The 56713-nt window shown below is 71.4% G+C and carries 52 protein-coding genes (2 of these 52 cut by a window edge); 33 read left to right on the top strand and 19 right to left on the bottom strand.

Annotated elements, in window-relative coordinates:
- Positions 1-976 carry the beginning of a hypothetical protein gene (locus tag ACZ7GX_RS21470; protein WP_498778888.1) on the bottom strand. Its footprint begins 1313 nt before the window's first position, so only the first 976 of its 2289 coding nucleotides appear in the window; it begins with the start codon at positions 974-976; the stop codon falls past the left edge of the window.
- A 394-nt stretch (positions 977-1370) separates the two neighbouring features.
- Here ACZ7GX_RS21470 and ACZ7GX_RS21465 point away from each other — a divergent pair, with 394 nt between their 5' ends.
- From ACZ7GX_RS21465 to ACZ7GX_RS21445, 5 genes are read left to right on the top strand one after another with little or no spacing between them, the layout of a single operon-like run.
- A complete protein-coding gene (locus tag ACZ7GX_RS21465) occupies positions 1371-2501 on the top strand; it encodes an ABC transporter substrate-binding protein (protein ID WP_498778886.1) in 1131 nt (376 codons plus the stop codon).
- A 3-nt stretch (positions 2502-2504) separates the two neighbouring features.
- Entirely contained in the window at positions 2505-3416 is a 912-nt protein-coding gene (locus ACZ7GX_RS21460; RefSeq protein WP_498778885.1) for an ABC transporter permease, read from the top strand.
- Entirely contained in the window at positions 3404-4189 is a 786-nt protein-coding gene (locus ACZ7GX_RS21455; RefSeq protein ID WP_498778884.1) for an ABC transporter permease, read from the top strand. Before ACZ7GX_RS21460 ends, ACZ7GX_RS21455 begins: the two co-directional genes overlap by 13 nt.
- 2 nt (positions 4190-4191) lie before the next feature.
- Positions 4192-5235 carry an ABC transporter ATP-binding protein gene (locus ACZ7GX_RS21450; protein WP_498778883.1) on the top strand — a complete coding sequence of 348 codons (1044 nt, stop codon included), beginning with the start codon at positions 4192-4194 and terminating at the stop codon, positions 5233-5235.
- Between the two features lie 7 nt (positions 5236-5242).
- Complete coding sequence (locus ACZ7GX_RS21445; protein ID WP_498778880.1) at positions 5243-6406, top strand: low temperature requirement protein A; 1164 nt, start codon at positions 5243-5245, stop codon at positions 6404-6406.
- On the opposite strand, the gene ACZ7GX_RS21440 is transcribed toward ACZ7GX_RS21445, so the two are convergent.
- The gene (locus ACZ7GX_RS21440) at positions 6378-6992 is read right to left on the bottom strand and encodes a hypothetical protein (protein WP_498778879.1); all 615 of its coding nucleotides are present in this window, start codon (positions 6990-6992) and stop codon (positions 6378-6380) included. The two genes, ACZ7GX_RS21445 and ACZ7GX_RS21440, sit on opposite strands and share 29 nt — an antisense overlap.
- Positions 6993-7220: 228 nt before the next feature.
- Positions 7221-8651 carry an LVIVD repeat-containing protein gene (locus ACZ7GX_RS21435; RefSeq protein ID WP_498778939.1) on the bottom strand — a complete coding sequence of 477 codons (1431 nt, stop codon included), beginning with the start codon at positions 8649-8651 and terminating at the stop codon, positions 7221-7223.
- A gap of 337 nt (positions 8652-8988) precedes the next feature.
- Between ACZ7GX_RS21435 and ACZ7GX_RS21430 the strand changes: the two genes are divergently transcribed.
- Positions 8989-9498, top strand: a complete 510-nt coding sequence (locus ACZ7GX_RS21430) for a DUF305 domain-containing protein (protein ID WP_498778878.1) — start codon at positions 8989-8991, stop codon at positions 9496-9498.
- Between the two features lie 6 nt (positions 9499-9504).
- On the opposite strand, the gene ACZ7GX_RS21425 is transcribed toward ACZ7GX_RS21430, so the two are convergent.
- Complete coding sequence (locus tag ACZ7GX_RS21425) at positions 9505-9819, bottom strand: antibiotic biosynthesis monooxygenase family protein (protein WP_498778876.1); 315 nt, start codon at positions 9817-9819, stop codon at positions 9505-9507.
- An 81-nt stretch (positions 9820-9900) separates the two neighbouring features.
- Between ACZ7GX_RS21425 and ACZ7GX_RS21420 the strand changes: the two genes are divergently transcribed.
- The 5 genes from ACZ7GX_RS21420 (at position 9901) to ACZ7GX_RS21400 (ending at position 14092) form a co-directional block, all read left to right on the top strand.
- Complete coding sequence (locus ACZ7GX_RS21420) at positions 9901-10482, top strand: TetR/AcrR family transcriptional regulator (RefSeq protein ID WP_498778874.1); 582 nt, start codon at positions 9901-9903, stop codon at positions 10480-10482.
- Positions 10483-10630: 148 nt separating this feature from the next.
- The gene (locus ACZ7GX_RS21415) at positions 10631-11539 is read left to right on the top strand and encodes an ABC transporter ATP-binding protein (RefSeq protein WP_498778872.1); all 909 of its coding nucleotides are present in this window, start codon (positions 10631-10633) and stop codon (positions 11537-11539) included.
- 4 nt (positions 11540-11543) lie between these two features.
- Complete coding sequence (locus tag ACZ7GX_RS21410; protein ID WP_498778871.1) at positions 11544-12269, top strand: ABC transporter permease; 726 nt, start codon at positions 11544-11546, stop codon at positions 12267-12269.
- A gap of 12 nt (positions 12270-12281) precedes the next feature.
- Entirely contained in the window at positions 12282-13478 is a 1197-nt protein-coding gene (locus tag ACZ7GX_RS21405) for a sensor histidine kinase (protein WP_498778870.1), read from the top strand.
- Positions 13475-14092, top strand: a complete 618-nt coding sequence (locus ACZ7GX_RS21400) for a response regulator (protein WP_498778869.1) — start codon at positions 13475-13477, stop codon at positions 14090-14092. The genes ACZ7GX_RS21405 and ACZ7GX_RS21400 overlap by 4 nt, the downstream gene beginning before the upstream one ends.
- On the opposite strand, the gene ACZ7GX_RS21395 is transcribed toward ACZ7GX_RS21400, so the two are convergent.
- The 7 genes from ACZ7GX_RS21395 to ACZ7GX_RS21365 all read right to left on the bottom strand — a co-directional run bounded on the left by ACZ7GX_RS21395 (position 14065) and on the right by ACZ7GX_RS21365 (position 21929).
- Entirely contained in the window at positions 14065-14460 is a 396-nt protein-coding gene (locus tag ACZ7GX_RS21395; RefSeq protein ID WP_498778866.1) for an allophanate hydrolase-related protein, read from the bottom strand. The genes ACZ7GX_RS21400 and ACZ7GX_RS21395 overlap by 28 nt on opposite strands.
- Before the next feature lie 362 nt (positions 14461-14822).
- Entirely contained in the window at positions 14823-16247 is a 1425-nt protein-coding gene (locus tag ACZ7GX_RS21390; RefSeq protein ID WP_498778865.1) for an NCS2 family permease, read from the bottom strand.
- A gap of 168 nt (positions 16248-16415) precedes the next feature.
- Complete coding sequence (locus ACZ7GX_RS21385) at positions 16416-16898, bottom strand: nucleoside deaminase (protein WP_498778863.1); 483 nt, start codon at positions 16896-16898, stop codon at positions 16416-16418.
- 81 nt (positions 16899-16979) lie between these two features.
- The gene (locus ACZ7GX_RS21380; RefSeq protein WP_498778861.1) at positions 16980-19205 is read right to left on the bottom strand and encodes a xanthine dehydrogenase family protein molybdopterin-binding subunit; all 2226 of its coding nucleotides are present in this window, start codon (positions 19203-19205) and stop codon (positions 16980-16982) included.
- On the bottom strand, positions 19202-20557 hold the full coding sequence (locus tag ACZ7GX_RS21375) for an 8-oxoguanine deaminase (RefSeq protein WP_498778859.1): 1356 nt from the start codon (positions 20555-20557) through the stop codon (positions 19202-19204). The genes ACZ7GX_RS21380 and ACZ7GX_RS21375 overlap by 4 nt, the downstream gene beginning before the upstream one ends.
- Positions 20554-21039 (bottom strand): (2Fe-2S)-binding protein, encoded by a 486-nt coding sequence (locus ACZ7GX_RS21370; protein WP_498778857.1) that lies wholly within the window; start codon positions 21037-21039, stop codon positions 20554-20556. The genes ACZ7GX_RS21375 and ACZ7GX_RS21370 overlap by 4 nt, the downstream gene beginning before the upstream one ends.
- A 2-nt stretch (positions 21040-21041) precedes the next feature.
- A complete protein-coding gene (locus ACZ7GX_RS21365) occupies positions 21042-21929 on the bottom strand; it encodes an FAD binding domain-containing protein (protein ID WP_498778854.1) in 888 nt (295 codons plus the stop codon).
- Between the two features lie 174 nt (positions 21930-22103).
- Between ACZ7GX_RS21365 and ACZ7GX_RS21360 the strand changes: the two genes are divergently transcribed.
- Positions 22104-23582: a PucR family transcriptional regulator gene (locus ACZ7GX_RS21360; RefSeq protein WP_498778853.1), complete on the top strand. Its 1479-nt coding sequence runs from the start codon at positions 22104-22106 to the stop codon at positions 23580-23582.
- A gap of 64 nt (positions 23583-23646) precedes the next feature.
- Here ACZ7GX_RS21360 and ACZ7GX_RS21355 read toward each other — a convergent pair whose 3' ends face one another.
- Complete coding sequence (locus tag ACZ7GX_RS21355; RefSeq protein ID WP_498778851.1) at positions 23647-24000, bottom strand: Imm1 family immunity protein; 354 nt, start codon at positions 23998-24000, stop codon at positions 23647-23649.
- 2 nt (positions 24001-24002) lie between these two features.
- The gene (locus ACZ7GX_RS21350) at positions 24003-25415 is read right to left on the bottom strand and encodes a DUF1996 domain-containing protein (RefSeq protein ID WP_498778849.1); all 1413 of its coding nucleotides are present in this window, start codon (positions 25413-25415) and stop codon (positions 24003-24005) included.
- A gap of 245 nt (positions 25416-25660) precedes the next feature.
- Here ACZ7GX_RS21350 and ACZ7GX_RS21345 point away from each other — a divergent pair, with 245 nt between their 5' ends.
- From ACZ7GX_RS21345 to ACZ7GX_RS21320, 6 genes are all read left to right on the top strand, one after another.
- Positions 25661-27247 carry a hypothetical protein gene (locus tag ACZ7GX_RS21345; protein WP_498778845.1) on the top strand — a complete coding sequence of 529 codons (1587 nt, stop codon included), beginning with the start codon at positions 25661-25663 and terminating at the stop codon, positions 27245-27247.
- A gap of 89 nt (positions 27248-27336) precedes the next feature.
- The gene (locus ACZ7GX_RS21340) at positions 27337-28266 is read left to right on the top strand and encodes an SMP-30/gluconolactonase/LRE family protein (protein WP_498778843.1); all 930 of its coding nucleotides are present in this window, start codon (positions 27337-27339) and stop codon (positions 28264-28266) included.
- Positions 28267-28477: 211 nt separating this feature from the next.
- Complete coding sequence (locus tag ACZ7GX_RS21335) at positions 28478-30898, top strand: sensor histidine kinase (protein ID WP_498778841.1); 2421 nt, start codon at positions 28478-28480, stop codon at positions 30896-30898.
- Between the two features lie 41 nt (positions 30899-30939).
- Positions 30940-31377, top strand: a complete 438-nt coding sequence (locus ACZ7GX_RS21330) for a roadblock/LC7 domain-containing protein (protein WP_230565585.1) — start codon at positions 30940-30942, stop codon at positions 31375-31377.
- Positions 31377-31748, top strand: a complete 372-nt coding sequence (locus ACZ7GX_RS21325; RefSeq protein ID WP_498778839.1) for a DUF742 domain-containing protein — start codon at positions 31377-31379, stop codon at positions 31746-31748. Before ACZ7GX_RS21330 ends, ACZ7GX_RS21325 begins: the two co-directional genes overlap by 1 nt.
- Positions 31729-32322, top strand: a complete 594-nt coding sequence (locus ACZ7GX_RS21320; protein WP_053718069.1) for a GTP-binding protein — start codon at positions 31729-31731, stop codon at positions 32320-32322. Before ACZ7GX_RS21325 ends, ACZ7GX_RS21320 begins: the two co-directional genes overlap by 20 nt.
- Before the next feature lie 58 nt (positions 32323-32380).
- Here ACZ7GX_RS21320 and ACZ7GX_RS21315 read toward each other — a convergent pair whose 3' ends face one another.
- From ACZ7GX_RS21315 to ACZ7GX_RS21305, 3 genes are all read right to left on the bottom strand, one after another.
- Positions 32381-33748, bottom strand: coding sequence for a tryptophanase (locus ACZ7GX_RS21315; RefSeq protein WP_498778838.1), 1368 nt, complete (start codon positions 33746-33748; stop codon positions 32381-32383).
- Between the two features lie 9 nt (positions 33749-33757).
- Positions 33758-34852, bottom strand: a complete 1095-nt coding sequence (locus ACZ7GX_RS21310; protein ID WP_498778836.1) for a tryptophan dimethylallyltransferase family protein — start codon at positions 34850-34852, stop codon at positions 33758-33760.
- 431 nt (positions 34853-35283) lie between these two features.
- Positions 35284-36147 carry a 3-hydroxybutyryl-CoA dehydrogenase gene (locus tag ACZ7GX_RS21305; protein WP_498778834.1) on the bottom strand — a complete coding sequence of 288 codons (864 nt, stop codon included), beginning with the start codon at positions 36145-36147 and terminating at the stop codon, positions 35284-35286.
- Between the two features lie 118 nt (positions 36148-36265).
- Here ACZ7GX_RS21305 and ACZ7GX_RS21300 point away from each other — a divergent pair, with 118 nt between their 5' ends.
- Positions 36266-37288 (top strand): serine hydrolase domain-containing protein, encoded by a 1023-nt coding sequence (locus ACZ7GX_RS21300; RefSeq protein WP_498778938.1) that lies wholly within the window; start codon positions 36266-36268, stop codon positions 37286-37288.
- Between the two features lie 50 nt (positions 37289-37338).
- Positions 37339-40518, top strand: a complete 3180-nt coding sequence (locus ACZ7GX_RS21295) for an NACHT domain-containing protein (protein ID WP_498778832.1) — start codon at positions 37339-37341, stop codon at positions 40516-40518.
- Between the two features lie 50 nt (positions 40519-40568).
- Here ACZ7GX_RS21295 and ACZ7GX_RS21290 read toward each other — a convergent pair whose 3' ends face one another.
- Together ACZ7GX_RS21290 and eat are read right to left on the bottom strand one after the other, a co-directional pair.
- Complete coding sequence (locus ACZ7GX_RS21290) at positions 40569-41030, bottom strand: CAP domain-containing protein (protein WP_498778830.1); 462 nt, start codon at positions 41028-41030, stop codon at positions 40569-40571.
- Between the two features lie 94 nt (positions 41031-41124).
- A complete protein-coding gene (gene eat / locus ACZ7GX_RS21285; RefSeq protein WP_498778828.1) occupies positions 41125-42540 on the bottom strand; it encodes an ethanolamine permease in 1416 nt (471 codons plus the stop codon).
- A 178-nt stretch (positions 42541-42718) separates the two neighbouring features.
- Here eat and ACZ7GX_RS21280 point away from each other — a divergent pair, with 178 nt between their 5' ends.
- From ACZ7GX_RS21280 to ACZ7GX_RS21260, 5 genes are read left to right on the top strand one after another with little or no spacing between them, the layout of a single operon-like run.
- Positions 42719-44059: a glutamine synthetase family protein gene (locus ACZ7GX_RS21280; protein WP_498778826.1), complete on the top strand. Its 1341-nt coding sequence runs from the start codon at positions 42719-42721 to the stop codon at positions 44057-44059.
- The gene (locus ACZ7GX_RS21275; protein WP_498778825.1) at positions 44040-44765 is read left to right on the top strand and encodes a gamma-glutamyl-gamma-aminobutyrate hydrolase family protein; all 726 of its coding nucleotides are present in this window, start codon (positions 44040-44042) and stop codon (positions 44763-44765) included. Before ACZ7GX_RS21280 ends, ACZ7GX_RS21275 begins: the two co-directional genes overlap by 20 nt.
- A complete protein-coding gene (locus ACZ7GX_RS21270) occupies positions 44762-46120 on the top strand; it encodes an aldehyde dehydrogenase family protein (RefSeq protein WP_498778824.1) in 1359 nt (452 codons plus the stop codon). The genes ACZ7GX_RS21275 and ACZ7GX_RS21270 overlap by 4 nt, the downstream gene beginning before the upstream one ends.
- Before the next feature lie 11 nt (positions 46121-46131).
- Positions 46132-46899 (top strand): 3-oxoacyl-ACP reductase, encoded by a 768-nt coding sequence (locus ACZ7GX_RS21265; protein WP_498778822.1) that lies wholly within the window; start codon positions 46132-46134, stop codon positions 46897-46899.
- Positions 46899-47597 carry a FadR/GntR family transcriptional regulator gene (locus ACZ7GX_RS21260; protein ID WP_498778820.1) on the top strand — a complete coding sequence of 233 codons (699 nt, stop codon included), beginning with the start codon at positions 46899-46901 and terminating at the stop codon, positions 47595-47597. Before ACZ7GX_RS21265 ends, ACZ7GX_RS21260 begins: the two co-directional genes overlap by 1 nt.
- Positions 47598-47599: 2 nt before the next feature.
- Here ACZ7GX_RS21260 and ACZ7GX_RS21255 read toward each other — a convergent pair whose 3' ends face one another.
- Positions 47600-48274, bottom strand: a complete 675-nt coding sequence (locus tag ACZ7GX_RS21255) for a hypothetical protein (RefSeq protein WP_498778819.1) — start codon at positions 48272-48274, stop codon at positions 47600-47602.
- 144 nt (positions 48275-48418) lie between these two features.
- On the opposite strand from ACZ7GX_RS21255, the gene ACZ7GX_RS21250 reads away from it, so the two are divergent.
- From ACZ7GX_RS21250 to ACZ7GX_RS21215, 8 genes are all read left to right on the top strand, one after another.
- Positions 48419-48631: a helix-turn-helix domain-containing protein gene (locus tag ACZ7GX_RS21250; RefSeq protein ID WP_498778818.1), complete on the top strand. Its 213-nt coding sequence runs from the start codon at positions 48419-48421 to the stop codon at positions 48629-48631.
- Between the two features lie 3 nt (positions 48632-48634).
- Positions 48635-49615, top strand: coding sequence for a hypothetical protein (locus ACZ7GX_RS21245; RefSeq protein WP_498778817.1), 981 nt, complete (start codon positions 48635-48637; stop codon positions 49613-49615).
- Positions 49616-49736: 121 nt separating this feature from the next.
- Positions 49737-51785 (top strand): threonine--tRNA ligase, encoded by a 2049-nt coding sequence (gene thrS / locus ACZ7GX_RS21240; RefSeq protein WP_498778816.1) that lies wholly within the window; start codon positions 49737-49739, stop codon positions 51783-51785.
- A complete protein-coding gene (locus tag ACZ7GX_RS21235; protein WP_498778814.1) occupies positions 51782-52330 on the top strand; it encodes an HIT family protein in 549 nt (182 codons plus the stop codon). Before thrS ends, ACZ7GX_RS21235 begins: the two co-directional genes overlap by 4 nt.
- Positions 52331-52422: 92 nt before the next feature.
- The gene (locus tag ACZ7GX_RS21230; protein ID WP_498778813.1) at positions 52423-53283 is read left to right on the top strand and encodes an alpha/beta fold hydrolase; all 861 of its coding nucleotides are present in this window, start codon (positions 52423-52425) and stop codon (positions 53281-53283) included.
- Between the two features lie 230 nt (positions 53284-53513).
- Positions 53514-55025 (top strand): amino acid adenylation domain-containing protein, encoded by a 1512-nt coding sequence (locus ACZ7GX_RS21225; protein ID WP_498778810.1) that lies wholly within the window; start codon positions 53514-53516, stop codon positions 55023-55025.
- A complete protein-coding gene (locus ACZ7GX_RS21220) occupies positions 55022-56236 on the top strand; it encodes a hypothetical protein (protein WP_498778808.1) in 1215 nt (404 codons plus the stop codon). The genes ACZ7GX_RS21225 and ACZ7GX_RS21220 overlap by 4 nt, the downstream gene beginning before the upstream one ends.
- Positions 56237-56245: 9 nt before the next feature.
- Positions 56246-56713 carry the 5' portion of an enoyl-CoA hydratase/isomerase family protein gene (locus tag ACZ7GX_RS21215; protein WP_498778806.1) on the top strand. The gene runs 357 nt beyond the window's last position, so 468 of the gene's 825 nt are visible here — the first part of the coding sequence; it begins with the start codon at positions 56246-56248; the stop codon falls past the right edge of the window.

Genomic DNA, 56713 nt, shown 5'->3' with positions numbered 1-56713 from the left:
TCTCGCCGGTCACCGGGTCCATGCCCAGGCCGTAGTCGCCGTGCGAGGTGTCCAGGCAGGCCCCCGTGCCGGTGCCCGGCTCGTACCGCAGCAGGTTGGCGCCGTACCGGGCGGACCACAGCGTGCCCGCCTTGTCGACCAGGCCGCCGTAGCCGCCGCAGCCGAAGCTGACCGGCGCGGTCAGCGGCGAGCCGTCCAGCCCGGAGATCTTCTGGTGCTGGGTGTTCGAGCCGCCGGTCCACAGGTTGTTGTCGGCGTCGACGGCCACCGTGCGGGTGTTCGTGCCCGCGACCCGGCTGTAGGTGATCAGGCACTCGTCGGCGGCCGTGGTGACGCCGCCGTTGGCGTCCGCGCCGCCGGCGTTGGTCCACGGCCGGATGTCGCCGAGGCCGCGCGACGTGGCGTACAGGCCGTCGAGGTCGCGGTCGACGCAGGTGTTGTAGCCGAACGGCCCCTTCAGGTAGTCGCCGGCGGGGTTGGCCGTGCCGTCGGCGTTCGTCCGCGTGCCGCCCCGGATGACGCCGACGCGGGTGACCGACCCGCGACCGCCGCCCGCCTCGTTGCGGTTGGACAGCCAGGTGTTGCCGAGCTTGTCGACGGTGGTGCGGGACGGGTTGCGCCCCTGGCCGTCGGGTGCGGACAGCCACTCGCCGACGATCTCGCCGGTGTTGACGTCGATGCGGACCATCGTGCCGCGCGCCGAGGCGGCGACGTTGACGTAGGGGAAGAACACGCTCTGGCGGTTGAGCTGGAGCTGGTTGTTGTTCGGGGCGTCGTGGTTGACGTCCTGGAGCACGCCCTGGTCGAAGTCCGCGTCCAACGTGTAGAGCACGTTTTCACCGGGGACGGGGGCCGCGGACGCCGACGGCGTGCCGACGAGGGGGAGGAGCAGCGCGCCGACGGCGGCCAGCACCAGGGATCTTCGTGGGGGGAGCATGGATCTGCCCTTCTTCGGGTTCGGCAGTTGTTCGGGCATTTCCGTCACGTGACAACCGGGTGTCGAGGGCCGCTCGGAACGCGTTACCGAACCCGGAAATGTGAGTAGACAATTAGGCAAAAATAGGGGTGGACCGTCACGCTCTTCCGAGCGCGAAACATCCGGATGGCCCAACCGGCCTATCCGCACGGTGACTGTCGACGTTGTCCGCTCCGCCGAACGGGCTAGTTCAGCGGCTGATCCGGGCCGATCCGGCCGGTGTCGCCGTTAACCCTTCGGACATCCCCGGACCACCCGGAATTCGCTCACCCGGTCGACCCGGTCTCAGTCCGCTCACCCCGCTTGACAAGTGCGCGCGACGTCCCGAATCCTCCGCTGGGCCACACGTTTTGGTCGTCCGCGAAAAAACCCTTGTCACCCGAGGAAGGTTCCCGTGAACCACACCCGAGTCCTGCGGTCGGTAGGCGTCGGCGTCACCGCGCTGGCGTTGGTCGCGGCCTGCGGCACGCCGCCGCCCAAGGACGGCGCCGCGAGCGACACGCCCGCGGCGACCGCGAAGTCCGCCGCCGAGTTCGGCGGGTTCGACAAGCTCGTCGAGGCCGCCAAGAAGGAGGGCAGGCTCAACGTCATCGCCCTGCCGCCGGACTGGGCCAACTACGGCGAGATGATCAAGGCGTTCGAGGCGGAGTACGGCATCGAGGTCGACTCCGCGCAGCCCGACGCGTCCAGCCAGGACGAGATCAACGCGGCCAAGCAGCTCAAGGGCGGCGACCGCGCCCCGGACGTGTTCGACCTCGGCCTGAACGTGGCGCTGGCCAACAAGGACCTGTTCGCGCCCTACCAGGTGCGCACGTGGGCGGACATCGCCGACGAGCTGAAGGAGCCGTCCGGGCTCTACTACGGCGACTACGGCGGCTTCATGTCCATCGGCTACGACGCCGCCAAGGTGCCCGCGCCGACCTCGGTCAAGGACCTGCTCAAGCCCGAGTACCAGGGCAAGGTCGCGCTCAACGGCGACCCGACGCAGGCCGGCGCCGCGTTCTCCGGCGTGGTGATGGCCGCGCTGGGCAACGGCGGCTCGGCCGACGACATCGCGCCCGGCGTCGAGTTCTTCAAGCAGCTCAAGGCCGCGGGCAACTTCCTGCCGGTCGACCCGTCGCCCGCGACCATCGAGTCCGGCCAGACGCCCGTCGTGATCGACTGGGACTACACCAACGCCGCGCAGACCGCGAAGCTCGCGGGCAAGGTGGACTGGAAGGTCGTCGTCCCGGCGGACGCGCAGGTCGGCGGCTACTACAACCAGGCGATCAACAAGGATGCGCCGCACCCGGCCGCCGCGCGCCTGTGGCAGGAGTTCCTGTACTCCGACAAGGGCCAGAACATCTTCCTCAAGGGCCTGTCGCGGCCCGTGCGGATGGACGCGCTGGCCAAGGCCGGGACGATCGACGCGGAGGCGGCGGCGAAGCTGCCGGAGACGTCCGGCGCGCAGGTGTTCCCGACCCAGGAGCAGTCGGACAAGGCCAAGCAGGTGCTCGCCTCGACGTGGGCGCAGGCGGTGGGCTGACCGGTGGTCGCACCCGTCACGACCGGGGTCGGGGGAGCCGATCGGGCCGCTCCCGGCCCCGGGCCCGGCCGGATCTGGTTGGCGTGGCTGGTCGTGGTGCCGTTCCTGGCCTACGTCGGCACGTTCCTGGTGTACCCGACCGCGCTGGTGCTGGCCGGGGCGTTCCAGGACGCGGACGGCGGCTTCACGGTGGCCAACCTCGCCGACCTGACCCGCGGCGCGTACCTCCAGGCGTTCCTGCGCAGCGTGGAGCTGTCCGCGATCACCGCAATGCTCGGCGCGGTGTTCGGCGCGCTGCTGTCGTGGGCCGTGGCGGTCGGCGAGCCGGACGGCCCGCTGCGCCGCGTGGTGGTGGCCGGCGCGGGGGTGCTCGCCCAGTTCGGCGGCGTGCCCCTGGCGTTCGCGTTCCTCGCCACGATCGGCTTCCAGGGCCTCGTCACGCGGTTCCTGCGCGAGTCGTTCGGCGTCGACCTGTTCGCCGGCGGCGCGTGGCTGTTCGAGCTGCCCGGCCTGACCCTGGTCTACACGTTCTTCCAGATCCCGCTGATGGTCATCGTGTTCCTGCCCGCGCTGGACGGCCTGCGCCCGCAGTGGCGGGAGGCGGTGGACAGCCTCGGCGGCTCGGCGTGGACCTACTGGCGGCACGTCGGCGGCCCGATCCTGCTGCCCGCGTTCCTCGGCGCGTCGTTGTTGCTGTTCGCCAACGCGTTCTCCGCCTACGCCACGGCGGCGGCGCTGGTGTCGCAGGGCAGCCCGATCGTGCCGCTGCAGATCCGCGGCTTCCTGGCCGGCGAGGTGCTGCTGGGGCGGGAGAACCTGGGCAAGGCGCTCGGCCTGGGCATGGTCGTGGTGGTCGGCGTGGCGATGGGCCTGTACGCCCTGGTGCAGCGGAGGTTCGCGCGATGGCAGCGGTGACCAAGCGCGGACTCGCGCGGTTCTCGATCCTGGCCGTGCTCGGCGCGTTCTTCCTGCTGCCGCTGGTCGCGATGGCGGAGTTCTCCACCCGCGGCGCGAACGGCACGCGCAGCCTCGCGTCGTGGACGGCGATCGTGGACGACCCGGACCTGGTCGAGGCGATCCTGGCGTCGGTGCAGCTCGCGGTGGCCAGTTCGCTGGTCGTGCTGGTGCTGCTGGTGCCGACGATGGCGTGGATCAGGCTGCGGCTGCCCGCGCTGCGGCGGCTGGTGGAGTTCCTGTGCCTGCTGCCCGTGGCGATCCCGGCGATCGTGCTGGTGGTGGGCATGGCGCCGCTGTACGCGTGGGTGAACTACTTCCTCGGCGACTCGCCGTTGACGCTGACGTTCGCCTACGCGGTGCTGGTGCTGCCGTTCGCCTACCGGGCGATCGACGCGGGCCTGTCCGCGATCGACCTGAAGACGCTGGCGGAAGCGGCGCGCGGCCTCGGCGCGTCCTGGGGCACGGTGCTGCTGCGGGTCGTGGTGCCCAACATCCACACCGCGCTGCTCGGCGCGTCGCTGCTGTCGGTGGCGTTGGTGCTCGGCGAGTTCACCATCGCGTCGCTGCTGAACTTCGACACCTTGCAGGTGCGGGTCAACCTGCTCGGCAAGCGCGACGCGGGCGTGTCGATCGCGGTGTCGCTGCTGAGCCTGCTGTTCGCGTTCGCGCTGCTGTTCCTGCTCTCGTTCGTCGGCGGGCGGCGGCGGGGCGCCGCCGTCGAGGAAGGCTGATCATGGGGTACCTGAGACTGGACGGGCTGCGCAAGTCGTTCGGCGGCCAGAGCGCGCTCGACGGGCTCGACCTGGAACTCGCCGAGGGCGAGCTGGTGAGCCTGCTCGGGCCGAGCGGCTGCGGCAAGACGACCGCGTTGCGCATCGTCGCCGGGTTCGAGGAGGCCGACTCGGGCGCCGTCCTGGTGGACGGCCGCGACATCACCCGCGTGCCCGCGAACAAGCGGGACATGGGCATGGTGTTCCAGGCCTACAGCCTGTTCCCGAACATGACCGTGACGCAGAACGTGGCGTTCGGCCCGCGGCTGCGCAAGGCGCCGGACCGGGCCGGGCGGGTCGCCGAGCTGCTGGAGCTGGTCGGGCTCGCCCACCTGGGCAAGCGGTACCCGCACCAGCTGTCCGGCGGGCAGCAGCAACGCGTGGCGCTGGCCCGTGCGCTGGCGATCCGGCCGAGGGTGCTGCTGCTGGACGAGCCGCTGTCCGCGCTGGACGCCAAGGTGCGGGTGAACCTGCGTGACGAGATCCGGCGCATCCAGACCGAGCTGGGCATGACCACCCTGTTCGTCACGCACGACCAGGAGGAGGCGTTGGCCGTCTCCGACCGGGTGGGCGTGATGTCGGAGGGCAGGCTGGAGCAGCTCGACACCCCGGCGGTCGTGTACCGGGAGCCCGCGTCGGCGTTCGTGGCGCGGTTCGTCGGCGTGACCAACGCCCTGCGCGGCGTCGCCGAGGCCGGTGGCGTGCGGCTGGGCGCGTACCGGCTGGCCACCGACGCGGTCGACGGGCTGACCGGCGAGGTCGAGGTGATCGTGCGGCCGGAGGACGTCGGCATCGCGCCGCACTCCGGTCCTCCGGACGGCGCGCTGACCGGCAGCGTGCTCACGCAGAGCTTCCTCGGGCCGGTGACGAGGCTGTCCGTGCGGCTCGAGGGCGGCGACCAGGTCGTGCGGGTCGACCAGCCGTCCGGCCGCGCGGCCGACTTCCCGCCCGGCACGGCGGTCGCGCTCGACCTCGGGGTCGGCAGGCTGATGGTGGTCGCGGCATGATGCCGGCATGACGACGTTGTACCGGCGGATGACGGCCCGGCGGTCCGATGAGGACCACCGGGCGGCCACACCGTTGGAACTGCTGTTCGACCTGAGCTTCGTGGTGGCGGTCGCGTCCGCGGCGGCGAAGCTGCACCACGCGCTGTCGGAGAACCACATCGGCTCCGGTGTGCTCGGCTACCTGCTGGTGTTCTTCGCGATCTGGTGGGGCTGGCTGAACTTCACCTGGTTCGCGTCCGCCTACGACACCGACGACGTGCCGTACCGCCTCACCACCCTGGTGCAGGTCGCGGGCGTGCTGGTGCTGGCGGCGGGCGTGCCCCGGGCGTTCGACCACTCGGACTACACCGTGATCACGCTCGGGTACGTGCTGATGCGGTTGGCGATGGTGGCGCAGTGGCTGCGCGCGTCGCGCGCCGACGCCGAGCGGAAGCGGTGCGCCCGGCGGTACGCCATCGGCATCACGGTGGTGCAGGTCGGTTGGGTGGCGCGGCTGTTCCTGCCCGACGGCGTGTTCCTGGTCGGTTTCCTGGCGATGGTGGTGGCGGAACTCGCGGTGCCGGTCTGGGCGGAGCGCGCCGGCCGGACGACGTGGCACCCGCACCACGTCGTGGAGCGGTACGGGCTGTTCACGCTGATCGTGCTGGGCGAGTCGATCCTGGCCGCGACCGGCGCGATCGGCGCGGCCCTGGACGCCGGGCACGCGAGCTTCGCGCTGATCTCGCTGGCCGCGGCCGGCCTGGTGATCGTGTTCTCGCTGTGGTGGCTCTACTTCGACTACCCCGCGCACCACCTGCTCGACACCCTGCCGCGGGCGATCACGTGGGGTTACGGCCACTACCTGGTGTTCGCCTCCGTGGCGGCGGTCGGCGCGGGACTCGAGGTCTCGGTCGACCACGACCTTCACCTCGCGCACCTGTCGACGGTGGCGGCGGGGCTGACCACCACCGTGCCGGTGGCGGTGTTCCTGGTCGCCGTGTGGGCGCTCCAGATCCGCCCCGCGCAACGCGGACCGGCGCTCTGGGGGTTCCCGGCCGCCGCCGTGCTCGTGCTCGCGGTGACGTTCACGCCCGCGCCGGTCCACGCGGTGGCGGTCGTGCTCGTTGCGCTCGTCGCGTTGGTCGTCTCCGGCCGGCGCGGCGCTAGGGACGACGCAATTTCGTCAACCTGAGCCGTTCGTCGTCGGAAAGCGCCGAATCGGTCAAAACGCGCACGCCGCGGGCGCCGATCGGCTGGCCGTTCACGGAAGTCACCCAATTGGTCGGCACGTCGGTGAACAAGGTGACTTCCGGCGTGTCGGTGAAATGGCCGTAACCCAACACCGTCGATCGGCTCACGCTCGGACCGTTGAGCACCACGTAATCCTGGTCGGCCAGGGTGGCGTCGGACGCCCACGGCACCTCGTCGCCGAGCGTCCAGCCGCCGACGCCGCCGTAGCGCAGCAGGAACGTGCGGGCGTGGTGGATGGTGACCACGTAGTGGTGCTCGCGGTCCGGGTCGACGGGCACGGGCGTGCGCGTGAAGTTCAGGCCGTAGGACACGCCGGCCGCCCGCACGGTGCGGGAGAACGCCGCCAGGTCGCCGCCGCCGGTGCTGATCGCCCGCGACAGCGCCGACCACGCGCCGGTGGCCGTCTGGTTCGGCAGGCGGGCGCCCGGCCACGGGTCGCGAATGGTCATGCCGCCCCAGATGAGGCGCACGGCAGGGGCCGGCCAGACATTCTCGCGCTCACCCCGGTAGAGGGTCATGTCCGGCATCGGAATACTCCTCGCGAGGAATTCGTGAAGAGGAATCGGTTTCGATCCTACGCGGAGTAGGAGCGAACGCGGACGAATTCACCGGCAAGGAGTATCGGGCCGCGAGAATGCGGTGTTGGAAGGAGCGTTAAAAGGGGGTATATGCAGTGTGCGCACCGCCGGGTGAGCGAAGGGCCCGCCGCTGGTGCGGCGGGCCCTCCTGGTGTCACGACGGTCGGACCGTCCGGGCTAGCGCGGGAACAGGTCCCGGTACGAGCCCTGCGTCTGCACGTTCAACTCGCCGACCCGGACGAGCTTCGCCGTCGCCGTCCGCGGGTCGCGGATGTCGAGGACGTCGAAGCCCTTGGCCATGTCGGACGAGAAGATGTAGCCGTTGTAGTAGTACGCCGACCACGAGCCGCCGCCCGCGCCGTTGGGCAGCGGACCGCGCTCGAACCAGCCGATCTCCTTGGGGTTGCGGGAGTCGGTGAAGTCCCAGATCGAGATGCCGCCCTGGTACCACGCCTGGACCATGATGTCGCGGCCCTGGACCGGGATCAGCGAACCGTTGTGCGCCACGCAGTTCTCCGTGTCGCCCTGGGTCCGGGAGATCTTGTAGTACGAGCGGAACTCCAGCTCGCGATCGTCACCGCGACCGGTGATGTCGTAGATGCCGTCCGCGCCGCGGGTCGGGCCGATCTTCTCGTTGCAGGTCGGCGCGCCGCCGCCACCGAGCTCGTCGGTGAAGACGACCTTGGTGCCCTCGTTGTTGAAGGTGGCCGAGTGCCAGAACGCGAAGTTCACGTTGTCCTGGACGCGGCTGATCTCGCGGGGCTTCTCCCGGTCGGAGATGTCCCACAGCACGCCGTCGCCCATGCAGGCGCCGGCCGCGAGGTCCTTCGACGGGTACACGGTGATGTCGTGGCAGCCCGAGGTGGCGCGGACGTAGCCGTCCTCGATGGTGCCGTCACGGCCGGGGTTGCCGCCGTCCGGGAACAGCACGGTCTCCGACAGCACGGAGGCCGACGCCGGGTCCTTCAGCGGCACCTTGACGATGCTGATCAGGTCGTGCGGCGTCTTGCAGTCGGGGAAGGTGTCGTTGGGGCCGTACGACGAGACGTACAGGTAGGCGTTCTTGCCCTTCTTGTCCGGCACCAGCGTGTGCGTGTGCGAACCGCACTTGGTCTCGACCGCGGCGACGTACTTCGGGTTCTTCTTGTCGCTGATGTCGAAGATCTTGATGCCCTCCCACGCGTCCTTGTTGGTCGCGGAGAGCGGCGTGCTGGCGCAGGAGTTGTCGCTGCGCGACGAGTCCGTGGACAGGAAGAGCAGGTTGTCCTTGACCGAGATGTCGTTCTGCGAGCCCGGGCACCAGACCGTGCTCACGATGGACGGCTTGTGCGGCTGGCGCACGTCGTAGATGACGAAGCCGTCGTAGTTGCCGTCGAACGCGTAGCCGTTCTGGAACGCCAGGTCGGACCACGTGGACGAGGCGGTGAACGGGGCCGGCTTCGGCAGGTTCGCCAGGTGCTTGACGTTGCGGCTGTTGCGGATCTCGTCGACGCCGGGGATGCCGGTGGCCGGCTGCTCCTGGCTCGACAGCTGGGTCTCGGACAGTCCGGCCAGGTCGGCGTCGTCCGGTGCGGCGGTCGCCTGAGGCGCCCAGGCCACGACCGACAGGCTCAGCGCGAACGCCCCCAAGACCGCGGCCGGCGTTCTGCGCCGGCGGGTCAAATCGCGTACTTCCACTTCAGGTTCCCCTTCCAACCCACTGCAGGGCCCGCAGTATCACCCCTTCGCATGGCTAAGGACCAGACCCGATCGTCGGAAACTTTCTCCGCTTCCGGCCGGTGGAACGGCCGGGTACGTTGACGGCCGACCGGAGGTTCTAGGGGGTAGCGGGATGCGGATGGTGTTCGTCGCGGTGTTGGTGGCCGTCCTTGCGGGCTGTACGTCCCAGTCGGACGACCAAGCTCCGATCATTGCGCCGCAAGGGCCGGGCGAGCAAGCGAAAACCTTGGCCCCGGAGGATTTCGGCACGGATCGGTGGGTCGCGCCGAGCGAGGCGGACCTGAAGTACGTCGCCGGCATGATCGTCCACCACAAGCAGGCGCTGGAGATGACCGCGCTGGCGCCGGAACGCGCGCAGCACGAGACGGTGCGCGGCCTGGCGTCGCGGATCCACGACACGCAGGGTCCCGAGATCGCGGCGATGGAGCAGTGGCAGCGGCAGTACGCGGAGAGCGCGCCCGCGCACGGCCACAGCGCCGACCTGCCGGAGGTCGACCACGGCTCGATGCCCGGCATGGCGACCGACGAGCAGCTGGCCGCCCTGAAGGCCGCCCGTGGCGCGGACTTCGACCGGCTCTTCCTCCAGTTGATGATCGCCCACCACGAGGGCGCCGTGCGGATGGCGGTCGAGGTGCTGTCCTCGGGCAGCGACGTGCGGGTCGAGGAGATGGCCAACGACGTCTCCGTCACCCAGACCGACGAGATCGAGCGGATGAGGGCGATCACGATCCCCTGACCGCGATCACGGGCTGAGCAGCAGGTCTTCCGACGGTCGGAAGGTCTCCACCGCGTTGCCCGTCACGTGGCGGGCGATGCCGGCGTTGCGCCGATGCGCCTCCTTGAAGGAGTCCGACGCGACCCAGGCGCGGAAGTCGTCCTCGGTGTCGAACTCGTTGACCGACACGTACGGCTGGTCGGGGCGCGTGGGGCGCAGCAGCGTGCTGCGACGCAGGCCCGGCACGCCGGGCAGGTGCTCGCGCATGGAGCTCCGGAAGTGCGCCTCGAACTCCTCGGCGCGTTCGGCGGGGACGAACAAGCGGTTGGTCGCGATGAACACCCGGCACCTCCGTGGTTCCCGACGCTGCGTAGGGAACTATTCCAACGGTGCGTAGGCAAGGCAAGGGCTAGGATCGGGCGAGTGCCCAGGATCAGCGCCGACACGCTCGCGGAGCACCGCGCGAACCGGCTGCGGGCCCTGCTGGACGCGGGGCGCGACATCGTCGCGTCGGAGGGCGCGGACGCGCTGACCCTCGCGTCGCTGGCCCGTCGCGTCGGTCTGTCGCGGCCGAGCCTGTACGAGTACTTCCGCTCCCGCGAGGAGCTGGTCGCCGCGATCGTGTCCGACGAGCTGCCCGAGTGGGGCCGCAGGCTGGCCGAGGCGGTGCGCTCGGCCCACGGGCTCGAGGCCAAGGTCGAGGCCTACCTCCGCACCGAGCTGGAGATCATCGCCGACGGTCGCCACGGCGCGGTCGTCGCCCTCTCCGCCCACGCGCTGCCCGACGCCGCCCGCAGCGCGATCCGCGCCGAGCACGACAAGCTGCTCGCCCCCTTGGCGGACGTCCTCGCCGAGGCCGGCATCCCCTCACCGGGGTTGCGGGCCGTCCTGGTCCACGGCGCCGTCGAGGCCGCCTCCCGCACCCTCCGCCCCGGCGACACCGCCCACAACGACCAGGTCGTCACGGCCCTCGTCACCCAGGTCCTCCACGGCCTCCACCCCTGACCCCTGTCTCGGACCCCCGGGCTCAACGCTCAGGGTGCGTCCCTGAGGGTGGATCAGGGTGGTCTACGGGAAGATCAACCGATCGGTTGATGCGAGGTGTGGCCCGCCGTGTGATCCGGTCGAACGCCCCGGCGACGACGCTGGTGGCATGGCAATCATCGAGGTGGTCGACCTCGTCAAGACCTACGACCGGAAGGTCGCGGTGGACGGTGTCTCGTTCTCCGTCGACGAAGGGGAGATCTTCGGGATCCTCGGCCCGAACGGGGCCGGGAAGACCACGACCGTCGAGTGCATGGAGGGTTTGCGCTCCCCGGACGGCGGCACGATCCGGGTCGACGGGCTGGACCCGCGACGTGACCGGGCGGAGTTGCGCACGCGACTCGGCGTCCAGCTCCAGCAGAGCGAGCTGCCCGACCGCATCCGGGTCGGCGAGGCCCTGGACCTGTACGCGTCGTTCTACCGCGACCCGGCCGACTGGCGGGAGCTGCTGGCACGCCTGGGCCTGGCCGACCGCGCCAAGACCGAGTACCGCAAGCTCTCCGGCGGCCAGAAGCAGCGCGTCTCCATCGCGCTGGCGCTGATCGGCAAGCCCAAGGTCGCCGTGCTGGACGAGCTCACCACGGGCCTGGACCCGCAGGCGCGCCGCGACACGTGGAGCCTGGTCGAGCAGGTCCGCGACGCCGGCGTCACGGTCGTCCTGGTCACCCACTTCATGGAAGAGGCCGAGCGGCTGTGCGACCGGATCGCGGTGATCGACGCGGGCAAGCTCGTCGCGGTCGACAGCCCCGCCGGGCTCGTGTCCCGCGTGGACGGTGAGCAGCGGGTCCGGTTCCGGCCGACCGCGCCGCTGGACGTGAAGCTGCTCGAAGAGCTGCCCGAGGTCTCGGACGTCGAGCAGCACGGTCCGCAGCTCGTCGTGACCGGCACGGGCAACCTGCTGCACGCCGTCACGTCCGTCCTCGCCCGCAACCAGATCGTCGCCGCCGACCTGCGCATCGAGCAGGCCGGCCTGGACGACGCCTTCATCCGCCTCACCGGCCGCGCGCTCACGGAGTAGCAGAATGCTGAAGATCGTCAACACCGAGTGGAAGCTGTTCCTGCGCGAGCCGAGCATGGTCGTGTTCGCGGTTCTCTTCCCCACCATCCTGCTCCTGGTGCTCGGCGCGATCCCCGCGCTGCGCACCCCCGACCCGAACTTCGGCAACCAGCGGTTCATCGACGCCTTCATGTCGTCGCTGGTCGTGACCACGCTGGCGTTCCTCGGCCTGAACAAGCTGCCCGCCACGGTCGCCACCTACCGCGAGAAGGGCGTGCTGCGCCGCTTCTCCACCACCCCGGTCCACCCGGCGCGCCTGCTGGTGGCGCAGGTGCTCGTCAACCTGGTCGCGGGCGTGATCGCGATCGTGCTGCTCGTGGTCGTGGCCCGGGCGGTGTTCGACATCGACCTGCCGCACCACCCGCTCTGGTTCCTGGTGACGTTCCTGCTGGGCATGCTGTCGCTGTCGGCCATCGGCCTGCTGGTCGCGGCCTGGGCGCCGAGCGCGCGGTCCGCCGGCGGGTGGGCGACCGTCGTGTTCATGCTGGTCATGTTCTTCGGCGGCGTGTACCTGCCCCGCTTTCTGCTGCCGGACTTCCTCAACGTCATCGGCGCGTACCTGCCGCCGGGCGTCGAGGCGTTGCAGCAGTCGTGGCTGGGCGCCGCCCCGGACCCCGTCCACCTCGGCGTGCTGACGCTGGTCACGGTGGTGGCGGGTACCGTCGCGGCGAAGTCGTTCCGCTGGGAGTAGGAGTTGCGCGCGATGGACGTGCTGGACGCGTGGGAACGGCGGCTGGACGTCGCCGGGCACGTCATCCCGTACTTCGTGCTCGTGCTGACGACCGGCATGTACCTGGTGGTCGGGACGGACTCCGGCTCGACCACGGCGGTCAACGTGGGGATCGCGGCGGCGACCGGCCTGTGGATGCTGTGGTGGCACACCCTGCACCCGGGCTGGCGCTCCCGGACCGGCCTGATGGCGCTGTTCTTCGTCGGGATCCTGGTCTCGTACGCGTTGCTGGGGCTGCGCGACCCGATGTTCGGCTTCTTCTCCTTCGCCGGGTACATCTACGCCATCGACGTGCTGCCCGGCCGGTGGAAGCTCGTCGGGGTGTCGGCCACCGGTGTCCTCGCGGCGACGTCGCTGTACGGCGGCTTCCCGCCGGCGGAGCTCGGGCCGATCGTGGTGTACCTGTTCATCGTGGTGTTCATCGTCGTCATCGCCTGCACGTTCACCGCGTTCGGCCACATCACCTCCGAGCAGTCCCGGCGTCGCAAGGAGCTGGTCGCCGAGATGGCGGCGATGATGAAGGAGAACGCCGGCCTGCACGCCCAGCTGCTGATCCAGGCCCACGAGGCGGGCGTGCTGGACGAGCGGCAGCGGCTGGCGCGGGAGATCCACGACACCCTCGCCCAGGGCTTCGCCGGCATCATCACGCAGCTCCAGGCGGACGAGGACCCGCCGCGGCACGTCGAGACGGCGTTGCGGCTGGCGCGGGAGAACCTGGCCGAGGCCCGTCGCTCGGTGCACGCCCTGCGCCCGCCCGCGCTGGTGGACGCGAACCTGCCGGACGCGCTGGCCGAGGTCGCGGCGGGGTGGACGGACCAGACGGGCGTGGCGGCGTCGATCAGCACGACGGGCGCGGCACGACCCCTGCACCCCGAGGTGGAGGTGACGTTGCTGCGCGCCGCGCAGGAGGCCTTGTCGAACGTCGCCAAGCACGCGCGCGCGTCGCGGGTCGGGCTGACGTTGTCGTACATGGAGGACGTGGTGACGTTGGACGTGCGGGACGACGGCGCGGGGTTCGACCCGGAGGCGAGGACGGACGGGTTCGGGCTGGTCGGCATGCGCCAGCGGGTGTCACGCCTGGCGGGCGCGCTGGTGGTGGAGTCCGAGCCGGGCGGCGGCACGGCGGTGTCCGCGTCGGTGCCCGCGATCCCCGCCGAGGTGGCGCCGTGATCCGCGTGGTGATCGTGGACGACCACCCCGTCGTGCGCGACGGGCTGCGCGGGATGCTCGCGAGCGCCGGTGACGTGGACGTGGTGGGCGAGGCGGCGGACGGCGCGGAGGCGGTCACCGTGGTGCGGGCACTGCGGCCGGACGTCGTGCTGATGGACCTGCGGATGCCCGGCGTGGACGGCGTCACGGCCATAGAGCGGCTGCGCGGCTGTCCGACGAAGGTGCTGGTGCTGACGACGTACGACACGGACAGTGACGTGCTGCCCGCGATCAAGGCCGGCGCCACGGGGTACCTGCTGAAGGATACCCCGCGTGACGAGCTGTTCCGGGCGGTGCGTTCGGCGGCCAGGGGAGAGGCGGTGCTGTCGCCGTCCGTGGCGACCCGGCTCGTGGGCCAGGTGCGGCAGCCGATGGCGGAGCCGTTGAGCGACCGCGAGGTGGAGGTGCTCGGGCTGATCGCGCGCGGGTGCACGAACCGCGAAGCGGCGGCGAAGCTCTTCATCAGCGAGGCGACCGTGAAGACGCACCTGGTGCACGTCTACGCCAAGCTGGGCGTGAAGGACCGCGCCGCCGCCGTCGCGGTGGCCTACGAGCGGGGACTGCTGGGCGCCTGACCCGGGGCCAGGTAGGCCCGCCAGTCGCCGATCCGGGTGATGTCCGTCAGCTCCGGGCTGTCGAGGCAGGCGTCCCGCAGCACGGTGGCCAGCGCGGCGCTGCCGTCCGCCAGCTCGATCACGCCGAGCTCCAGCTCCGGCGGCTCGGCGGGCAGCAGGTGGTCGCGCAGCACGGTCAGCGGCACGTCGTACAGCTCGCCCACCACGCGGCCCGAACCGGAGGCGTGCATCGCGGGGAACCGGTCGCCCACGGAGAAGTAGCGGTACCTGGGGGCACTGCGCGCCACGCACAGCAGCGGCGTCCCCTGCAACTGGTGGTGCAGCGGGCCGCCGCGCATGCCGCCGCCGTTGAGGAAGATCAACGCCATCGTGGGCCTCCTTGCGGATCGGGGAGTAGGTCCAGTTGCCGGGCACTTGTCCACAGTCGCGAAGACAGGTCGGGCATCGCGCACCAAGACGTGGTACTCCAGGAACTTCGTGGTAGAGCCGCGATCGAGCGCGGTCGACGGCGCGGAGCACCAGCGCTCGCGGAGCCGTTCCCCGTTACTCCACAAGGGAGTTGTCCACAACCGAGGAAGAAGTTGCTGCGAAGGTCGGGAATCGCACCGAACCTGGGCCCATGGCCAACGACCACGACGACACCACCGGACGCCCTTCGACCGTGAGATCGACCGCGAGCGGCCCGGTCCACGCCGGCACCGAAGCGGCCGACAAGCGCACCCCACCCTCCCTAACGCAGGACGGCGGTGAACCCCTCGACCCCGAAGTACAGGACGAACAGCACCGCGATCACGGTCATCAGCCAGCCGACCGAGCGCCACTGGCCCTTGCAGGTCTTGATCACCACGTACGACACGAGGCCCGCGCCGATGCCGTTGGTGATCGAGTAGGTGAACGGGATCACGGCCGCGGTGAGGAACACCGGGATCGTGTAATCCGCGTCGTCCCAGGGGATCCGCCGGCACTGCGCCATCATCAGACCGCCGATCACCACGAGTGCCGGTGCGGCGGCCTGCGCGGGCACCACCGCCGCGAGCGGGGTGAAGAGCAGGGTGGCGGCGAGCATCGCCCCGGTCACCACGCTCGCCAGACCGGTCCGGGCCCCTTCGCCGACGCCCGCGGCCGATTCGAGGAACACCGTGTTGGGCGACGACCCGGTGACCCCGCCCGCGACCGCGCCGAACCCGTCGACCAGCAGGATCCGACCCATGCCCGGCACCTTGCCGTCCCGGGTGAGCCCGGCCTCGTCGGACACGGACGTGATGGTGCCCATGGCGTCGAAGAACCCGGACAGCACCAGCGTGAAGAGGAACACCGTCGCGGTGATCGCGCCCGCCGAGGCGAACCCGCCGAACAGGTCCACCTCGCCGAACAGCCCGAAGTCCGGCGCGGCCACCACCGAGTCCGGCACGTCGGGCGTCACCAGGCCCCACCCGGGCACGTCGAACACCGCGTTCACGACCACGGCCAGCACGGTGGCCACCGCGATGCTGATCAGCACCGCGCCGGGCACCCCGCGTGCCATCAGCACGATCATCAGCAGCAGGCCGAGGCAGAACACCGCGATCGGCCAGCCGACCAGGTGGCCGTCCAGCCCCATCCGGACCGGCACGGTGGAGCCGGCCGCGTCCGGCGTCCGGGTCACGAACCCGGCGCTGACCAGGCCGACCAGCGCGATGTAGAGGCCGATGCCGATGGTGATGGCGGTCTTGAGCGGCGCGGGGATGGCGTTGATGATCCGTTCCCGCACCCCGGACGCGGCCAGCACGACGATGCACAGGCCCTCCAGCACCACGAGCCCGAACGCCTGCGCCCAGGTCATGGTCGGCGCGAGCTGGAAGGCCACCACGCCGTTCACCCCGAGGCCCGCGGCCAGCGCCAGCGGCGCGTTGCCGACGACACCCATGAGGATCGTCATCACGCCCGCGGCCAGCGCGGTCGCCGTCGTGACCTGTTCGACGGTGAGGCGGGCGCCGGTGATGTCGGCCGAGGCGCCCAGGATCAGCGGGTTGAGCAGGACGATGTACGACATCGCCACGAAGGTGGTGATACCGCCGCGCACTTCCCGGCCGATGGTGCTGCCGCGCGCACTGACGCGGAAGAACCGGTCGAGTCGGGTGGTCCGCGTGGGGATGCCATCGGTGATCCGGGTCATGACGTCCTTCCCATGCCGGTGGGCGCGTTCGGCCGGGCGAGGCCGTCGAGCACGGCCCCGCCGAACGCGTTCGGGTCGGTGTTCTCGGTGCTCCGGTCAGCACCAGCGGCTCGTGGCCGCGCCGGGATCCGCCGCCTGCTCCGGTTCCGCCTTCCGGGTTTCCTCCGGCTAGTAGTCGACGCGGTCGGTCCGGGACAGCCACGCGGTGAACGGCGCGGTGTCCTCGCCCGTGGAGACCTGGTGCACCGGCAGGCTCCACGTCTCGCGCGGGCGGCCGAACAGCTCGTAGAACTCGCGGTCGTCGAAGCCGGCCGCGGCGGCGTCGTGCCGGTCCGCGGCGTAGACGACCCGGTCCACCCGCGCCCACAGCGCCGCGGACAGGCACAGCGGGCACGGCTCGCAGGAGGACACGAGCACGCAGCCGGTGAGCCGGAAGTCGCCGACGACCCGGCACGCCGCCCGGATGGCGACCACCTCGGCGTGCGCGGTCGGGTCGAGCGTCGTGGTGACCTGGTTGGTGCCGGTCGCGATCACCTCGCCGGCCCGGATGATCACCGCGCCGAACGGGCCGCCGCCCGCGGCGACGTTGCGGGTGGCGAGGTCGATCGACTCGCGCAGCCAGGCGTGGTCGGGGGACACGGACGTGGTCATGGGGTGCTCCTCAGGGCGTGCGCGAGCGCGCCACGGCGGCCGTGGCGGGTGCGCGGTTCGGTGCGGGGGGCTGTGCGCGGGTCAGGTGCCGGTGATGTGCTCCGGTCGCACGGGCACGCGGGTCAGGGCGAGGCCGGTGGCGGCGCGGATGGCCGCGACGATGGCCGGGGTGGACGAGATGGTGGGCGGCTCGCCGACGCCCCGCACACCGTACGGCGCGTTCGGGTCGGCGAGTTCCAGCACGTCGATGCTCATCGGCGGCATGTCGAGCACGGTCGGGATGAGGTAGTCGGTGAACGACGGGTTGCGCAGCTTGCCGCCCTGGGTCTGGATCTCCTCCATCACCGCGAGGCCGAGGCCCTGCGCCGACCCGCCCTGGATCTGGCCGAGCACGGCCTGCGGGTTGAGCGCCTTGCCGACGTCCTGCGCGCAGTCGAGCTCGACCACCTTCACCAGGCCGAGCTCCACGTCCACGTCCACCACGGCGCGGTGCGCGGCGAACCCGTACTGCACGTGGGCGTTGCCCTGCCCGGTCTCCGGGTCGATGGGCTCGGTGGCGCGGTGCCGCCACTCCACCGTCTCGTCGATCACGTCGTCGCCCAGCAGTTCGACGAGGTCCACGGTGGACGGGTCGCGGCCACCGGCGAGCTTGGTCAGCTTCTCCCGCACGGCAGCGCACGCGGCCTTCACCGCGCCGCCGGTCACGTAGGTCTGGCGGGACGCGGAGGTGGAGCCGCCGTTGCCGATGGTGGTGTCCATCGGCAGGATCGTCACCCGCTGCACGCCCAGCTCCGTGCGCACGATCTGCTGCATGATCGTCACCAGGCCCTGGCCGACCTCGGCCGCCGCCGTGTGCGCGAGCGCGGCCGGTTCGCCGTTGATGACCTGCAGCCGGACGCGGGCGGTGGAGTAGTCGTCGTAGCCCTCGGAGAAGCAGATGTTCTTGATGCCCACGGCGTACCCCACGCCGCGCACCACGCCTTCGCCGTGGGTGGTGTTGGAGACGCCGCCGGGCATGTCGCGCAGGTCGACCGCGGTCGCCTGCGGTGGCATGGGCTTGTCCTTCACCAGCTTCAGCAACTGCGCGACGGGCGCGGCCGAGTCGACCACCTGACCGGTCGGCATGACCGAGCCCTCGCTCATCGCGTTGACGATCCGCACGTCGACCGGGTCCATGCCGAGCGCCTCGGCGAGCTTGTCCATCTGGGACTCGTAGGCGAAAGCGGACTGCACCGCGCCGAACCCGCGCATCGCGCCGCACGGCGGGTTGTTCGTGTAGACGCCCCAGCAGTCGACCGTCACGTTGTCCACGTCGTAGGGCCCGACGCCGAGCGTCGCCGCGTTCGCCACCACGGCGGAGGTGCTGGAGGCGTACGCGCCGCCGTCGAGGTGGATCCGGGCCTTGACGTACACGAGCTTGCCGGTGCGGTCGGCGCCGTGCTCGTAGTGCAGCACCGCCGGGTGCCGGTGCACGTGGCCGTAGAACGACTCCTCGCGGTTGTAGACCATCTTGGTCGGCTTGCCGGTGCGCAGCGCCAGCAGGCACGCGTGCACCTGCATGGACAGGTCCTCGCGGCCGCCGAACGCGCCGCCGACGCCGGACAGCGTCAGCCGCACCTGCTCCAGCGGCAGGCCGAGGGCCGCCGCGACCTGGCCCTGGTCGACGTGCAGCCACTGGGTGGCGATGTAGAGGTCGACGCCGCCCTCCTCGTCGGGCACGGCGAGCCCGGACTCGGGTCCGAGGAACGCCTGGTCCTGCATGCCGACCTCGTACCGGCCGGTGACCACGACCTCGGCCCGCGCGTGCTGGTCGCCCCGCCGCACGGGCACGTGCCGCACGAGGTTGCCGCCGGGGTGCAGCGGCGTGTCGTCGATCGCCGTCTCCATGTCCACGACGGGGGTGAGCACCTCGTACTCCACCTTGATGCGCTTCATGGCGCGCTGCGCGGTCTCCGGGTGGTCCGCGCCGACCAGGGCGACCGGTTCGCCCTGGTAGCGGACGACGTCCTCGGCGAGCACCGGCTGGTCCTTGTGCTCCAACCCGTACCGGTTCCGGCCCGGCACGTCCTCGTGCGTGAGCACGGCGTGCACACCGGGCACCTTGAGCGCCTCGGTCAGGTCGATCGAGAGGATCCGCGCGTACGGGTGCGGGCTGCGCAGGGTCGCGCCCCAGATCATGTCCTCGTGCCACAGGTCCGAGGCGTAGGCGAACTCGCCCCGCACCTTGAGGCTCCCGTCGGGCCGCTGCGGGCTGGAGCCGATGCCGCCGGTCACGGCGGAGGTCAGTTCGGCGGGGGTGAGGCTCATCGCGTCCCCTTCAGTCGCTCGGCGGCGGCGCGCAGGTCGCGCGCGAGATCGGTTTCGGAGGCGGTGCGCAGCTCGCCGTCGTCCACCACGGTCCGGCCGCCCACCAGCAGGAGCTTCAGCTTCGGCAGCGGTCCGAGCACCAGGGCGGCGACCGGGTCGTCGATGCCCGCGTGGTCGAGACCGTCGAGCCGCCACACGGCCAGGTCGGCGAGCTTGCCGGGTTCGATCGAGCCGAGCTCCCGGTCGCGCCCGAGGCAGCGCGCGCCGCCCATGGTGCCCAGCCACAGCGCTTGGCGGACGTCCAAGGCCTTGGGGCCGCCGCGCTGCCTGGCCTGCAACAGGGCCTGGTGCAGCTCCTCGACCATCCCGCCGGATTCGTTGGACGCCGCGCCGTCCACGCCGAGGCCGACCGGGGCGCCGGCGTCGAGCAGGTCGCGGACGGGGGCGATGCCGGTGCCGAGCCGGCCGTTGGAGGTGGGGCAGTGGGCGCTGCCGGTGCCGGTCGCGCCCAGCCGCTTCACCGCGTCGGGCGACAGGTGCACGGTGTGCGCGAGCCACACGTCGTCACCGAGCCAGCCGAGGCGTTCGGCGTACTCGGTGGGCGTGCAGCCGTACTCGGCCTGGCACTGGTCCTCCTCGTCGACCGTCTCGGCGAGGTGGGTGTGCAGCCGGACGCCCTTGGCGCGGGCCAGCCGCGCCGCGCCGGTCATCAGCTCGGCGCTGACCGAGAACGGCGAGCACGGCCCGACGGCCACCCGGATCAGCGCGTCCGGGCTCGGGTCGTGGTGGTCGTTCACGGCCTGTTCGGTGGCGACGAGCGCGGCCTCGGTGTCCTCGACCAGGTTGTCCGGCGGCAGGCCGCCGTGCGACCGGCCGCGGTCCATCGAGCCGCGGATGGCGTGCAGGCGGAGGCCGACGCGCTTGCCCGCCTCGACCAGGGCGGCGAACTGGTCGCCGCCGTCGCGCGGGTAGACGTAGTGGTGGTCGGCGGCGGTCGTGCACCCGGTGGTCGCGAGCCTCGCCAGCCCGGCGGAGGCCGCCGAGTGCGTGATCTCGGCGTCCAGGCCGCCCCACACCGGGTACAGCGTGGTCAGCCACTCGAACAGCGTGGCGTCCTGGGCGAGGCCCCGGGTGGCCCACTGGTAGAGGTGGTGGTGGGTGTTGACCAGGCCCGGCGTGACCAGGCAGCCGCTGCCGTCGACCCACGTGTGCGGGCCGGTCGGCTTGGGCGCCTGGCCCGCGCCCACCGCGGTGATCCGGCCGTTCTCGATGACGACGTGGCCGAACGCGTGCTCGGTGCCCGCGGCGTCCACCGTGGCCACCGCGACACCGTCGAGGATGGTCGGCGTCATCGGGCCGCGGCCTCCGGGTCCGCCTTGCGGGTCGCGGCCAGGCGCACGGCGTCCAGGATCTTCTCGTACCCGGTGCAGCGGCACAGGTTCCCGGCGAGGGCCTCGCGGATCTCCGGGTCGCTCGGCCGCGGCACCCGGTCGAGCAGGTCGTGCGCGGCGACCACGAGACCGGGCGTGCAGAACCCGCACTGCACCGCGCCCGCCTCCACGAACGCCTCCTGGACCGGGTCGAGCCGATCGCCCTCGGCCAGGCCTTCCACCGTCCGAACCTCGCGGTCCTGCACCTGGCCCGCGGCCACCAGGCAGGAGCACACCGGCGTGTTGTCCAGGTACACCGTGCACGAGCCGCACTCGCCCTGCTCGCACGCGTTCTTCGAGCCGGGCAGCCCCAGCCGCTCGCGCAGCAGGAACAGCAGGCTCTCGCCCTCCCACACGTCGTCGGCCTGCCTCGGCTCGCCGTTCACCGTCACGTTCACGCGCATGGTCAGGCCACCTTCTCGGAGTAGTCGCGCCAGGCCCAGTCGAGCGTGCGGCGGGCCAGCACGGAGAGGGCGTGCTTGCGGTACGCGGCCGAGCCGCGCACGTCGTCGATGGGGCTCGCGGCCTCCGCCACGAGTTCGCCGAACCGCCGTTTCACCGAGTCCAGCAATGGTTTCGGCGAATCCCACTGGTTGGTGGCGGTCAGCTCGGCGGACACGAACTCCTCGGCCGCCGACGCACGGCGCGGCGTGGGCGCGGCGCTGCCGACCGCCGCCCCGACCCGCTGCCGCGCCGGGTGCAGGGCGACCGCGAACGAGCACACCGCGATCACCATGGCGTTGCGCGTGCCGACCTTGGCGAACTGCTGCGGTGCCCGCGTGACCGGCACGTGGACCGCCGTGATCAGTTCGTCCGGCTCCAGCGCGTTGCGCTTCACGCCCAGGTAGAACGCGGTGGCCGGGATCAGCCGGGTGCCCCTGGTCGAGGCGGCCTCCACGGTGGCGTCCCCGGCCAGCAGCACGGGGTGCGTGTCACCGGCGGGTGACGCGGCGCCGAGGTTGCCGCCGACCGTGCCCCGGTTGCGGATCTGCGGCGAGCCGACCGTGCGGGACGCCATCGCCAGCCCCGGCAGGCGGTCGCCCAGCTCGTCGATGATCCGCGTGTACGGGACCCCGGAGCCGATGCGCACCGTGCCGCCGTCCCCGTTGCCGCCCTCGGAGTCCCAGGAGCGGAGTTCGGCGATGCGGGTCAGGTCGAGCAGGGCGGTCGGGCGGCGGTGGTCGAAGTTCAGCTCCACCATCACGTCCGTGCCGCCGGCGATGGGCACGGCGTCCGGGCGCTGCGCCTTGAGGGCCAGCGCTTCGGCGAGTGTGTCGGGGCGGAGGAAATCCATCGGCTACCTCGGTGGGTGGAGTGCGCGGTGTGTGAGCCAGTACACAGACCCGGGGCGGTGATCGGCTAGAGCGGTGTGGATGAATCCCAGGCTCCTACGACGAGTGGATTTGTGCTTTCCTACAAACACGATCGGACGAAGGTAAACCGGCCGGATGACGTGGAGGGGGCGCCCGTGTTGCTGGTTCGGAGCCTGCTCGGGATGCCGGAGCTCCGGCTCCGCCTCGTCAGCGGCGCCGAGTCGTTGGACAGGCCCGTGACCAGGCTCTACGGCACCGAACTGCCCGATCCGGCCCGCTACCTCTCCGGTGGCGAGCTGGTGCTCTCCGGGCTGTTGTGGCACCGGACGGCCGCCGATTGTGAAAAGTTTGTCGCTTCCCTGGCGGCGGCGGGAGTCGCCGCGTTGGCGGCCAGCTCGCCCGACGCGGCCGAGTTGCCCGAAGCGCTGGTGCGGGCGTGCGAACAATACGGCGTTCCGCTGCTGGAGGTGCCGGTCGACCTGTCGTTCGCGGCCATCACCGAACGGGTGGTGTCGGAGCTGGCGGCCGAACGGGTCGGCGACGCGGGCGCGCTGCTGGGTAGGCACCGGCGGCTGCTGACCGTGGTCGCCGACGGCGGCGGGCTGTCCGAACTGGTGGCGGCGGGCGCGTCGGAACTGGGCGTGCCCTGCTGGGTGCTGTCGTGCACCGGTCACGTCGTCGCCGGGCCCGAACTGCCGGAGGCGGCGACGCTCGTGCGGGAGTACCTGCTGGCCGACCGGCTGCCCCGGGTCGTGCGCGGCACGACCTTGCTGCCGGTGTCCGCGCGCGGGGGTTCGCGGCTGACGTCGTGGATCCTGGTGGTCTCCGGCGACCGCGCGCAGGACGAGGTGGCCACCGAGCTGGCCAGCCTGGTCGGCGTGGAGCGGGCGCGGGTCGTGCAGGGGCGCGAGATCGAGAACCGCGCGGCCGGGCCGCTGCTGCGGCAGGTGTTCGCGGGCGGTGACCTCGCGGCGCGGATCGCGGCGGTCGGGTGGGACCCGGACGCGCCGCTGCGGGTGCTGGCCGCCTCGGTCTCGGACGGGCAGGTGGAGCAGGCCGTCGCGCTGGTGGAGGAGGTGCTGGCGTCGGTCACGTCGGCGTTCCTGGTGTCCGCCGTCGACGGGGAGGTGTACGCGCTGGTGCCGTCCGGGGCCTGGACGGACGGTGTGCGGTCGGCGTTGCGGACGCTGGAACCGGGCCTGCGCTCGACCAGGGTGCTGGTCGGGATCTCGTCACCGGTCGGGCACTCGGGGCTGCGCGGCGCGGCGGAGGAGGCGTCGCACGCCCGGCGGCTGGGCGAGCGGCGGACCGGGCGGACGTGCGTGGTGGCGGGGGAGGAGATCGCCCTGCACCAACTGCTGCTGGCCGGCGTGCCGGAGGAACTGCGCCGCTCGCTGCGCCGCCGGCTCCTGGGCCCGGTGCTCGACTACGACGCCGAGCACGGCTCGGACCTCGTCGGCACGCTCCGGGTGTTCTTGGACTGCTCCGGCTCGTGGACCACCGCCGCCGCGCGCCTGCACGTCCACGTGAACACCCTGCGGTACCGGGTCGGCCGGGTCGAGGACCTGCTGGGCGTGGACCTGTCGGACTTCACCGAACGGGTGGACCTGTACCTGGCGCTGCAAGCCGGCTGAACCCGGTCCGCGCACGAGCGCCGTCCCCGACCCGCCGCCGCGCGGGTCGGGGACGACGTCCTCCTCACCTCACCTGCTGCCACGGGACGAGCGTCGGGCGCTGTCCGGTGGCGAGGAACTCCTCGATCGCGACCGCGAGGTCGGCGACCGGGATCTCGCAGTGGGTGGGGAAGCGGACCCCGGCGTACCGGGGGCGTCGGCGCGGGCCCTCGCCGAGGCTGGCCCACGAGCCGGTGATCACGTCGGTGAACAGCATCGCACCGCGGTCACCGCGCACGCCGACCCACACGCGGTGGTCCGGGCGGTCGCCGTGCACGAGGGTGGCTTCGCGCGCCACCGTGAGGCGGTCGAGCAGGCGGCGCACGTCGCCCGCGGCGCGCAGTTCGTCCACACCGGACGCGAAGTTGGCCTGGATCATCGTCACTCCTTGCACCGGCGACCGGAGTTCACGCACTGCACCAGTCGGTTCATGATCTCCTCGGACATCACGTTCGCGAAGTCGTCGTGGTCGGAGAACGGGTTGTGCTCCTCCTGCGGGAAGGCGTCGACCGCGTACTGCCCGGCGACCTGGACGTCACGGGGGATGTTGTAGGTCAGGCTGATCCGCAGCTGCGGCACGGCCTTGAACCCCTTGGGGCACTTGCCGTCCTGGTTCGGCGCGACGATGTGGTCGCGGTGGTTGGCGCTGTCGGTGTTCTTGCCGTCCCAGCAGCTGTTGAAGTCGTGGATGCGCTTGACCTTGCTGCCCTCGGGGCAGATCGGGTACTTGTTGATCAGCACCTTGTCCTCGAACCCCGTGCAGGTCCACGAGTTGCGCGCGTTCTTGGGGCCGTTCGTGGAGACCTTCGCGTCGCCGTAGAGGATCCGCAGGAACTGCGGCATCGGCTCGACCTTGCCGACGGGGCTGCCGCGGAAGGTGATGTCCACGACCTCGGGGCGCTGGATCTCGCCCTCGTTGCCGGGCAGCTCGTTCTCGTCGCTGGCGCTCTTGCCGTCACCCTTCTCCGGCGCGTCGGCCTCGGCTTCCTGCGCCGCCTCGGCGACCTGGGCGTCGTTGGCGTCGCCGTCCTTCACCGTGCACGGCGCGAGCCTCTTGAGCCCTCGCGGTCGTTCGGCGACCCGGTCGACGGCCTGCACGATGCGGTCGATCGTCGCGGTCCGCTTGTCCCGCAGCGGTCGCAGCACGGCGTTGTTGACGAAGCCGGGGTCGTCGACGTTCGCCGCCGCCTTCAGCCTGGTGTTGGCCTCCGCGATCTGGTCCTTCAACGCCTGGAGGTTGCGGTCGACCTCGGCCTTGGCCTGGCGCGGCACGTTGCGCAGCTTGCGCTGCACGTCGGGGCACTCGACCTCGGCGCCGGCCGGCTCGCCCGGCTCGTCGTCCTCGTTCTCGCGGTCGATCCGGACCACGGGCCAGAAGTAGGCGGACTTGTCGCCGTTCTTGCAGGTGGTGTCGGCTTCGAGCAGGCTCTCGTCGGTGGAGTCGGCGTCGGTCGACACGTTGCCCACGTAGTCGTGCAGGTGCTCCGCGCCGTTGCGGACACCCGGCTGCGCGATGAAGTTGTCCGGGTTGAAGTGGCCGTTCTCGTTGCGGCCGCAGTCCACCGTGAACGTGCCGGTGCTCGCGCCCCGTTGCGGCCGGGGTGCCCGCACGTTGCGCTGCTGCTTCGTGATGTCGACGAACAGGGAGATGTCGGCCCCGTCCGCCTGGGCGGTGCCCTGATCACCGGTGGTGCTGATCGCGACGGCCAGGCCGATCGTGAGCGCCAACCCGGTCACGCCGGCAGTCAGCTTCGTGCGCCGGGAGAAGCGGTGCCGCCCCTGGTTTCGCGTCATGGATGTGTCACCTCGTCGTAGGTACGCGCCTGTGTGCGTTGAACCCCGACCGCCGGTGGGCGGTGGACACAGTGGCATACGTACCGAACCCAGTCCGCGACCTGACCGTTACCTTTTCGTTATTCGAACCGACCCCTAACCTTCCCTCCCGCTCGATCGCTTGCGCTGCCGCCCGCCGAGGCCAATGAGGTTCCTGCCATTTCTGTGACACTCGAACCACGTTGCGCACGAGGGAGGAGGGCGCGTTGCCGCAAGGCAGGAAGAACGTGATGACCGGCACGGCCCACGGGTCGGTGGTCCAAGCGGACCGCGTCGGCCAGGTCCACTTCCATCGGCACGCGGAACCATCCCTGCCGCACCAGTTGCCGCCGTCACCCAGGTTCTTCACCGGCCGGACGCGCGAACTGGCCGAATTGGACGGGTGGCTCTCGAAGGACGAAGGGCACCCGCTCGTAGTCGTGGTGAGCGGTCCGAGCGGAGCGGGCAAGACGGCGCTGGCCCTGCGATGGCTGCACAGCGCCCGGCACGGGTTCCCGGACGGCCGGCTTTACGCCGATCTCGACCCCGACGGCGGCGACGGGCCGGTGACGCCGGAGGACGTGCTCGACTGGTTCCTGTCGGGATTGGGCGTGCCGGCCACCGCGATCCCGGCGGGACTCCAGCCCAGGCAGGCCGCTTTCCGCTCGCTCACCGCCGAGCGGTCGATCTCGGTCCTGCTGGACAACGCGGTCACCGCGGCGCAGGTCCGCCCGCTCCTGCCGACATCGCCCGGCAGCGCGGTCGTCGTCACCAGCCGGTGGCGGCTGAGCGGCCTCGCGATCGACGGCGCGCGGTTCGTCCAGGTCGGCGAATTCGACGAGAACACCTCCTTCGAACTCCTCGAGCGCGCGCTCGGTCCGCGTGTCACGGCGGAGCCCGAAGCGGCCCGGGAACTGGCCCGCTTGTGCGGAGGCCTGCCGATCGCGCTGTCCGTCGTGGGCGCCCGCCTGTCGACCAAGCCGGCGCGATCGCTGTCGAAGGAGGTCGAAGCCCTGCGCGACGACCTGCTGGGGAACCTGGCGTTGCGTGACGACGTGTCGGTCGGAGCGGTGTTCGAGTCGTCGTACCTGGATCTGCCGCCGTCGCACGCCAAGGTCTACCGGCTGTGCGCCCTGCACCTGGGCGAGTCGTTCGGAGCGGAAGCCGCGGCGGCGCTCGTGGACGAACCCTTGGCGCACGTGGAGGAGGTCCTGTCCGACCTGGTGGAGCGGAACCTCCTCGGCGGAGTGGGTGAAGAGCGCTTCCGCTATCACGACCTGGTCCGCGCCCACGCGCGGAAGCACGCCCAGAGCGATCCGCCCGACGACCTGTGCGCCGCGGTGCTGCGCGTGACCGAGTGGTACCTCGAACGCGCGGTGGCCGCCGACCTCGCGGTGTCACCGGACCGGCCGCGCTTCGACCCCCGCGACGAGGTCGCCGCGTTCCGTGACGTCCACCGGGCGTCGGACTGGGTGGAGGCCGAACGGAGCAACCTCGTGTCGGTGGTCCGCACGGCCGCCGACCACGGGTGGCACGACCTCGCTTGGCGGTTGGTCGAGGTGATGTGGGGCTTCTTCCCGAACCGGCAGCACTTGTCGGACTGGATCGCCGTTCACGAGGCAGGGGTGCGCGCGGCGCGTGCGGCGGGCAACACGGCGGCCGAACACCAGCTGCGCATGCGGCTCGCCGTCGGCTACCTCAAGGACGGCCGCCCGTCCGACGCGGCTCGGGAGGCGGAGCGCGCGTTGCCGTCGGAAACCCCGCGCCTTCCCTCTTTGGCGCACGCCGATCCGGCTCCTGTCGGTTTGCTGTAGATGCCCGCACCACGCGCGCCGTGGGCTTCACCGGGTGACGAGGGCTGCGAAACACTCGCCGGACCGCCGCAACGCGAGAAGGAGTGTTCATGCAACGCACACTCGGTGCGCTGGCCGCCGTGGTGCTCGGGGTCTCCCTCGTCACCGCCGCGCCCGCCACCGCCGCGCAAGCACACCCGTTCCCCACGGAGTTCCCCCTGCCCGACGGGTTCCTGCCGGAAGGCATCGCGATCGGGGACGCGCCGACCGCCTACTTCGGGTCGCGGGCCGATGGGGACCTGTTCCGCGTCGACCTCCGCACCGGACGCGGGGAGGTGTTCAGCCAGGGGCCCGGCACGGCTTCGGTCGGGGTGAAGGTCGATCGGCGCAAGCGGCTGTTCGTGGCCGGTGGCGCGGGTGGTGACGGGCGGGTCGTCGACGCTCGAACGGGAGTGATCCTCAAGTCCTACCGGTTCGCGGCGGATGCGAATACTTTCGTCAACGATGTCGTGATCACCGACGACGCCGCCTACTTCACCGACTCGCGGAAGGCGGTGCTCTATCGCGTCCCGTTCGGCCGGCACGGGTCGTTGCCGGACTCGCACACCGCGATTCCGCTGACCGGCGACTTCGTCCTGACCCCCGGCGTGAACAACGCCAACGGGATCGCGGAGACGCCCGACGGCAAAGCGCTGCTGGTCGTCCAGAGCAACACCGGTCAACTGCACCGCGTCGACGCGCGCACGGGCGTGACGACCGCCGTCGACCTGGGCGGTCAGGTGCTGACCAACGGCGACGGGCTGCTCGTCGAGGGCCGCACGCTCTACGTCGTGCAGAACCGGCTCAACACCGTCGCGGTGTTTTCCCTGGCCAAGGACGGGTCGAGCGGCGCGCTCGTGACCAAGATCACCGACGCGCGGTTCGACGTCCCGACCACGGTCGCGTCGTTCGCCGGCCGGCTCTACCTGCCCAACGCCCGCTTCACCACGCCGCCCACGCCCACGACGACGTACAACGCCGTTTCGGTGCCGAAGCCGTGAAACACAGGGGGCCGGTGGCGAGAAGTTCACATCGGCCCCCTGTTCGTGGCATCACTCGACTGGGTAACCTCATCGTCGCGTCGCGCAAGTGATCGCTGTCTCTTCGTAATAATGATCTTGAGTGTTACCGTTCCGTCGCCGATCGGGTGAAGAAGAGTCAGCGTTCCTAGTGCTGCGCCTGACCTGGCAACGGACGAGGCTGCGGAGCGCTGTGAAGCAGAAGAGCACCACGGAGACGAACTACAAGACGATCCGCTCACGACTCACCGGTGTCGTCGTCGTCCCCAGCATCGTCCTGCTCATCATGTGGGCGCTGTTCTCGTCGTACACCCTGTTCGACGGCTTCTACCTCCGCGCGGTCGCCTCCGGTGTGAAGGACGCGTCGATCCCGGCGGTCCAGACCTTCGCCGCGCTGCAGAAGGAGCGCGAGCTCAGCATGACCGCGCTGAGCCAGCCCTCGCTCGGCACCAGCAACCTCGAGGTGCAGCAGGCCGAGACCGACCGCGCGGTCGACGGGATGCGCGCGGCGTTCGACGAGCTGGCGTCCCAGGCGCCGCAGGAGATCGTCGACAAGATCAACGCGCTGAACGTGCTGCTGGACCAGCTGCCGCAGCGCCGCTCGGCCCTCGACGCCGGACGCGCCTCGAAGTCCGAGATCTACACCTACTACAACAGCCTCCTCGACGCCGGTGACGCGCTGTTCAGCGTGCAGGCGCGCGTGGTGCCCGACCACGAGTCCGTGAAGGGCGCCATCACCGCCGAGGAGTACTTCAAGGCGGCCGACTGGATGTCCCGCGCCACGTCGCTCGCGTCGAGCGCCCTGGCCGCCGGGCAGTTCACGCCCGAGGAGCACATCGAGTTCGCCAACCTCGTCGGCGCCTACCACTCCTCCTACGACTCGATCGCGCCCTACGCCCAGCCGGAAGTGCGCGAGCACTACCAGTTCATGATCGAGGGCGACCAGTGGAAGCGGCTGGTCGAGTTCGAGGGCAGATTGATCCAGAACGGCTCGAAGCCGAGCAACGCCGGGTCGCTGCAGGAGTGGCAGAACGTCAGCGGCCCCATCTCCGACGAGCTGACCGCGCTGGTCAGCGAGCAGGCGTCGAGCGCGGTGAACGTGACCATGGGTCGCGGCGAGAGCAAGTTCCGCACCGTGCTGATCGGCAGCCTGGTCGCGCTGCTCGCCGTGATCATCGGGATCCTGATCGCGATCCGCACGTCGAACCGCCTGGTCAACCGGGCCCTGATCACGCGCCTCACCGCGTTGAAGAAGGACTCGCTGACCCTGGCGCACGAACGGCTGCCCGACATCGTCGACCGGCTCCGCGAGGGCAAGCACGTCGACGTCGAGGTCGAGGTGCCGCCGCTGGACTACGGCAGCGACGAGATCGGCCAGGTGGCGGACGCGTTCAACGCCGCCCAGTACACCGCCGTCGCCGCGGCCGTCAAGGAGAGCCAGGCCCGCGAGGGCGTGAACCGGGTCTTCCTCGACATCGCGCACCGCAACCAGGGCCTGGTGCACCGCCAGCTGAAGATCCTGGACAAGCTGGAGCGCGAGGAGGAGAACCCCGAGCAGCTCGACGCGCTGTTCCAGCTCGACCACCTCGCCACCCGCGCCCGCCGCAACGCGGAGAACCTGATCATCCTCGCGGGCGAGCAGCCCGGCAGGCAGTGGCGCAAGCCCGTGCGCCTGCTCGACGTGCTGCGCGCCGCGGTCGCCGAGACCGAGCAGTACGTGCGGGTCAAGGTGAACCCCGTGCCGGACACCGCGCTGGTCGGCGCGGCCGTCGCCGACACCATCCACCTGATCGCCGAGCTCGTCGACAACGCCACCGCGTTCTCCTCGCCGCGCTCCCAGGTGCAGGTGCACGCCAGCGAGGTACCGCAGGGCATCGTGGTCGAGATCGAGGACCACGGCCTCGGCATCAACCCCGAGGACCGCGAGCAGCACAACGCGATGCTGGCCGACCCGCCGGAGTTCGACGCGATGCGCCTGCGCGGCGAGTCCCGGCTCGGGCTGTTCGTGGTCGCCCGGCTGGCCGCCCGCCGCGGCATCCACGTCGAACTGCGCGACTCGCCCTACGGCGGCACGCTGGCGCTGGTGCTGATCCCGTCCGCGATCGTCGCGGGCCCCACCACGGCGACGGAGCCCGCCGAGACCCGGCAACTGCCCCGCCGCTCCTTCCACGACATCCCGGAGCAGGGCGACGACTCAGTGCGAGACGCCAGGTTTCCCGACAGTTCCCGAGACCTCGAGGGGTTCTGGGCCCAGGCCGAGGCCGCGGCCAACGAGCATCCCCTTCCAGAGGTCGAACGACTGAGCGGCGGGCTGGACCTGTCGCAGCGCAGCGGCGAGCTCGACCTGCCGCAGCGGAAGCGGGCCACGTCCGAGTGGCCCGCGGACGAGCCGGAGTCGGCCGCCGCCGTCGCCGACCGACCCGAACTGCCACGCAGGCGCCGTCAGCAGAACCTGGCGCCGCAGTTGGTGCGCAACGATTTCCACCCTTCGCCCGAACCGCTCCCCGAGGTCGACCCCGAGAAGTCCGCCGAGAGGGTCCGCAAGGGCCTGTCGGCGTTCCAACGGGGCACACGCGACGCCCGTCGGACACCCGCCGACGACCTCGAACCCTGACCAGCAGTGGCCGGACGACTGGAAACCGGAAAGGCAACCCGATGAACGACATGACCAGCCAGCACAACGAACTGAACTGGTTGTTGGAGGACTTGGTCAACCGGGTGGTCGGAGCTCGGCACGCGGTGGTCCTCTCGGCCGACGGTCTGCTGCTGGGCCGCTCGCCCGGGCTGTCGAAGGACGACTCGGACCACCTGTCCGCGATGGCCTCGGCGTTCCAGAGCCTGGCCCGCGGCACGGGACGGCACTTCGGCGGCGGCGCGGTGCGGCAGACCATCGTCGAGATGGAGCACGCCTACCTCTTCGTCACCGCGGCCGGCCACGGCGCCTGCCTGGCCGTCCTTGGCGAAGAGGACTCCGACATGGGCATGATCGCCTACGAGATGAACATGCTCGTCAAGCGCGTCGGCACGTACCTGTCGTCGGCGCCGCGCGGCACCGCCGCGGCGAGCCTGCCGGCCGCTCGAAGGTCCTCCTGATGGCGGGCCGCGAGGACTGGTGGTACGACGAGGCCGCGGGCCCGCTCGTCCGCCCGTACGCGATGGTGCGCGGTCGGACCCGCCCGCTGCGGCCGGAGCTGCACCTGGTGACGCAGGTGCGCGCGATGCCGTCGGCGTCGGACCCGGACGCGTTGTCGGTCGAGCACCTGGAGATCATGGAGCTGTGCCGGCGCCCGTTGTCGGTGGCGGAGGTCGCCGCGTACCTCGATGTGCCGCTCGTCGTCGTCAAGGTGTTGTTGAGCGATCTCATCCAGCGCGGTGACGTCGTGATCCGAGACCCCTCCCGAGTCCCGCAAGTGCCGGACCGGAACCTGCTCCAGGCGGTGTTGGATGGTGTCCGTGGAATCTGAGCGGCCGGGTGGGGAACTGCTCGTACCCACCCCAGTGAAGATCGTCATCGCCGGTGGCTTCGGCACGGGGAAGACGACGATGGTCAACTCGGTCAGCGAGATACCCCCGCTGCACACCGAGGAGCTGCTCACCGAGGCCGGTGTCGGCGTCGACGACGTGCTGGGCCTGGAGTCCAAGGAGACGACCACGGTCGCGCTGGACTTCGGCCGCATCACCATCAACCCGGAGGTGGTGCTGTACCTGTTCGGCACCCCGGGCCAGAACCGGTTCTGGTTCATGTGGGACGAGCTGGCCTACGGCGCGATCGGCGCGGTGATCCTGGTCGACACGCGGCGGCTGGACAGCAGCTTCCCGTCGATCGACTTCTTCGAGCGGCGCGGCATCCCGTTCATCATCGCGGTGAACTGCTTCGAGGGCGCGCACAGCTACGAGGTGGACGAGGTGCGCCGCGCGCTGGACGTGGACGCCGCCATCCCGCTCGTGCTGTGCGACGCGCGGGACCGCGAGTCGGCCAAGACCGTGCTGGTGAGCCTGATCCAGCACACCATGGACCGGCTCGACGCCATGGCCTGACCGGTCGACGGCCACCGCGGCCGGAGGCGGGTGACCGGGACACCGGTCACCCGTCCGCCTACACCACCGGTTCGAGCCTGCAGTTGAAGTGCCGCAACAGCTTCGGCACGTGCGTCAACCGGTAGCCGGGCACCCGCTCGGGGTCCTTCGCGATCTCCGCCAGCGTCTCGCCGACGTACTCCAGGTGGCTCTGGGTGTAGACCCGGCGCGGGATGGCCAGGCGGACCAGCTCGTACGGCGCGGGCTTGACCAGCTCACCCGCGTCGTCCAGCTCGCCGAGGTACAGCGAGCCGAGCTCGGCGCACCGGATGCCGCCCGCCAGGTACAGCTCGGTGGCCAGGGCGAACCCCGGGAACCGGCTCGCCGGCAGGTGCCGCAGCAGGCGACCGGCGTTGAGGTACACCGCGTGCACGCCGGTCGGCCGCACGCTGTCCACCCCCGCCGCCCGGGCCAGCTCCGCCACGTACGCGGTGGCGTCCGCCCGGGCCCGCAGGTACTCCGGCTCGGTCACCTCGAGCAGGCCTTGCGCCAGCATCTCCAGGTCACGGCCGGAGAGACCGCCGTAGGTGCGGAAGCCCTCGGTCGCGATCAGCAGCAGCTCGCACTTGGCGGCCAGCTCGGGGTCGCGGAGGGCGAGCAACCCTCCCATGTGGACGATGGCGTCCTTCTTCAGGCTCGCCACGCACCCGTCGGCCAGCCGGAACGCCTCCTCCGCGACCTGCCGCGGTGTGTGGTGCTCGTAGCCCGGCTCCCGCTGGGTGACCAGCCACGCGTTCTCCGCGAAGCGCGCCGCGTCGAGGAAGAACGGCACGCCGTGGCGGCGGGCGATCCCGGCCGCCGCCTTGAGGTTGGCCATCGACACCGGCTGCCCACCACCACCGTTGTTGGTGATGGTGAGCAGCACGACGGCGACGTCTTGCGGGCCGGACAGGATGGCTTCCAGCGCGTCGAGGTCGATGTCGCCCTTGAACGGCGCGTCGTCGTCGAGGTCCTTGGCGGCCTGGCACGGCAGGTCGACGGCCTGGCCGCCGAGGATCTCGACGTTCGCCCGCGTGGTGTCGAAGTGCGTGTTGCTGACGCTGACCTGGCCCGGCTTGAGCAGGGCGGTGAACAGGATCCGCTCGGCCGCACGCCCCTGGTGGACGGGGAAGGCGTGCGGGTAGCCGGTCAGGTCGTGCACCACGTCGTGGAAGCGGTAGTAGGAGCGCGCACCGGCGTAGGTCTCGTCACCACGCAGTCCCGCCGCCTGCTGCTCCGCGGACAGGGCGCCGGTGCCCGAGTCGCTGAGCAGGTCGATCGTCACGTCGGTGGCGGCGAGGTTGAACGGGTTGTACCCGGCTGCGGCCAACGCCCGTTCGCGGTGTGCGCGCGTGGTGATCGGGATGGGCTCCACGACCTTGATGCGGTACGGCTCCATCGTGGGCATGGGTGACTCCTAGCCTGCCAGGCTGACCGAACGGGGCGAGGCCACGTCGTAGGCCTCGGACGAGAGGTAGACGGTGATCCCGGGGCGGGGCCTGCCCATGCGCAGCGACACGTGGGCGATCAGGCCGACGCCTTCGTCCAGCGGACGTCGGGCGATGGTGCGCAGCGCGCTGTCGAACTGCGTGGGGTCCAGGTCGTACTTGGCCATCACCGCGAGCACCCGGCGCCGGGCCTCTTCGTCGTCGGCCACGTAGTCCCGGATCGGCACGTACAGGGAATAGCCGCTCGGCGCGTCCGCGTCGCCGTCCAGGAACGTGTAGCTGGAAATGAGCGGACGCTTGTCGAACGTTCCGGTGCTGCCGCCGGTGAGCAAGCAGAAATCGGGCACCCTGTCCACATCGACACCCCGGGCGGCGCTCGCCGCACGCGTGACGTCCGTTACATCGGCTGCGTGGTGGGAGATGTAGACCTTCACCCGCGCCCGCCGTTGTTCGACCAGGTCGAGTGCGAAGAAGGAATACTTGTCAAGTCCGGGCCTGGTGACCGCGTGGGAGCGCAGGGTCGGGAAACCGGCGGCGAAACCGGTCCGCTCCAGGCCTTCGCGCACCAACTCTTCGGCGACCGCCTCGCCGCGCACTTCCGGGTTGAAGTAGACCTTCACCGCGGGTGCCTCGTCGCGCCGGAAAACCAGTGAGTACCAGAACGTGAAATCGCTTTCCGGGTGCTCCGGCAGGAACAAGCTCCTGACCGCGTCGAAACGACTGGTGTCCAGGTCGCCGCGGCGCTTCATCCGGTCGAGCGCGGCGAGCGCCGCCGACGTGTTGGCCGCACGGGAAGGCCTGGTCGCGGTGGGTTCGACGATGGTGCGCAGGGTCGGGGACTCACCCGCGGCGAACGCCGTCGAGAACTCGACCGGGGTGTGGTCGTCGGCGACGTCGGAAGGCCAGGCCGGGCTGGTGGAAACCGGCCGGAGGCCGCCGGGTCCGAGGGCGTCCGCGAGCAGTCCCACGGAGTTGAAGCTATTTTCGGTGATACCCAGCGAATGCAACAGGGCGCTGAGCTGGCGGCCCGTGAAATCGCGTATGGATACTTTTTGAGGGTCCAAGGCGGGGTTCTCCTCGTGGGGGGCGAGTCGAAAGTTACGCTAGGCGAAGCAATCTTGTCCACCAGGCGGCCGTAGCGTGACGTAGGGCACTCTAAAGGCAGGTCACAGGTCCTGTCGATCAGTAACCCCGAGGAAGACGACGGTAATCAAGGATACTCCGAACGGCCTATTGACGAGGTGTGCGTCAGTCTTTCGCACTAATGACCCGGCGCGGACCGATGACGGATCGTGTTATTTTGTACCGACCGTTACCCGAAGCGCGGTCGATCGTTTGCCGGCTAATATTGTTAGCCATTCAAGACGCTGCTGTTAATTGTTCGCGGCGCGTTCGGCGTGACGGCGGCGACCGCGGTGTGGTAAAGCGACCCGGACACGCGGACGGGGCCGCCGATCACCAGGATCGACGGCCCAGCGGGCGCCCGGCGCCGGGTTCAGGACGCGTAGTTGTGGAACCCGCGCCCGCTCTTCTTGCCCAGCAGCCCCGCGTCCACCATGCGCAGCAGCAACGGCGGCGGCGAGTACAGCGGCTCCTTGAACTCCTCGTACATCGACTCGGCGATCGCCTTGGTGGTGTCCAGGCCGATCAGGTCGGTGAGGCGCAGCGGACCCATCGGGTGCGCGCAGCCGAGCACCATGCCGTTGTCGATGTCCTCGGCGCTGGCGAACCCGGACTCCAGCATCCGGATCGACGACAGCAGGTAGGGGATCAGCAGGGCGTTGACCACGAACCCGGCCCGGTCCTGCGAGCGGATGACCTCCTTGTGCAGCACCCCGGTCACGAACGCCTCGGCCCTGGCCCTGGTCTTGTCGCCGGTCAGCAACGACGGCACCAGCTCCACCAGCTTCAACACCGGCACCGGGTTGAAGAAGTGCACGCCGATGACCTGCTCGGGACGGCTGGTGGCCATGCCCAGCTTCATGATCGGGATCGAGGAGGTGTTGGACGCGAAGATCGCGTCCGGGTCCACGACGATCTTGTCCACCGCCGCGAACACCTCGGTCTTGACCTGCTCGTTCTCCGCGACGGCTTCCACGACCAGGTTCCGGTCGGCGAAGTCGGCGAGGTCGGTGGTGAACCGCAGGCGCTCCAGTGCGGCGTCCCGGTCCTCAGCGGACAGCTTGCCGCTGCGCACACCCCGGCCGAGCGAAGAGGCGATCCGCCCCCGCGCGGCCTCCGTGGCGTCCGGGCTGACCTCGGCCACCAGCACGTCCAGCCCGGCCCGCGCGCAGACCTCGGCGATGCCGGAGCCCATCAGGCCCGATCCCACCACTCCAACACGTTGAATGTCACTCACGCCCCGATCCTGCCAGGGGCGCCGGTCGGGGGCACATCACCACTGGGGTTTTCCACAGCCGACCGGGTGGTGCTCCTCATGGTCGGCCGTCGCGGTGACGCCTAGCGTCGACCGCGTGATGATCAACACTGCGATTGCCGGCGTGCTGCTGGCCGTGACCGGCACGTTCCCCGCCCTGGACGGGTGGGTGGAGCAAGGATGGGCCTCCAGCGCCCTGCTCACCGTCGAGGACTCCGCCGGGACCCGCGCGGACGCGGCGGGCGAGGCCGTGGTCGGCGGGCACTTCCGGATCGGCAGCGCGACCAAGACGTTCGTGGCCACCGTCGTGCTGCAGCTCGTGGACGAGGGCCGGGTCGGGCTGGACGACCCGGTGGACCGGTACGTGGCCGGCGTGCCGAAGGGCGACCTGATCACGGTGCGCCAGGTGCTCAACCACACCAGCGGCCTGTACGACTACGCGCACGAGGAGGGCTACTCGACCAACCGCTGGCGCGGCGCCGACCGGTTCCGCACCTACCAGCCCCGGCAGCTGCTGGACGTGGCGTTCGCCGGCACGCCCTACTTCGAACCCGGCGAGGGCTGGCACTACTCGAACACCAACTACATCGTCGCCGGGATGCTGATCGAACGCGTGACCGGCCGGACCTACGGCGACGAGGTGCGTTCACGCATCCTCCGCCCCCTCGGCCTCACCCGCACCACCGTGCCGGGGTGGTGGCCCGGCCTGCCCCTCCCGCACGCCCGCGGCTACACCGAGGTCGACGGCCGACTGGTCGACGCGACCCTGATGAACCCGACCCTGGACTGGGCGGCGGGCGAGATGATCTCCACCGCCGACGACCTCAACCGGTTCTTCGACGCGCTCCTGGGCGGTCGGCTGACCAGCGCGGCGTCCCTCGCCGAGATGCGGCGGACGGTGGACGACACCGGCACGATCTTCGCCTACGGCCTCGGGTTGCAGCGGTTCGACCTGCCGTGCGGCCGTTCGGTGTGGGGTCACGGCGGCGAGCTGATCGGCTACCTCACCTACGCCACCCGCGCCGACGACGGCACGCGGGCCACGTTGTCCTACAACCCGTTGCCGGCCGAGGTGCCCGGGGAAGCCGTCATCGGCCTGTTCGGCTCGGTCTACTGCCGGTAGATGACCGGGTCCGGCACCCGTCGGCGACGGCGGGTGCCAGGCTGGTCGGCATGGGCCTCGAAGTGGCGCTGATCCCGTTGGGCGCGTCGGTGGTGCGCAGCGCGCTGAAGCTGTGGTTGGGGGACAAGTCGATCACGGCCGCCGTCGGCGGCACGGGGGTCGACCTGCTCGAGAAGCGGCTCACCGGCGCGCTCGACCAGCGCAAGCTGCGGCGGATGGGCGAGCAGTTCACCGACGCCGTGGTCGAGCGGGTGCAGCCGATCATGGACACCGAGTACCGCCGATTACCCGAGCACGAACGGCTCGCCGCGATCGAAGCCGTGCGCGAGACCTTCGAGCGGGCCGCGCTGGACGACGACGACCTGTTCGCCGCCGACCTCGACGCGCGCCGGCTCGACCGGCACCTGCGCGCACGCGCGGCCGACGCCCTCGACGGCCTGCCGGCGGACGGCGTCCAGCTCTACGGCCTGCTGCTGCGCGAGTGCGCCGGGTACGTCATCGAGATCGCGCGCGAGCTGCCGCCGTTCGGCCCGAGCGCGTTGACCGAGATCCTGCGCCGGGAGACCGAGGTCATCGCCGGCATCCGCGACGTGCTGGCCCGGTTGCCGCAACGGCGCAGCTCCACCGACTTCTCCTACGACTACCGGCAACTCGTCGCCCGCACGCTCGACCAGGTCGAGATGTTCGGGGCGACGCTGTCCGAGGCGAGCCGCCGCTACCCGCTGTCGGTGGCCTACCTCAGCCTCACCGCCGACGGCCGGGCCACCGACCACTTCACGCCCGGCCGCCGGGTGGAGGACCTGCTGGCCTCCGGCGACCGGATCTTCATCCGCGGCGAGGCCGGGCTGGGCAAGACGACCCTGTTGCAGTGGATCGCGGTCCGCAGCGCCCAACGGGACTTCGCCGAGCCGTTGACCAGGTGGAACGACACCGTCCCGTTCTTCGTCCCGCTGCGCCGCTACGCCGACCGCGAGCTGCCGCCTGCCGAGCGCTTCCTGGACGAGGTGGGCCGCCACATCGCCGACGAGATGCCACCGGGCTGGGTCCAGCGGCAACTGCGCTCCGGCCACGGCCTGATCCTGGTCGACGGCGTGGACGAGCTCGCGCCGCACCGCCGCCAGGAGGCCCGCGAGTGGCTGCGGTCGCTGGTCCTCGCGTTCCCCGCCGCGCGGTTCGTGGTGACCTCGCGTCCGAGCGCCGTCGACCCGGACTGGCTGGCGGCCGACGAGTTCGCGGTCGCGTCCCTGCAACCGATGACGTCGACCGACGTGCGGGTGTTCGTCCAGCGCTGGCACGACGCCATGCGCTCGCACCTGTCCGACGACCTGGCCCGCGCCGAGCCGGCGGACTACCAGGAACGGCTGCTGGAGCAGTTCCGCGCGCGGCACCACCTGCGCAAGCTCGCCGGGTACCCGCTGCTGTGCGCGTTGCTGTGCGCCCTGCACCGCGACCGGCGCGGCCACCTGCCGGACAGCCGCATGGAGCTGTACGACACCGCGTTGCAGATGCTGCTGGAACGCCGCGACGCCGAGCGGCGCATCGAACCGCTGCCGGGCCTGTCCCGGACCCGCAAGATCATCCTCCTGGGCGACCTCGCCTACTGGTTCATCCGCAACGACCTCACCGACGCGCCGGTCGACCGCGCGATCGGCCAGGTCGAGCGCCGGTTGACCTCGATGCCGGAGGTCGAGGCGTCCGCGGAGGAGGTGTACCGGCACCTGCTGGAGCGCAGCGGCCTGCTGCGCGAGCCGGTCGAGGGCCGGGTCGACTTCGTGCACCGCACGTTCCAGGAGTACCTGGCGGCGGGCGCGGCGATGGACGTGGACGACATCGGCACGCTCGTGTCCCACGCGCACCTGGACCAGTGGCACGAGGTCGTCGTGATGGCCGCGGGCCACGCCTCGCGCGGTCGGCGCGATGAACTGCTCGACCAGGTACTGACCCGCGGTGACGCGGTCAAGGCGCACCGCGCCACCCTGCACCTGCTCGCGGTGGCGTGCCTGGAGACCGCGCCGGAGCTGACACCGGGCATCCGCGACCGCATCCAGGACCGGGTCGCGCGCCTGCTGCCGCCGCGCTCGGTGACGGCGGCCAAGTCGTTCGCCTCGGCGGGCGCGTTCGTGCTGGACCTGCTCGCCGCCTCCCGACCCCGCACGGAGGTCGAGGTGGCGGCGACCATCCGCGCGGCGGCCGCGATCGGCCTGGACGACGCGTTGCCGCTGCTGGCCGCGTACCGATCGGATCCCAGGGCACGGGTGCGGCAGGAACTGGTGCTGGCGTGGAGCAACTTCGACCCGGAGACCTACGCGGCGACCGTGCTCGCCGACGTGCCGGTCCAGTCCGTCAGCCTCACCGACCCCGACATGACGCGCGGGCTGCGCCACCTGACGCACGTGCGCCGGGTGTCGTGCGTCGCGCCGCGGGGTGCGCTCGACTTCGTGCCGCCCCAAGTCCACGTGCTCGAACTGCTCGCACAGGGCGAGGTGGACCTGGCTACGTTGGACACGCCGTCGTTGACGCACCTGAGGATCGTGCGCCCCGGCAGGCTGGACCTCGCGCCGCTCGGGCTGCTGCCCGCGCTGCGCTCGGTCCGCGCGACGGCCGCCGAGACCACCGGTCTCGACGGCCTGCGCCGCAGGGCGGACCTGTCCCGCCTGAACCTCATCGGAGGCTGCGACGCCACCGAGCTGGCCTCGCTGAAGCGTGGTTGGGGGTTGCGGGTGCTGAAGCTGGCGAGCGTGCGCGGCCTGCGCGACCTGCACCCGTTGGCGTTCCTGGCGGGTCCGGGGGAGCTGCGGATCGAGGACGCGCCCCTGGTGGACGTCGACGCGGTCGAGCGGTGGGCCGGGACGCTGCTGCACCTGGTGCTGCGCAAGTGCGGCACCCTCGACATCGGACCGATCGCGGCGTTGCGGAACCTGGTGAAGCTGGACCTGGCGCACACGACGGTGTTCGACCTGCGGCCGTTGGCCGGGCTGTCGCGGTTGGAACGGCTGGTGGTCGGCTCCGCGCGGGACGCGCGGGCCTTGGCGCCGATCGCCGGGTTGCCCAACCTGAAGGAGATCTCCTTCACCGAGGGCAGTCCGGTGAACCTGGCGGCGTTCGCCGGGCGGCGCGGGCTGGTGGTGAAGGTCCAGGGCCTGCTGACGAAGGTGGTCGGGGCCGAGCTGCTCGGCGAGGGCAGCGCCGTCGAGGTCGTCTCGTCGGTGTCCCAGAAGGCCAGTCCGTGACGCGCCTGCCTCGTGACGCGCCGGCCCGTGACGTGTCAGCCGGTGACGTGTCAGCCCGTGACGCCGAAGTCCTGCGTCCAGTAGACCTTGTTGCTGCCGTCCACGGCGTGGGCGACGCCCAGGTCGCGCAGTTCGCAGTTCACGATGTTGGCCCGGTGGCCCTCGCTGTTCATCCAGGACCGCACGACCTCCTCGGCCGTGCCCTGACCAGCGGCGATGTTCTCCGCCATCAGCCGGAAGTGGTACCCCGCATCGGTGACGCGCTGCCCCGCTGTGCTGCCGTCCGTGCCGGTGTGGCTGAAGTTGCCGGTGCGCGCCATGTCGTCGCTGTGCCGCTTGGCGGCGGCGGCGAGCTGGGCGTTCGAGGCGAGGGCCGGGCAGCCCACTGCGGAGCGTTCCCCGTTTGTCAGGGCCAAAACCTGCTCTTCGAAGGTCGGCGCGGCGATCGCGGGCGTGGTGGCGAAGAGCAGTGCCGCGACCGCCGAGCCGACCGTCACCGTGCGGTATTTCATGATCGTCCTTCCGTCGTGGGGTGAACCCTTGCTGTCAAGGGATTCCCACGGCCGGAAGGACTTGCCTTACACGATCGGTTGAACGTGCTTACGGTCAGTCCTTCAGTTCCTCCTCGGCCTGCGCGATGGCCGCGAACTCCTCCTCCGGCGCGGCGGCGACCAGGTGGTGGCGGCTGTAGAACCAGAAGTACGCCAGCGCCACCACGACGATGCCCGCGGTGATCCCGGCGGCCAGCTCGTCCACGAAGAACGTCGCCACGACCGCCGCCACCGCGAGCACCAGGGCCACCCCGGTGGTCACGACGCCGCCCGGCGTCCGGTACGGCCGCGCCAACCCCGGCTCGCGCACCCGCAGCACGATGTGCGACACCATCATCAGCACGTACGACAGCGCCGCCCCGAACACCGCGATGTTGATCAGCGTCGCGCCGCTCTTCAGGATCGCCGCGAGCACGAACCCGATGGTGCCGGGCACGATCAGGGCCAGGTACGGCGTCTTGCGCTTGCCGGTCCTCGACAGCCAGCGCGGCAGGTAGCCCGCCCGGGACAGCGCGAACAGCTGCCGCGAGTACGCGAAGATGATCGAGAAGAACGACGCCACGAGCCCGGCCAGGCCCACGTAGTTCACGACCTGCGCCAGCACGTTGTCGCCGCCGTAGGCCGCGCGCACCGCCTCGGGCAGCGGGTTGCCGGACGACATCAACGCCGCCGAACCCGCACCGCCCGGCGCGAACACGAGGATCAGCGCCGCGAACACCAGCAGCGCCACCAACGCGCCGATGATGCCGCGCGGCATGTCCTTCTTCGGGTCACGCGCCTCCTCGGCCGCCAGCGGCACGCCCTCGACCGCGAGGAAGAACCAGATCGCGTACACCAGCGCGCCCAGCGCACCCGTGACGCCGAACGGCAGGAACCCGCCGTCCCCGATGTCGAACAGCTTGGCCGAGTCGAACTTCGGGATCATCCCGGCCACGAACGCGATCAGCGCGACCACCGCGACGCCGGTGATCACGAACATCAGCCGCAGCGCCTCGCCGACGCCGTACAGGTGCACGCCGACGAAGATCGCGTAGCAGACCAGGTACACCGGCCACGAGCTGGTGAGCCCGAACAGCCCGAGCGCCTGCACGTAGTCGCCGATGAACACGACGATCGCGGCCGGCGCGATGGCGTACTCGACCAGGATCGCGACACCGGTCGCGAAACCGCCCAGGGGTCCCAGCGCACGGCGCGCGAAGCCGTACCCCGCGCCGGCCACGGGCAGCGCGGCGGCCAGCTCCGCCAGGCCGAACACCATGCACGTGTACATGGCGCCCATCAGGATCGTCGCGACCAGCAGGCCGCCCCAGCCGCCCTGGGCGAGCCCGAAGTTCCACCCGGCGAAGTCGCCGGAGATGACGTACGAGACCCCCAGGCCCGCCAACAGCACCCAGCCCGCGGCGCCGCGCTTGAGCTGCCGGTGCTCCAGGTAGTCGCTGCCCACCTTCTCGTACTCGACGTGTTTGGCCATCTGCGCTCCCTAATGGGTCAGTCGCGCTCCTTTGCAGGGAGAGTGGCGCGCGTCACCGGATCGTGTCAACAGCCGTTCCGCCGGAAGGGTCGGGCGGCGAGGGTGTGGCGGCCTTCACTCGAAGGTGTCAAGATGAGGCGTCCAATGGCTCGCTGACATACCTTTGGAGGTACTGCGGATGCTCGCCGTGGAGGAGTTGCGCGTGCTCGTGGACGCCGGGGAGATCGACACGGTGCTGGTCGCCGCGGTCGACATGCAGGGCCGCCTCCAGGGCAAGCGCTGCGCCGCCCGCTACTTCGTCGACGAGGTCCTGCCGCACTCCGCCGAGGGCTGCAACTACCTGCTGGCCGTCGACGTGGAGATGAACACCGTCGGCGGCTACGCGATGTCCTCGTGGGACAGCGGCTACGGCGACTTCGTGATGAGGCCCGACCTGTCCACGCTGCGCCGCGTGCCGTGGCACGAGGGCACCGCGCTGGTCCTGTGCGACCTCGTCTGGGAGGACGGCGCGCCCGTGGTCGCCTCGCCGCGCCAGATCCTCAAGCGCCAGCTCGACCGGCTCGCCGAACGGGGGCTGCGCGCGTTCGTCGGCACGGAGCTGGAGTTCATCGTCTTCGACAACACCTACGAGGACGCCTGGGACCGCGGTTACCGCGGCCTCACCCCGGCGAACCAGTACAACGTGGACTACTCGCTGCTGGGCACCGCGCGCGTCGAGCCCCTGCTGCGCGCGATCCGCAACCACATGGCGGGCGCGGGCATGGTGGTCGAGTCGGCCAAGGGCGAGTGCAACCCCGGCCAGCACGAGATCGCGTTCCGCTACACCGAGGCGCTGGCGACCTGCGACAACCACAGCATCTACAAGACCGGCGCCAAGGAGATCGCGGCGCAGCAGGGCAAGGCGCTGACGTTCATGGCGAAGTACAACGAGCGCGAGGGCAGCTCCTGCCACATCCACCTCAGCCTGCGCTCGGCCGACGGCGAGCCGGTGTTCGCCGAGGGGCACGGCAGGTCGGAGCTCATGGAGCACTTCATGGCGGGCCAGCTGGCCGCGCTGCGCGAGCTGACCTACTTCCTGGCCCCGAACATCAACTCCTACAAGCGGTACGCGCAGGGCAGCTTCGCGCCGACCGCGGTGGCGTGGGGCAGGGACAACCGGACGTGCGCGCTGCGGGTGGTCGGGCACGGCCAGTCGCTGCGGTTCGAGAACCGGGTGCCGGGCGCGGACGTGAACCCGTACCTGGCCGTCGCCGCGCTGATCGCGGCCGGTCTGCACGGCGTGGAGAACGAGCTGCCGCTGGAGGAGGAGTTCACCGGCAACGCCTACACCTCCGACAAGCCGACCGTGCCCGCCACGCTGCGCGACGCCGCCTCCCTGCTGGCCAAGAGCGAGCTCGCGCGCGAGGCGTTCGGGGCGGACGTGGTCGAGCACTACCTCAACGCCGCCCGGGTGGAGCTGGCCGCGTTCGAGAAGTCGGTGACGGACTGGGAGCGGATCCGTGGTTTCGAACGGCTCTAGGGCACGGCCGTTGATCGGCGTCACGACGTACCTGGAACGCGCGAGGTTCGGCGTCTGGGACGTGGAGGCGGCGGTGCTGCACCGCGACTACCTCGACTCCGTGGTGCGCGCCGGCGGCAACCCGGTGCTGCTGCCGCCGGTCGGCACGTGGGACGCCGACAGCGCCGCCTTCCTCGACGGCCTGGTGCTGGCGGGCGGCGCGGACGTCGACCCGGCGCGGTACGGGCGGCCGCGCGACCCGCGCACCGGACCGGCGCGGCCCGAGCGCGACGAGGTCGAGCTGAGCCTGGCCCGCGCGGCGCTGGAGCTCGACCTGCCGCTGCTCGCGGTGTGCCGCGGCATGCAGGTGCTCAACGTCGCGCTGGGCGGCACGCTGGTCCAGCACGTCGACGGGCACAACCCGGCGCCCGGCGTGTTCGAGCACACCGGGGTCGCGGTCGCGCCCGGTTCGGCGCTCGCCGGGATCGTCGGCCTCGCCACCACCGTGTTCTGCCACCACCACCAGGCGTTGGACGTCCTCGGCGACGGCCTGCGGGTGGTCGCGAGCGCGCCGGACGGCACGGTGGAGGCGGTCGAGCTGCCGGGCGCGCGGTTCGTGCTCGGCGTGCAGTCGCACCCGGAGGCCGACACCGAGGACGACCGCTTGTTCGCCGCGCTCGTCGGCGCGGGTCGGGACCGGGCAGCACGGGACAGGGGAGCGAAGTGACCACGTTCGACGTCATCAACCCGGCCACCGAGGAGGTCGTCCGCTCGGTGCCGCTGGCGACGCTGGAGGAGACCGACGCGGCGATCGCCCGCGCGTCGGCGGCGCTGCCCGCGTGGCGCGCGGTCGCGCCCGGCGACCGGGCCCGGCTGCTGCGGCGGTTCGCCGAGGCGGTCGACGGCGCGGTGGAGGAGCTGGCGGCGCTGGAGGTGCTCAACGCCGGGCACACCGTCGGCAACGCGCGGTGGGAGGCCGGGAACGTCCGCGACGTGCTGCACTACTACTCGGCCGCGCCGGAGCGGTTGTTCGGCAAGCAGATCCCGGTGCCCGGCGGGCTGAACGTGACCTTCCACGAGCCGGTCGGCGTGGTCGGCGTGATCGTGCCGTGGAACTTCCCGATGCCGATCGCGGTGTGGGGCTTCGCGCCCGCGTTGGCGGCGGGCAACACGGTGGTGCTCAAGCCGGCCGAGCTGACGCCGCTGACCGCCCTGCGGTTGGCCTCGCTGGCGTTGGAGGCAGGCCTGCCGCCCGACGTGTTCCAGGTGGTGCCGGGCGCGGGGCCGGTGGTGGGGCAGCGGTTCGTCACGCACCCGGACGTGCGCAAGGTCGTGTTCACCGGTTCCACGCGGGTCGGCAAGCAGATCATGGCCGGCTGCGCGGAGCAGGTGAAGCGGGTCACGCTGGAGCTGGGCGGCAAGTCCGCCAACATCGTCTTCGCCGACGCGGACCTGGAGCGCGCCGCGGCCACCGCGCCGTACGGGGTGTTCGACAACGCGGGCCAGGACTGCTGCGCGCGGTCCCGGATCCTGGTGCAGGCGTCGGTCTACGACCGGTTCATGGAGCTGCTGGAGCCCGCGGTCAAGGGCGTGGTGGTCGGCGCGCCGGGTGACGAGGCCACCGAGATGGGGCCGTTGATCTCGGCCGCGCACCGGGAGAAGGTCGCGTCCTACGTGCCCGCCGACGCGCCGGTGGCGTTCCGCGGCTCGGCTCCGTCGGGCGCGGGTTTCTGGTTCCCGCCCACGGTGCTGGCGCCCGTCGCGCCCGGTGACCGCGCCGCCGTCGAGGAGATCTTCGGCCCGGTGGTGGCGGTGCTGCCGTTCACCGACGAGGAGGACGCGGTGCGGTTGGCCAACGACAGCGCCTACGGCCTGTCCGGGTCGATCTGGACGCGGGACGTGGGGCGGGCGCTGCGCGTCTCGCGGGCCGTCGAGGCGGGGAACCTGTCGGTCAACTCGCACTCCTCGGTGCGGTACTGGACCCCGTTCGGCGGGTTCAAGCAGTCCGGGCTGGGGCGCGAGCTGGGGCCGGACGCCCTCGACTCGTTCACCGAGACCAAGAACGTCTTCATCGCTCACTGATTGGGAGAGACATGGTTCAGCGACTTGAGGGCCGGGTTGCCGTGATCACCGGCGGTGGCAGCGGCATCGGCCTGGCCTCGGTGCGGCGGCTGGCGTCCGAGGGCGCGCGGGTGGTCGTCGCGGACGTCGACGCGGAGTCCGGCAAGGCGGCGGCCGACGAGGTCGACGGGCTGTTCGTCCAGGTCGACGTGACCGACGAGGAGCAGGTGTCGGCGCTGTACCAGACCACTGTGGACACTTACGGCTCGGTGGACGTCGCGTTCAACAACGCGGGCATCTCGCCGCCGGACGACGACTCCATCCTGACCACGGGCATCGAGGCGTGGGACCGGGTGCAGAAGGTCAACCTGACGTCGGTCTACCTGTGCTGCAAGCACGCGATCCCGCACATGCTCGAGCGCGGTCGCGGTTCGGTGATCAACACGGCGTCGTTCGTGGCGACGATGGGCGCGGCGACGTCCCAGATCTCGTACACCGCGTCCAAGGGCGGTGTGCTGGCGATGAGCCGCGAGCTGGGCGTGCAGTTCGCCCGGCAGGGGGTGCGGGTGAACGCCCTGTCACCCGGACCGGTGAACACGCCGTTGCTGCGGGAGCTGTTCGCGAAGGACCCGGAGCGGGCCGCGCGGCGGTTGGTGCACGTGCCGCTGGGCCGGTTCGCCGAGCCCGCGGAGATCGCCGCGGCGGTGGCGTTCCTGGCCAGTGACGACTCGTCGTTCATCACCGCGTCGAACTTCCTGGTGGACGGCGGTATCGCCGGTGCCTACGTGACACCGCTGTGATGCCGCTGCGGGACGCGTTGTTCCGCCCCGTGCGGGCGGGCAACGCGTTCGAGGAGACGGTGGAGCGGCTCGTGCAGGCGATCCGGCTCGGCGTCGTGGGTCCGGGGGAGAGGCTGCCTGCGGAGCGTGACCTGGCGGCCCGGCTGGGTGTCAGCCGGGTGACGTTGCGGGAGGCGATCCGGTCACTGCAGGACGCCGGGTACGTCGAGTCGCGGCGCGGCCGGTACGGCGGGACGTTCGTGAACTCGCCGTTGCCGGTGGTCGCGCCGGACCGCCGGGTCGACCCCGGTGAGCTGGCGGACGCGTTGACGCTGCGTGCGGCGGTGGAGACGGGCGCGGCGGAGTGCGCGGCGGGTCGTGCGCTGGGCCCGGTGGAACGGCGCAACCTGCTGGCGCGGCTGGCCGAGTGCCGTGACGCGTCGGTGGACTCCTACCGGCGCAAGGACTCGCGGCTGCACCTGGCGATCGCCGAGGCGACCGGGTCGCCGTCGCTCACGGCGGCCGTCGCCGACGCCCGGACCAGGGTCAACGCGCTGCTGGACCGGATACCGCTGCTGCCGCCGAACCTGGCGCACTCCAACGACCAGCACGAGGTGATCGTGAGCACCATCCTGGCCGGCGACCCGGAGGCCGCGCGGCGGGCGATGGCCGAGCACCTGGACGGCACGGCCCTGCTGCTGCGCGGCTTCCTGTCCTGACCTCAGCGCTCGAAGTCGCGGTCCGGCACGCGGTCCGGACCGCGTTCGCCCCGCTCGCCCCGGTCTGGTCGGTCTCCCCGGTCTCCCCGGTCTGGCCGGTCGCCGCGCTCGTCGAACCGCGAGTGCCCGGGCCGGTCGGAGCCGACGCCGTAGCGGGGGTGGTGGTCGCGGTCGGCCAACGCCACGATCCCGCCGCCCAGGACGAGTCCGAGCAGGCCGACGGCGACGAGCTGGGTGGCGCGGTGCTTGACGACCCGGCCGACCGCCGCGCCCTTGCCGGGCGGTGGCGGGTAGTGGCCGGGGTGCGGCGCGCCGGGTGCCTGGTGGGCGGCAGCGGCCGGTTGGTCGGCAGCGGTGGGCCGGCCGGACGCTTGGTCGGTGGCTGCGGGCTGTTCGGCGGTGGGCTGCGCGGAGGCTTGCTTGCCGGCGGCGGGCTGCGAGGCAGCGGCGGGTTGTGCGCCGGCGTCTGCGGGCTGCGCGTCTGCGGGCTGCGCGGCCGGTTGGCCAGGGGCGCCGGTCGGGCTCGGGTGGGTGGGGTCCGGCGTCGGGCTGGCCATGGGTGTGGTGGCCATGGGTGTGGTGGCGTCGGCGGGCGGCTTGTTCGCGGCGGGCGGTGCGGGGGGAGTCCGGTCCGCCGGGTCGGGGTCGGCGTGCGGTGGCTGGTTCGGGTCTGACATGGCGGAACTCCTGCTCTCCCGTGCTGGTGTCCGCCATGGTGCGCGACCGACCTGAGCAGAGCCTGATGGTCGGCTGTTCGTCAGCTGTGAACCTGCCGTCAGCATGTGTTGACGATCGGTCGAGCGTCAGCATATGTTGACGACATGGCTTCGATCGCCGATCTCGACCAGGCCGCGCACGGTTCCGACCCGGACGCCGGGCTGCGCGCCGTGGCCCGCCTGCGCCGACTGGTCGAACAGCTGGAAGCCGAGCACGTCGCCGCCGCCCGCCGGGCCGGCTGGTCGTGGCGCGACATCGCCACCCGCCTGGGCGTGACCAAGCAGACCGTCCACCGCAAGTACGGCCGAGAGGACTGACCGGTGTTCCGAGGCGACCACCCCGACCTGAACCGCACCATCGGCCGCGCGCTCAAGCTGGCCCTGGAACTCGGCCACCCGCGCACCGGCAGCGAGCACCTCTTGGCCGCCCTGGCCACCGGCTCCCTCGCCACCAGTCCGCTCGCCGCCGGTCCTGCCCCCACCGATCCGCTCGCCGCTGGCCCTACCGCCGCCGGTCCGTTCGCCACTGGCCCGACTGCCACCGGCCCTGCCGCGACCGGTCCGTTCGCCGCTAGCCCTGCCGACTCCGGCCCCACCGCCGCCGGCCACGGTGAAGCCGGTCCGGTCGGTGACAGCGCCCCCACCGACGATCCGCCCAGCGCGACCCCATTCGCCGACCGAGCCACCGCAGGCGGACCGACCCCGGGCGGCACCCCGACCGGCGGAACCGTCGCCGCAGTCCTGCTCCGCCACGGCGCGACCCCGGACGCCATCCGGCACGCCGCCCACCTCGCGGCCCCGCTCGGCGCGGGCGGTGCGGTGGATCGGGCCGTCCTGGCACCGCTGGGCGTCGACCTCGACCGGCTGCTGGGCGGCACACCCGCCTTGGACCGGCCGCCGGGCCGTGAGCCGCTGCTCCCGCTCGGCGCGGCGAAGGCACGCGCGCGCTGCGCCCGCCTCACCCCGCCGCTCGGCCTGGACGCCCAAGCGGCCTACTCGGCGTCGCTGCGCCTCGCCCTGGCCCGCCGCGAACGCGAGCACCGCCCCGAACACCTGGCCCTCGCCCTCACCGCCCTGGACCCCGGCGTCGCGTGGGTGCTCAAGACCGCCGGCGTCGACCGCCGAGCCCTGCTCGCCGACCTCGCCGCGACCTTCCCGCCGCCGCGCCGCAACCCGCTGCTCGCCGTCGAACGCAGGCTCGGCCACCGCGTGCGCCACCGCGACCTCGTCCGCCGCTACCAGCGCACCACCGGACGTGCCGTGACCTCGGCCGACGCGCTGCCCGCCCTGATCCGCGGCTGAGCACCCACCCGACCGGGTGATGCGCGGGAAACCGGACCGGCCGACCCGGTGCGCCGGAAAACGACTCGGTGAGCACCGATAACATCTCGGGCAAAGGACCGACGCACACCGAGGAGTCACCGTGTCCGAACCGCGCCCCGCAGCCGCCCCGAACCCACCGCGCGTGGTGGTGACGGCGGGGACCACCGCGGGGACGGCGGTGCGTGAAGCGGGACTCCCGGGCAAGGGGCCGGACGCCGTCGTGGTCGTGCGCGACCCGGAGGGCCACCTGCGCGACCTGTCGTGGGCCCCGCAGGTCGACGTCGAGGTCGAGGCGGTCGCCGCCGACACCGCCGACGGCCGCAGCGTGATCCGGCACTCCGCCGCGCACGTGCTGGCGCAGGCCGTGCAGCAGCAGTTCCCCGACGCCAAGCTGGGCATCGGCCCGCCGGTCAAGGACGGCTTCTACTACGACTTCCGGGTCGACAAGCCGTTCACGCCCGAAGACCTCCAGGCGCTGGAGAAGCGCATGAAGTCGATCATCAAGGGCGCGCAGCGGTTCAACCGCCGCGTGGTCGAGTCGGTCGACGCCGCCAAGGCCGAGCTGGCCGCCGAGCCGTTCAAGCTCGAACTGGTGGACATCAAGAGCGATGTCGACACCGCCGAGGTGATGGAGGTCGGCGGCGGCGAGCTGACGATCTACGACAACCTCGACCCGCGCTCCGGCGAACGGGTGTGGGGCGACCTGTGCCGCGGCCCGCACGTGCCGACGACCAAGCACATCCCGGCGTTCAAGCTGACCCGCGTCGCCGCCGCGTACTGGCGCGGCAACGAGAAGAACCCGCAGCTGCAGCGCATCTACGGCACGGCGTGGGAGTCGCAGGAGGCGCTGGACGCGCACCTGGAGCTGCTGGCCGAGGCCGAGCGGCGCGACCACCGCAAGCTGGGCGTGGAGCTCGACCTGTTCAGCTTCCCGGACGAGATCGGCTCGGGCCTGGCGGTGTTCCACCCGCGTGGCGGGATCATCCGCAAGGCCATGGAGGACTACTCGCGCGCCCGGCACACCGAAGAGGGCTACGAGTTCGTCTACTCGCCGCACATCACCAAGGGCAACCTGTTCGAGACGTCCGGTCACCTCGACTGGTACAAGGACGGCATGTACCCGGCGATGCACCTCGACGCCGAGTACGACGACGACGGCAAGCTGCGCAAGCCCGGCCAGGACTACTACCTGAAGCCGATGAACTGCCCGTTCCACGACTTGATCTTCAAGTCGCGCGGGCGGTCCTACCGCGAGCTGCCGCTGCGCATGTTCGAGTTCGGCGGCGTCTACCGGTACGAGAAGTCCGGCGTGATCCACGGCCTGACCCGCGTGCGCGGCATGACGCAGGACGACGCGCACATCTTCTGCACCCCCGACCAGGTGCAGGACGAGCTGAAGTCGCTGCTCGGCTTCGTGCTCGGGCTGCTGCGCGACTACGGCCTGGACGACTTCTACCTGGAGCTGTCCACCCGCAACCCGGAGAAGTCCGTCGGCTCCGACGAGGTGTGGGAGCAGGCGACCGAGGCGCTGCGCGTCGCGGCCGAGGACTCCGGCCTCGACCTGGTGCCGGACCCGGGCGGCGCGGCGTTCTACGGGCCGAAGATCTCCGTGCAGGCCAAGGACGCGCTGGGCCGCACCTGGCAGATGTCCACCATCCAGGTCGACTTCAACCTGCCCGAGCGCTTCGGGCTGGAGTACACCGGCCCGGACGGCGGCCGGCAGCGCCCGGTCATGATCCACCGCGCGCTGTTCGGCTCGGTGGAGCGGTTCTTCGGCGTGCTGACCGAGCACTACGCGGGCGCGTTCCCGGCGTGGCTGGCGCCGGTGCAGGTGGTGGGCATCCCGATCGCGGACGAGCACGTCGACCACCTGCTCGCGGTGGCCAAGGAGCTCAAGGCGAAGGGCATCCGGGTCGAGGTCGACGCCTCCGACGACCGGATGCAGAAGAAGATCCGCAACCACACCACGCAGAAGGTGCCGTTCATGCTGCTCGCGGGCGGCAAGGACGTGGAGCAGGGCGCGGTGTCGTTCCGGTTCCGCGACGGCACGCAGATCAACGGCGTGCCGGTCGAGCGCGCCGTCGAGACGGTGGTCGACTGGGTGGCGCGGCGGGAGAACGCCTCGCCCACGGCGGACCTCGTCCAGTGACCGACCAGTACGAGGAGCAGGACGGGGTCGGGGTCGACGACGCGTTGCAGCGGTTGTGGACCCCGCACCGCCTCTCGTACGTGCGCGGTGAGGGCAAGGCCGTCGGCGACGAGCCCGAGGGGTGCCCGTTCTGCCGGGTGATCGGGCTGGACGACGCCGAGGGCCTGATCCTGGCGCGCGGCGAGCTGGTGTTCGCGGTGCTCAACCTGTACCCGTACAACCCCGGCCACCTGATGGTGCTGCCGTACCGGCACGTGCCCGACTACACCGACCTGACCCCGGCCGAGACGGCGGAGTTCGCCGCGTTCACCCAGAAGGCGATGCGGGTGATCCGGTCCGCCGCCTCGCCGCACGGGTTCAACGTCGGCATGAACCAGGGCGTGGTGGCGGGCGCGGGCATCGCGGCCCACCTGCACCAGCACGTGGTGCCGCGCTGGGGCGGCGACGCGAACTTCATGCCCGTGATCGGCCACACCAAGGTCCTGCCGCAACTGCTCGGCGAGACCAGGCAGCTCCTGGCCGACGCCTGGGCGGGCGCGGACTGACCCGGGCCGGGTGAGGTTTACCCGGGAGCGACCCGTGCAACGGGACAAGGGTGACTTCACCGAACACGCCCGCCCCGGTGGCCCATCGGACGATGCAGGTCGACGGGACCGACATCTTCTACCGCGAGGCAGGGCCACCGGACGCCCCGGTGGTGCTGCTGCCCCACGGTTACCCGTGCTCGTCGTTCCAGTACCGCGACTTCATGGCCGCGCTCGGCGACCGGTGGCGCCTGATCGCGCCGGACTACCCCGGCTTCGGGTACAGCGGCACGCCGGACCGCAGGCGCTTCTCCTACACCTTCGACGGCTACGCCGAGTTCCTCCGGCGGTTCACCGAGGAGGCCTGCCTCACCCGGTACGCCATCTACCTGCACGACTACGGCTCCCAGTTCGGGCTGCGGCTGGCCATGCACGCGCCCGAGCGGGTCGCCGCCCTGATCATCCAGAACGGCGACGTCTACGAGGACCAGCACGGCCCGAAGTACCGCCCGCTCAAGGAGTACTGGGCCGACCCGACCGAGGAGGGGACGTCCAGGCTCTACGCCGCGGTCAGCGCGGACGGCTTCCGCGACGAGTTCGTCGGCGAGATCCCCGAGCGGCTGGTCGAGCGCGTCTCCCCGGACCTGTGGACGTTGTCCTGGGCGCTGCTGGGCACGCCCGAGCGACGGCGGAACCTGGTCCACCTGCTGGCCGACCAGGTGAGCACGCTCGACTGGTTCGAGCGGCAGCAGGCGTACCTGCGCGAACACCGACCGCCGACGCTCATCGTGTGGGGTCCGCACGACGGCTACATGCCCGAGGGCGCGGCACGGGCCTACCTCCGCGACCTGCCGGACGCCGAGCTGCACCTGCTCGACGGCGGTCACTGGGCGTTGGAGACCGACCGCGACGAGGTCGTCGCCCTGGCGCGGGACTTCCTGGACCGGGTGCACCCGCCCGTCTCGACTGGGTGACGTCGACGGCCCGGCCCGTTCGACGGCCGCATCCCGGGCGTTCGACTCGGAGGTCCTGGGTGTTCGACCTGCCGGTCCTGGGCGTTCGACACGCGGGCGCCGGGTGTTCGACACGCGGATGGGAGAAAGTTCAACCTTTTTTGGGTTCGGCTTGAACGGACGGTGGGGCTGTCTCGTTCAGACCGGGTGTCCACGCCCGGCTGACGAGAGGTGCACACCCTGTGACGGCCATGACCGAGCCCGACGCTGTGCTGGCGCTGCCCCCGGACGACCGCCCCCTGTTCCGCCGATTCGGCCGCGGCCCGAGTGCGACACCGCCGTTCCGCCGGATCCACCACGCCTTCGAGTCGCACGCGGCACGATCGCCGCACGCGCGGGCGGTCGAGCACGAGGGCGTCTGCCTGACCTACGGCGAGCTCGACCACCGCGCGAACGTGGTCGCCGCCGAACTCCTGGACGCGGGCGTGCACCCCGGTGATCACGTCGGCGTCTTCTTAACGCGCTCGGTCCACCTCGTCGTCGGCATCCTCGCGGTGCTCAAGGTCGGCGCGGCGTACGTGCCGCAGGACGTGCGGATCACGCCGAAGGCCCACCTCGACCACGTCATCCGCACCGCCGACATCGACGTCGTGCTGACCACCGACGAGCACGCCCGGCACGTGCGCGGCCTCGCCGCGCCGAAGGTCCTCGCCCTCGACGCGCTCCCGGACCGCCGCGTCGGCCCGCCGCGCGCGGAGCCCGGCGACACGGCCGTCGTCATCTTCACCTCGGGCACGACCGGCGTGCCCAACGGCGTCCGCGTCACCCACGCGAACCTGTGCAACGTCCTGCTCACCGCACCGGGCGACCTCGGCATCCGACCGGGCGACCGGGTCGCGCAACTGCTCAACATCGCGTTCGACATGGCGGTGTGGGAGCTGTTCGGCGCGCTGGCCCACGGCGCCACGTCCGTCATCCGCGGCCGGGACATCGGGGAGACGGCGAAAACCGCCACCGTCCTCATCGCGACACCGGGCGTCCTGTCCACAGTGGACCCCGACGCGTGCCCCGACGTGCGCACCGTCGCCGTGGCCGGAGAACGCTGCCCCAAGCCCCTGGCCGACGCCTGGTCCGCCCGCGCCGCGTTCCACAACGCCTGCGGCCCCACCGAAGTCACGATCGTCAACACCGTGCAGCGCTACGACCCGGCGACGGGCCGCCTCACCATCGGCCGCCCCGTGCCCAACAGCACGGTCTACGTGCTCGACCAGGACCTGCGGCCGTGCCGGATCGGCGAGGTCGGCGAGATGTGGGCGGGCGGCGCCTGCGTCACGGCGGGCTACCTCGGCAACGACGTGCTGACCGCCCAGCGCTACCGCCCCGACCCGTTCCTCGGCGGCGACCACCTCATGTTCCGCACCCGCGACCTGGGCCGGTGGACGCCGGACGGCGAGCTGGAGCACCACGGCCGCACCGACGACCAGGTCAAGGTCCGGGGCTTCCGGGTCGAGCTGGACGCGGTCACCTCCGCCCTGGAGACCACGCCCGGCTGCGCCCGCGCGACCACCGTCCTGCACGACGGCAGGCTCGTCGGGTTCGTCAGCCCCGCCTCCGTCGACCCCCGGGCGGCCACCGACGCGGTGGCGGGCGCCCTGCCGTACTACTGCGTGCCGTCGCTGGTCGTCGCGGTGGACGACCTGCCGATGACCGCGCGCGGCAAGGTGGACCGGGCCGCGCTGTCGTCGCTGGTGACCGTCGCATGACGACCACGCGCACCGACACCCCGTCCGCGCTGGGGCTCAGGCTCCGCAAGCGACCGTTCACCCACCACAACCGGCTCGCCGCCGCCGTCGTCCTGGTCAACGTGATCGCGGCGTTCGGGGTGGACGACGCGCGAGCGCTCGCCGACCTGGTCGTCGCCAACGTCACCTTGGCCGTCCTGATCCGCCAGCAGCACGTGATCAACCTGCTGTTCCGGCTCGCCACGAGCGCGCCGACGACGTGGCCGCTGCGGGTCCGCTGGACGCTGGGCAAGGTCTACCACTTCGGCGGCCTGCACGTGGGCGCCGCCCTCAGCGCCACCGCGTGGTTCACCGCGCTCGCCGTGGTCCGACCCGACCCGCTCACGTGGACGATCCTCGCCCTGATGGTCGCGATGGTGGTCTTCGCCCTGCCCGCCCTGCGCGCACGCCGGCACGACGTGTTCGAGCGCGTGCACCGCTTCGCCGGCTGGACCGTGCTCGCCCTGTTCGCCGCGCACTCCTCCCGGCAGCCCGGTTTCGTCGGCTCGACCCAGTTCTGGCTGCTCCTGCTGGTCGTCGCGAGCGTCGCGCTGCCGTGGACGCGGCTGCGTCGCGTGCCGGTGCGGATCGCCAGCCCGTCGCGGCACGTCGCCTTGGTGTCGTTCGACTACGGCGTGACGCCGTTCGCGGGCTCCTCCACCGCGGTGAGCCGCCACCCGCTGCTGGAGTGGCACTCGTTCGCCAACGTGCCCACGCCCGGCCGCACGGGGTTCCGGCTCACCATCTCGCGCGCGGGCGACTGGACCGGCTCGCTCATCGACGACCTGCCGAGCCACCTGTGGGTCAAGGGCGTGCCCACCGCGGGCGTCGGCAACATCGACAAGCTGTTCACCAGGGTGGTGTGGGTGGCCACCGGCAGCGGCATCGGGCCGTGCCTGCCCCACCTGCTGTCGCGGGAGACGCCGTCGCGCCTGGTGTGGTCCACCCGCACACCCCGCGACACCTACGGCGACGAACTGGTCGACGAGATCGAGGCCGTGCAGCCGGACGCGCTGGTCTGGGACACCGTCCGCGACGGCAAGCCCGACCTGGTGGAGCTGGCGCTGCGCGCGCACCGGGAGTTCGACGCCGAAGCCGTCATCTGCATCTCGAACAAGAAGACCACCTGGCACGTCGTCGAGGAGCTGGAAGCGCGGGGCGTGCCCGCGTTCGGCGCCATCTGGGACTCGTGAGGAGACTTCGTGGACTACTCGACCTTGGTCGTCGAAGAGCAGGACGGCGTCACGACGGTCACCGTGTCCCGGCCGCGGGCGCGCAACGCGCTGTCCGGCCGCGTCCTGGCCGAACTCGACCACTTCCTGTCCGGCGTCCTCACCGGACCGGCGCCGCGGGGGATCATCCTCACCGGAGCGCCCGGTCCGGCGTTCATCGCGGGCGCGGACATCCGCGAGATGGCCGCGATGACGCCGGACGAGGGCGCGAGGTTCGGGGAGCTCGGCCAACGCGTCACCCGGCTGCTGGAGGAGGCGCCGTGCCCCGTCGTCGCGTGCGTGGACGGCTACGCGCTCGGCGGCGGGTGCGAGATGGTGCTGGCGTGCGACTTCGCCTACGCGACCCGGAACGCCGTGTTCGGCCAGCCCGAGGTCGTGCTCGGCCTCATCCCGGGCTTCGGCGGCTGCGTCCGGCTCCAGCGCCTGGTCGGGCCCGCG

Source organism: Actinosynnema sp. NPDC037264 (assembly GCF_055603705.1).
This window is presented reverse-complemented; position numbering and strand designations above follow the sequence as displayed.

Bases quoted from the DNA above. Each gene is read 5' to 3' on its own strand.
- ACZ7GX_RS21455 (WP_498778884.1), top strand. From the start codon at position 3,404: ATGGCAGCGGTGACCAAGCGCGGACTCGCGCGGTTCTCGATCCTGGCC.
- ACZ7GX_RS21450 (WP_498778883.1), top strand. From the start codon at position 4,192: ATGGGGTACCTGAGACTGGACGGGCTGCGCAAGTCGTTCGGCGGCCAG.
- ACZ7GX_RS21445 (WP_498778880.1), top strand. From the start codon at position 5,243: ATGACGACGTTGTACCGGCGGATGACGGCCCGGCGGTCCGATGAGGAC.
- ACZ7GX_RS21440 (WP_498778879.1), bottom strand. From the start codon at position 6,992: ATGCCGGACATGACCCTCTACCGGGGTGAGCGCGAGAATGTCTGGCCG.
- ACZ7GX_RS21415 (WP_498778872.1), top strand. From the start codon at position 10,631: ATGGCAATCATCGAGGTGGTCGACCTCGTCAAGACCTACGACCGGAAG.
- ACZ7GX_RS21410 (WP_498778871.1), top strand. From the start codon at position 11,544: ATGCTGAAGATCGTCAACACCGAGTGGAAGCTGTTCCTGCGCGAGCCG.
- ACZ7GX_RS21405 (WP_498778870.1), top strand. From the start codon at position 12,282: ATGGACGTGCTGGACGCGTGGGAACGGCGGCTGGACGTCGCCGGGCAC.
- ACZ7GX_RS21395 (WP_498778866.1), bottom strand. From the start codon at position 14,460: ATGGCGTTGATCTTCCTCAACGGCGGCGGCATGCGCGGCGGCCCGCTG.
- ACZ7GX_RS21390 (WP_498778865.1), bottom strand. From the start codon at position 16,247: ATGACCCGGATCACCGATGGCATCCCCACGCGGACCACCCGACTCGAC.
- ACZ7GX_RS21385 (WP_498778863.1), bottom strand. From the start codon at position 16,898: ATGACCACGTCCGTGTCCCCCGACCACGCCTGGCTGCGCGAGTCGATC.
- ACZ7GX_RS21380 (WP_498778861.1), bottom strand. From the start codon at position 19,205: ATGAGCCTCACCCCCGCCGAACTGACCTCCGCCGTGACCGGCGGCATC.
- ACZ7GX_RS21375 (WP_498778859.1), bottom strand. From the start codon at position 20,557: ATGACGCCGACCATCCTCGACGGTGTCGCGGTGGCCACGGTGGACGCC.
- ACZ7GX_RS21370 (WP_498778857.1), bottom strand. From the start codon at position 21,039: ATGCGCGTGAACGTGACGGTGAACGGCGAGCCGAGGCAGGCCGACGAC.
- ACZ7GX_RS21365 (WP_498778854.1), bottom strand. From the start codon at position 21,929: ATGGATTTCCTCCGCCCCGACACACTCGCCGAAGCGCTGGCCCTCAAG.
- ACZ7GX_RS21355 (WP_498778851.1), bottom strand. From the start codon at position 24,000: ATGATCCAGGCCAACTTCGCGTCCGGTGTGGACGAACTGCGCGCCGCG.
- ACZ7GX_RS21350 (WP_498778849.1), bottom strand. From the start codon at position 25,415: ATGACGCGAAACCAGGGGCGGCACCGCTTCTCCCGGCGCACGAAGCTG.
- ACZ7GX_RS21340 (WP_498778843.1), top strand. From the start codon at position 27,337: ATGCAACGCACACTCGGTGCGCTGGCCGCCGTGGTGCTCGGGGTCTCC.
- ACZ7GX_RS21330 (WP_230565585.1), top strand. From the start codon at position 30,940: ATGAACGACATGACCAGCCAGCACAACGAACTGAACTGGTTGTTGGAG.
- ACZ7GX_RS21325 (WP_498778839.1), top strand. From the start codon at position 31,377: ATGGCGGGCCGCGAGGACTGGTGGTACGACGAGGCCGCGGGCCCGCTC.
- ACZ7GX_RS21320 (WP_053718069.1), top strand. From the start codon at position 31,729: ATGGTGTCCGTGGAATCTGAGCGGCCGGGTGGGGAACTGCTCGTACCC.
- ACZ7GX_RS21315 (WP_498778838.1), bottom strand. From the start codon at position 33,748: ATGCCCACGATGGAGCCGTACCGCATCAAGGTCGTGGAGCCCATCCCG.
- ACZ7GX_RS21300 (WP_498778938.1), top strand. From the start codon at position 36,266: ATGATCAACACTGCGATTGCCGGCGTGCTGCTGGCCGTGACCGGCACG.
- ACZ7GX_RS21295 (WP_498778832.1), top strand. From the start codon at position 37,339: ATGGGCCTCGAAGTGGCGCTGATCCCGTTGGGCGCGTCGGTGGTGCGC.
- ACZ7GX_RS21290 (WP_498778830.1), bottom strand. From the start codon at position 41,030: ATGAAATACCGCACGGTGACGGTCGGCTCGGCGGTCGCGGCACTGCTC.
- eat (WP_498778828.1), bottom strand. From the start codon at position 42,540: ATGGCCAAACACGTCGAGTACGAGAAGGTGGGCAGCGACTACCTGGAG.
- ACZ7GX_RS21280 (WP_498778826.1), top strand. From the start codon at position 42,719: ATGCTCGCCGTGGAGGAGTTGCGCGTGCTCGTGGACGCCGGGGAGATC.
- ACZ7GX_RS21265 (WP_498778822.1), top strand. From the start codon at position 46,132: ATGGTTCAGCGACTTGAGGGCCGGGTTGCCGTGATCACCGGCGGTGGC.
- ACZ7GX_RS21260 (WP_498778820.1), top strand. From the start codon at position 46,899: ATGCCGCTGCGGGACGCGTTGTTCCGCCCCGTGCGGGCGGGCAACGCG.
- ACZ7GX_RS21255 (WP_498778819.1), bottom strand. From the start codon at position 48,274: ATGTCAGACCCGAACCAGCCACCGCACGCCGACCCCGACCCGGCGGAC.
- ACZ7GX_RS21250 (WP_498778818.1), top strand. From the start codon at position 48,419: ATGGCTTCGATCGCCGATCTCGACCAGGCCGCGCACGGTTCCGACCCG.
- ACZ7GX_RS21230 (WP_498778813.1), top strand. From the start codon at position 52,423: ATGCAGGTCGACGGGACCGACATCTTCTACCGCGAGGCAGGGCCACCG.
- ACZ7GX_RS21225 (WP_498778810.1), top strand. From the start codon at position 53,514: ATGACCGAGCCCGACGCTGTGCTGGCGCTGCCCCCGGACGACCGCCCC.
- ACZ7GX_RS21220 (WP_498778808.1), top strand. From the start codon at position 55,022: ATGACGACCACGCGCACCGACACCCCGTCCGCGCTGGGGCTCAGGCTC.